We start from the raw sequence: 55583 nt of genomic DNA, 5'->3' as shown, positions 1-55583 counted from the left end.
CATGCCGTCGGCCCCCTGTCCGGTGGGCCGGGCCGGCACACTCGTCCAACCCAAGACCGTCATGCCGTTCGGCACAAGGGTGCATAGGGGACATTCCAGCTCGGTAATCTCCGCGCCCCGTCCGTTTCCGGGGGCTTTCCCCGGCGTTCCCGGGCAGGGAAACTCCGTTGCACCGCCTCACCAGCATCACCCAGGATTCCCTCATGAGCACGACGGGGGAGACCGCGCGGCGCGCGGGCACGGCGTCCACGGGGGTGGCGCCGTGAGCGCGCGCCTGCGGGGCATCGCACAGCAGACCGAGCAGATCGTGGCGGCGGGGTCCTACCGCGCGACCGACGGGCGCGAGGTGTCGATCGGGGCAGCCGTCGACAGGGCGCGCGAGGGCACCCGGATGTACGGACCGGGCCCCGTCGAGGTGGCCGGGGTGCCCGGGGCGGCCGGGGTGCCGGAGGTGTCCTCCTCCGCCCCGGCGCGCACGGTCTTCGAGGTCACCGGCGAGAGCAGCCTGGAGGCCGCCCGCCGCCTCGGCGGCGAGGTCGCCGTACTCAACTTCGCCTCCGCCCGCAACCCCGGCGGCGGCTACCTCAACGGCGCCCAGGCCCAGGAGGAGGCCCTGTGCCGGGCCTCCGCGCTCCACACCTGCCTGCTGCGGGCCCGCGAGTTCTACGACCACCACCGCGCCCACCGCGACCCGTTCTACACCGACCGCGTCATCCACTCGCCCGCGGTGCCGGTCTTCCGCGACGACCGCGGGCGGCTGCTGGACCGGCCCTTCACCGCCGGTTTCCTCACCGCCGCCGCGCCGAACGCGGGTGTGGTGCGGCGCAGCGCACCGGAGCGGACCGGCGAGTTGCGCGCCGTGCTGGAGACACGCGCCGAGCGGGTGCTGGAGACGGCGGTGGCCCGGGGGTACCGGCGGCTGGTGCTCGGCGCCTGGGGGTGCGGGGTGTTCCGCAACGACCCGGACGAGGTCGCCGGCGCGTTCCGGACCCTGCTCGGGCCCGGCGGACGGTTCGCTTCCGCCTTCGGTCAGGTGACCTTCGGCATCCTGGACCGCACGCCGGGCGGCACGGTCCGGGAAGCGTTCGCACGCGCCTTCCCGGAGGGCCGGTCACGGGCCTTCCCGGAGGGCCGGTCACGGGCCTTCCCGGAGGGCCCGTAGCGGGCGGTGGCGAGGGCGCCGGCACCGGCGCCGTGGCGCCCACGGACGCCGTCCCGTACGAGGGGGAACCGCCGTCCGGCCCGGGGCGGCGCGCCTCGCGGCGCGCACCGGCGTCGTGGCCGCCCGGTCCACGCCAGCCCGGGAGCCCCGCCCGACCGGTCCCACGGACCCGGAGAGCCGCACGGCCGGCGGCGTGCCGGCGTCCTCACGGGCGATGTCCGTCATCCCGGGGCCCGGCGGGGGCTGATGCGCGCCGCCCGCGGTCCGGTGGCAGGCTGGCCACCGGGCACCACCTCCCCCGGCGGCCGGTCCGCCGGCCACCCGCCGTACGAGCGCAGAAAGCCGACGTCATGACCGACAAGCTCACCGTCAGTGTCCTGGGCACGGGCATCATGGGCGCCGCGATGGCCCGCAACCTCGCCCGCGCCGGACACACCGTCCGGGCCTGGAACCGCAGCCGGGACAAGGCGGAACCGCTGGCCACCGACGGCGCGCACATCGCCGGCACGCCCGCGGAGGCCGTACGGGGCGCCGACGTCGTCCTCACCATGCTGTACGACGGCCCGGCCGCCCTCGAGGTCATGCGGCAGGCCGCCCCCGGCCTGAGCCCCGGCACGGCGTGGGTGCAGTCGACCACCGCCGGCGTCGACGCGGTCGCCGACCTGGCGGCCTTCGCCGACGAACACGGCCTCGTCTTCTTCGACGCGCCCGTCCTCGGCACCCGCCGGCCCGCCGAGGCCGGTCAGCTGCTGGTGCTGGCCGCCGGCCCGGCCGACGCGCGGGACGCGGTGGCGCCCGTCCTGGACGCCGTCGGCTCCCGCACGGTGTGGACCGGCGAGGACGGCGCGGCCGGCAGCGCCACCCGGCTGAAGCTGGTGGCCAACAGCTGGGTCATCGCGGCCACCAACGCGGCCGGTGAGGTCCTGGCACTCTCCAAGGCACTGGGTGTGGACCCCGACGGCTTCTTCGACGCCATCGCCGGTGGTCCGCTCGACATGGGCTACCTGCGGGCCAAGGCCGGACTGATCCGCGACGGCGCCCTGACCCCGCCCCAGTTCGCCGTCACCACCGCCGCGAAGGACGCCCGGCTGATCGTGGAGGCCGGCGAGGCCAACGGCGTCCGCCTGGACATCGCCGCCGCCGGCGCCGAACGCCTGGAGCGTGCCGCCGCGCAGGGGCACGGTGGCGAGGACATGGCGGCGGCGTACTTCGCCAGCTTCGACGAGAAGCCGTCCGGCGGACCCCGTCCGGGGTACGGGTGAACGGAGTGCCGAACACCCGGCAGCCCGGGGAACACGCCCAGAGCATCACCACGAGCCACGAACGAAGGAGTCCGGATGTCCAAGCCGCCGCTGCCGCCCGAGGCGGTCGAACTGCTGCGCCGCCCCAACCCGTGCGTCATGGCCACCCTCCGCTCGGACGGTGCGCCCGTCTCCACGCCCACCTGGTACCTGTGGGAGGACGACGGCCGTGTGCTGGTCAATCTCGACGAGGGCCGGGTCCGCCTGAAGCACCTGCGGCGTGACCCGCGCGTGACCCTCACCGTGCTCGCCGGCGACGACTGGTACACGCACGTCACCCTCATCGGCCGCGTCGTCGAGACCCGCGACGACGAGGGCCTGACCGGCATCGACCGCCTCTCCACGCACTACACGGGCCAGCCCTACCCGGACCGGGTCCGCGCCCGGGTCAGCGCCTGGATCGAGGTCGAGCGCTGGCACGGCTGGGGCGCGATGAAGGACAGCGACCAGGCGTCCACCTGAGGACACCGCCGGGGTCGGGCCCGGCCCCGGCCGTGTCAGGCCGGGTTACTGGCCCACCCTTCCGTCGACGCACTCGCGCAGCAGGTCGGCGTGCCCGCAGTGACGGGCGTACTCCTCGATCCGGTGCACCATCAGCTCCCGGACCGAGGTGTTGTCCTTCCCCAGGCGCTCGCCCAGATCGGGGTGCTCGGCCAACGCGGCGTCGGTCGCGGCCTGCTCGCGCTCCAGAGCCGCGTACGCGGCGTCGACCACGGCCTGCTCCGCGACGGCCCCGTCGAAGTCCCCGTCGTCATCGCCGTACAGCTTCGGCAGCGGTTCACCGCCGGTGATCCAGTTGCGCCAGTCGCGTTCCACCTCGGCCAGGTGCCGTATCAGGCCGAGCAGCGACATCGTCGACGGCGGAACCGACCGGCGGGCCAGTTGCTCCGGGTCCAGGCCCTCGCACTTCATCCGCAGGGTCATGCGGTAGCCCGTCAGGAAGTCCTCGAGCGTCGCGAGTTCGCCCTCCGGGCCGGCACCGTCGCCGTGGCGGGGGTCGTGGTCCGGGTCGACCCACATGTCGGGGTAGACGGTCGCCCGGGTCCATCGTGCGGGGTGCTCACTCATGCGTTCCCTGTTCGTCCGTGCGGGGCCGGCTCGCCGGCGTCCCGCGGTGAAGTGACCGTCCGGTCCTGACGCCCGGTCGCGGCCGGCCTGACACCGATCCCTGCCGTGGCCACACCGCCCGACCCGCCGGCCCACACGCTGTCGCGGGCCACCGCGACGAGGTGGAGTACCGGAACGTGCGGCGGCACCCGCGCGGCCGCCCGGCCCCCGCCCGGTCGGCGAACCGCGGCGGTACGGCCGCGCGGAACACGGGGGTCTCGGGGTCGGTCACACCGACGGCGGACCCTCTCCCGGCAGGTGCGCCGCCTTCCGGCGTGCGCCCCGGCGCCGACGGCGAACGCGGCGCGCGGGGAGCCGCGTTCGCGCCACGCCCCGAGCCCGGGACGGACGAGGCGGGCGGCGGCCGCCGGCCTGAGGACGGTGAGGACGGTGAGGACGACACGACCGTGCCGAGCGCGGCGCGGCGGCCCCGCGCGAGTGCCCGCCCGGCCACGACCAGCACGCCGGGGCCGGGGACCGCGACGGGGAGGAAGGACAGCGCCGCGAAGACGGGCAGCCGGTCGGGGAACACCATGGCGTCATGCAAGCACGGCGCGGACTTCGCCTGCCACGGGATTTCCGCCCCCGGATACCGCCCCCCGATCCCGCCTCGATTCCCGCCTCGATTCCCGCCCCAGGTTCCCGCGCCGGGATGTCCGCACCGGGACATCTCCGGGGTGTCGACACCCCGGCAGGCCTCGTCTAGGATCCTCGACGCGGCATCGCGTGCCGGTCACCGTCCGGGTGAGGCATGGAGGCGCCGCGGAGATGCCCGTGGAGGCATTGACCCGTGTCAGTCGAGTTCAACCACACCATCGTTCTCTCCCGCGACCGGGAGGAGTCCGCTCACTTCCTCGCCGGGATCCTGGGGCTGGAGGTCGGTGCGCCGGCCGGGATGTTCCTGCCCGTGACGACCGCCAACGGCGTCACCCTCGATTTCGCCACCGTCGACATCGACATCCCCGTGCAGCACTACGCGTTCCTGGTCTCGGAGGACGAGTTCGACGAGGTCCTCGCCCGGCTCGTCGAGGGCGGCGTTCCGATCCAGGCCGACCCGCACGGCCGGCACCCACGCCGGATCAACCGCAACGACGGCGGGCGGGGCGTGTACTTCGCCGACCCGTCCGGGCACGGCATGGAGGCCTTCACCCGCCCCTACGGCAGCGACCCCTCCTCGCCGCTGAACGGCGTCACGGAAGACGTCCCCGGGGCACGCTGACAGCCGGGAGGACCCGCACGGTCCCGCGCCGCACGGACCAGCGGTCCGTGCGGCGCGGCCGTCCCCGCCCGTCGTGCGCCGGTACGCCCAGGCACCGGCGCCTACCGGGTCAGCAGCCCGCGCAGCGCACCGGTCACCTCGCCCGGAGCCTCCTCCGCCATGAAGTGCCCGCAGCCGACGGTGTCGTGCCGCAGGTCCGGGGCCCAGGCCCGCCACAGCGCGGCGGCGTCGTAGCCGAGGGCCGCGCCCCAGTCCTGCTGGAGGACGGTCACCGGCATCCGCAGCCGGTTGCCGCTGTCGCGGTCGGCCCGGTCGTGCGCCACGTCGATGCCGGCCGAGGCCCGGTAGTCGGCCACGATGGACGGCACCGCCTCGCGGGACGCCTTGAGGTAGGCGGCGCGGACATCGGCGGGCAGGGCTTCGGGCGCCCGGGTCCAGACGTCGAGGAAGTGACCGAAGAACGCGTCCGGCGCGGCCCCGATCAGCTGCTCCGGCAACCCGGGCGGCTGCGCCATCAGGTACAGGTGGAAGCCCACGGCCGCCGTGGTGCCGTGCAGGACGTCCCACATGTCCAGGGTCGGCAGCACGTCCAGCGCGGCCAGGTGCGTCACCGCGTCCGGGTGGTCGAGGCCGGCCCGGACCGCGACGAGGGCGCCCCGGTCGTGCCCGGCCAGCGCGAACCGCTCGTGTCCGAGCGCCCGGGCGAGGGCGACGACGTCGGCGGCCATGGTCCGCTTGGCGTAGGCGGTGCCGTCGGGGTCGGCCGGCTTGTCACTGTCGCCGTAGCCGCGCAGGTCGGGGCAGATCACGGTGTGGTCGGCCGCGAGGTCGGCGGCGACATGCCGCCACATCAGGTGCGTCTGCGGAAAGCCGTGCAGCAGCACGATCGGGCTGCCGGAGCCGCCGACGGCCACGTGCAGGGCGACGCCGTCGGCGACCGTGACGCGGTCGTGGGTGAAGCCCGGGATGGTCGGTGTCATGAGATGGGGTACCTCTCGGTTCTGTCGGTGCCCGGGTGGTGCCCGGTCTTCTGCCGGTGCCACCGGGGCGGGACGTTCACGAGCCTGCCGGGCGCGGATCAGCAACGGATCAGCACGCGTACCGTGGTGGTCACACGAGCGGTGCGGGATCGGAGCTGACGGAAGATGGACGCGGTCACGTTCGGTGTGCTCGGACCGGTCACGGCCGGGCGCGGCGGTGACGTGCTCGCCCTCAAGGGCCCCCGGCACCGTGCGGTGCTGGCCCGGCTGGTCGTGGCCCGGCGGCGGGTCGTCCCCGTCGCCCGCCTGGTCGAGGACCTGTGGGACGTACCGCCGCCGCGGGCGGTGGGAGCGGTGCGCACCTTCGTCGGCGATCTGCGCCGCGCCCTGGAACCCGACCGCCCGCCGCGCGCCCCGGCCCGGCTGCTCGTCACCGAGGGCCCCGGGTACGTTCTGCGCGCGGCGCCGGACGCCGTCGACGCGTGGCGCTTCGAGACGGCCGTCGCCCAGGCCGACCGACTGCCGGCCGCCCAGGCCCCGGCCCGGCTCCAGGCGGCGCTCGCGGAGTGGCGCGGACCCGCGTACGCCGAGTTCGGCGGGGAGGAGTGGGCCCGCGGTGAGCGCTCACGCCTCACCGAACTGCGGCTCCGCGCGGTCGAGCGGCGGGCGGAACTCCTCGTGGACCTGGGCCGGGCCGCCGAGGCGGTTCCCGACCTGGACGCCCACGTGGCCGAGCACCCCTGGCGGGAGGAGGCCTGGCGGCTGCTGGCCCTGGCCCTGTACCGGACCGGACGCCAGGCGGACGCCCTCGCGGTGCTGCGCCGGGCCCGCGCCCTGCTGGCCGGGAGCCTGGGCGTCGACCCGGGACCCAGGCTGCGCCGCCTGGAGGCCGGCATCCTCGCCCAGGATCCCGGTCTGGACCCGCCCACCGAGCCGGCGGAGGCGGCGGCCCGGCTGTGGGCCAGGGCGACCGAGGCGTACGACCGCACGGTCGCCGCCGGTGCCCACGCGCGCCTGGAGTCGACCGTCGGCCTGCTGGCCGACCTCGCGGTCACCGGCGGCGGCGGTCTGGAGGCGGCCCGGGAGCACCGCATGACGGCGGTCGCGGCGGCCGAGGAGACGGGCGACGCGGAGCTGACGGCTCGGGTGATCGGCGCCTATGACGTCCCCGCCAACTGGACCCGCAGCGACGACCCCGACCTGGCCCGGCGGATCGTCGCGGCGGCCGAACGCACCCTCGCCGCCCTGCCGGACGACCCCACCGCCGACGCCGCCCGCTGCCGCCTGCTCGCCACCATCGCCCTGGAGTCCCGGGGTGTACGGTCGCCGCGCGGGCCACGGGCGGCGGACGAGGCCGAGCGGATCGCCCGCCGGCTGGACGACCCCGCGCTGCTGGCGTTCGCCCTCAACGGCGTCTTCATGCAGTCCTGCACCACCGCCGGACTGGCCCCGCGCCGCGACGCGATCGGCGCGGAACTCGTCACCCTCGCCGCCCGGCACGCACTGACCGGCCACGAGGTGCTCGGCCATCTGATCCGCGTGCAGGCACGCTGCGCGCTCGCCGACTTCACCACGGCCGACGAACACGTGGCCGCCGTGGAGCGCCTTGCCGAGCGGTACGAACGCCCGCTGGTGGCCGTCTTCACCGGGTGGTACCGGGCCCTGCGCCAAGCCGCCGCCGGCGGCCCGTACGACCGGGTCGAGGCCGCCTACCGGTCCTGCGCCGCGCGGCTCGACGGCACGGGTATGCCGGGACTCGAACGCGGCCTGCTGCCCCTCGCCCTGCTCGGCCTGCGTCTGGCCCGCGGACTGCCGGCGGACGTGGACCCGCGCGCGGACTGGGGGCCGTACCGTCCCTGGGCCGAACCGTTCGCCCTCCTCGCCGACGGCCGTGACGCCGCGGCCCGCACGGCCCTGCGGGCCCTGCCCGAACCGCCCCCCGACCTCCTGTACGAGGCCCTGTGCTGCGCCGAGGCCGCGCTCGCTCTCGAACTCGGCGACCGGACCGCCCTGGAGCGCACGTACGAACGCCTGCTGCCCGCGGCCGGCGAACTCGCGGGCGCGGGCAGCGGGTTGCTCACGTTCGGGCCGGTCGACGGCTGGCTCGCCGCGATCCGGCGGGCACTCGGTAGGTGAGGAGCACCGCCGACCGCTCCCGCGGCTCCTCGGGCGCGCTCCGGTACGCGGCAGGGTTCGCCGCGGCGGTGCGGCGGTGCGGCGGTGCGGCGGTGCGGCGGTGCGGCGGCCGGGGCGCCGACGCCGGTGGTCGGAGGACGGAGCCGGGGGCCGGGCGTCGGTGCCTGACCGCCGGTGGCCGGTGGCCGGTGGCCGGTGGCCGGTGCCGGTGGCCGGTGCCGGTGGCCGGATCGCCGTCGGCCGGCGTGTGGCCGGACGACACCTCGGGGTGCCGGGGGCGCCGCCGCTGTCGTGCGCCGTCGTCGGGGGGCGTACGCGGCGGCCGTGACGAGCCGCCCACGCGCGGCGAGCCCGGGACGCCGCACGACCGGCCGCGGGGTCCCTTGCCGAGCACCTGCCGAGCACCTGGCGGGCGCCCGGCGGAGCGCGCCCGGCGCCGCGGTTGCACCGCCTCGTGCCGGGTACCCGGCCGCCATGAGGTGGCGACAGGGGCAGGACGGTCCGTCCGCGGTCGGCCGCCGCTTCCCCCGGCACCGGCACCGAACCGGTCACCGCACGGAGCCCGCTGCGCGTGCGCCTGCCGCTGTCGGCCGTCTCCCGGCCGCTGTTCCTCGTGGGAGCCGCCTTCTTCGGCGTGTGGGCCGCGGACACCGGCCCCGGGGACGGTCCCGGGCGTGGCGACCTGGTGGCCCCGCCGCCGTGTGCGCCGCGTTCGCACGGCCGGCCGTGGCCGGCCCGGTGGTCGTGAACCGCCGGCTGCGGCGCGAACGGGGCACAGGCGTCCCGCGCTGACCCGACAGACAGAGAGGGACGGAGGAAGCGTCATGGCTCCCCCGGCACGAACATCCGCGGCGGGCCCCCACGAGGACCGCCGGGCCCCCACCCGCACCGCGCGGCTGCGCACCCGGATCCCCGAACCCGACGAGGAACCGGACCTGCTCGGCCAGTACCTGGCCCAGATCGGGGCCACCCCGCTGCTCACCGCCGAGGACGAGGTACGGCTGGCCCAGCGCATGGAGGCCGGAGTGCACGCCATGCGGGAGCTGGAGGCGGCCGACACCGGCGAGCCCGCCCCGACGCCCGGGCAGCGCCGCGCGCTGGAGGCGACCGTCCACGACGGCCAGGCCGCCAAGGACCACATGGTGCGGGCCAACCTGCGGCTCGTGGTGTCGATGGCCAAGCGCCACGCCCACCGCGGGCTGCCCCTCCTGGACGTCATCCAGGAGGGGAACCTCGGACTGATCCGGGCCGTGGAGAAGTTCGACCACACCAAGGGCTTCAAGTTCTCCACGTACGCCACCTGGTGGATCCGCCAGGCCATCGAACGGGGCCTGGCGACCCACGCGCGCACCGTGCGGCTGCCGGTGCACGTCGTGGAGCAGCTGCAGAAGCTCGCCAAGGTCGAACGAGGGCTCCGCGGGCGCCTGGACCGCGACCCGACCGCCGAGGAGGTGGCCGCCGAGAGCGGCATCGACAGGGACAAGGTGGTCTGGCTGCGCCGGGTCGGACGGGACGCGGTCAGCCTGGACACCCCGGTGGACGACACCGGCGAGACCGTCGTCGGCGACCTCATCGCCGACACGGAGGTGCTGCAGGCCCCGGAGGTGGCGGAGTTCCAGGCGCTCGCGGCGGAACTGCGCGAGGCCGTCGGAACCCTCGCACCCCGCGAGGCCCTGATCCTCAGTCTGCGCTACGGCCTGCACGACGGCCGTCCCCGCACCCTGCACCAGGTGGCCGAGCACGTGGGCCTGACCCGCGAGCGCGTCCGCCAGCTGGAGAAGGAGTCGCTCGCCCACCTCCGCGCACCCGAGACCCGGGACCGCCTGCTGGACTGGGCGAGCTGACTGGACTGGGCGAGCTGACCCCGGCCGCGGCCTGGCACCCCCGCGGTTCCGCGCTCGGCCGGCCCCGCCGCCCCGCCCTCAGCCGCCCCCCAACCGCAACCGGGCCCCCTGCCGGAGCAGCTCGCCCTGGACCAGCCGGTAGGGCAGGCCGCGCGGCCCCCGCCCGTGCCGGACGGTCAGCGCGGCGCACACGCCCGCCGCCTGGCCGGTCGCCATGGCGATCGGCATGACCCGGTACGACGAATGCGCCACGTGCGTCCCGGAGATGCAGCGACCGGCCACCAGCAACCGCTCGGTGCCCCGGGGCACCAGACAGCGCAGCGGGATGTCGTAGAAGCTGCCCCGCGGCACCCGCTTGAGGACGGTGCCCGCGCCGCGCGGGTTGTGGATGTCGACCGGATAGGCGCCGTGCGCGACGACGTCCGGAAAGGTGCGCGCGGCCAGGATGTCGTGGCCGGTCAGCTGGTAGTCGCCGAGGACGCGCCGGCTCTCCCGCACACCGACGTGCGTGCCGCTCTGCACCACGTACGACTCCTCGAAACCGGGCACGCGGGTGCGCAGGAAGCGGTCGATCTGGGCCATCTGGCGCCGGGCCGTGTACTCGGCGAGGGTGAGGTCCCAGACGCTGGTGCCGAGCACCCGGTTCACCCGGGTGCTGTTGATGGCGACCTCGCGCGGATGCGGGGTGGCGAAGAAGAGTACGTCCTCGCGCGGCAGCCGCAGCTCCCCGGCAGCCCTGGCCTCCTCGATCAGGTCCCACAGACCGTGCACGCCACGCCACTGGTCGGGGTGTGCCCGCACGTAGTCGGCGAAGTCCGGCCGGGCGAAGTCCGCGACGCGGAACATCAGCGTCATGGGCTGCACCAGCCCGTCCTCGGGCCGGCCGATCTCGTACGGCGCCCCGCAGGACGTCGCGACGTCACCGTCGCCCGTGCCGTCCACGACCACCCCGGCATCGATCACCACCGGCCCCGACTTGGTCTCGAACACCACGCGCCAGCCGGAGCCGTCGTCGAGGGGCAGCGCGCCGGAGGCGAAGGCGTGGAAGAGCATCCGCACCCCGGACTCGTCCATCATCTCGAGCAGGACCAGTTTGAAGAGCTCCGGGTCGAAGGGGACCGTGTAGCCGGTCTTCGGGGAGGGCGCGAGGCAGCCGCCGCGCCCCATGAGCCGGTCGAGCAACTGCCACAGCACGCCGGCGACCACCGGCTCGCCCTCGCCGTGGTCGGTGGGCAGCAGCCGTGAGTCATCGCCGGACTCGGTGAAGGCGGCCTGCTTGTGCTCGTTGTGGAACGACATCAGCGGCATCACCAGCGCGACGGTCGCGTTGCCGCCGAGGAACCCGTACCGCTCCACCAGCACGACGTCGGCCCCGGTGTCGGCCGCGCCGACCGCGGCGGCGAACCCCGAGGGACCCCCGCCCACCACCAGGACATCGCACCGGCCCCCGTGCCGGGCGGGCCGCGGGGGCAGGGTGACCGTGCGGGGCTCGCTGGGCTCTTCCAGGATCGGCATCGCTCTCCTCGCAGGTCAGGCGTGCGACGGGGTCAGGCGTGCAACGGGCGCGGCTCGTACGGCCGCCGCTGCGCCGCCCGCGCCTCTGGGCCGTCACCGATGGCGTCGAGCAGGAGCCCGCAGCGCACGCACGTCTCCCGCGCCGCCGCGGACAGCTCCCGGATGCGGGACCGGAGGTCGTCGCGGCGCCGCGGATACTCGTCCCAGAGCCGGTCCACCTCCGCCAGCAGCAGCCCGGCCTGCTCCCGTGCCACGCCCACCAGGGCCGGGGCGCCCAGCCGGCGCGCGAAGTCGAAGACCTTGCCGGAGTAGGGCAGCGGCAGGACCGGCACGCCGGTGAGCGCCGCGAAGATCACGAAGTGCAGCCGCATGCCGACGGCCAGGTCCAGATGGCGCATGAAGCCGAGGACCTGGCCCGGGCTGTAGTCGCCGTGCAGGATCCGGCCCTTGTCCGGCGCGGTCATGTGGGACAGCACGGCGTGTGCGTGCCGTACGTCGTGCCGTTCCATCGGCAGGAACACCACGTGTGCGTCCAGCCGCCGCACGAGGAAGTCCGCGACGTCGGCGAGCAGCGCGTGGTAGTCGCCCTCGTCCAGCTTCTCGGCGGCCCGGCCCGGTTCCCGCACCGACATCCCCACCAGCCGGGCGCCGGCCGGGATGCCCTCGTCGCGCATCATGGCCTCGGTGAACGGCTCGGGCCGCAGCAGCAGGGCCGGGTCGGCGGTGACCGCGACCTCGCGTTCCAGGCCGACCTCCTCCAGGACCAGCCGGGACTCCTCGTCCCGCACCACCACCTCGTCCATCTCGGCCAGCACGGTCCGCACCGCCTCCCGGTCCTCGGTGTCCCGCAGCGGCCCGGCGCCGACGGCGTAGGCGAAGGTGGGCACGTCCCGGATCTGCGCGGCGCGCACCAGCCGCAGGTAGCGCCGCGCCTCGCCGTCGTAGAGGATGCCGCCGCCGCCCAGCACCAGCAGGTCCAGGCCGGGCAGCACGTCCAGGACGTGGTTGCGGGTGACGCCCTCCCAGGGCACCACCTCGTCGGCGTCGCCGTGATGGGCGCGGGTGTGCTCCGCGTTCCGGCTCAGGACGACGAGGTGCGCGTCGGGCCGCTGGGCGCGCAGACAGCTCAGCACACAGGTCAGGATCGCCTCGTCGCCGGTGTTGAAGCCACCGTACGAACCGAGCACGCCGATACGCGGGCCCGGCCGGGTGGTGTGCGGATGCGAGGGGGCAGTGGTCATCCGGGGGCTCCCGTCACGTCGGAGTCGGCCGGCCCGCCGGCCGCGCACGGTGCCGGGTTGCCTGCGCGGCCGTTCGGAAACACGCCGGCCGGTATCCGGTCCGCGATTTCGCCCCCGACCTGCGACGGGAGCCCTCGCGCACGTCTGCCGCACCGCCCGGTCGCGGACCACGGTGGGGGCGTACGCCTGGCGCGGGACGGGCGCGCCGCCTCTTCTCCACCACGGTCCGGCGGGGCCGGGCCCCGCCGGACCGGGTCTCAGCAGCCCGCCGGTGAGGGCCTGCCGCGGGAGACGACGCGCGTGCCGTGGTCGTCGACGACACGGACCTGGAGCGAACCGCACGCGCACCGGGTCCACACCGTGCCGCCCGTGGCCGTGGCGTGCGTGGACACCACCTGGAAGGGCTCGGCAGCGTCCGGCCACCCGCAGTGGGGGCAGACGACCCCGGTCGTGCTGGGCATGGCGACTCCTCGTGCGTCGGTGGTGCGTGGGAAGGCCGGTGCGTGAGGTTGATCGACCGTCACGACACCGACAGGGTGCGGCCCCGGGCCCGTTCACGTCCAGGTTGATCTCCCGGACCCCACCGTGAAGCGTGAACCGCATGATTGGCCCGCGCAGGCCGCACGCCCTCAGGGCCGTCCCAAAGGGGCATCGGCCGGCCGGCCGGGACGTGGCCGGCCCGGCCGACGCGGCGTACGAGGCCTGGATCGCGCCCGTGCCGCAGAGCCCCTGCCGTCCGCACGTGAGGCCGGCGTGCGGTGCCGCCGGCCTCACCCCCGACGTGGTCCATCACGCGCTGGACCGGAACGTCACCGCCCACCTGGCCGCCCATGGGCTCGGCGTCGCACGGGTGCCCCGGATCGTCCGGCTGCCCGCGGGCTGCCGGGCGTGCGGGTGTCCTGCGCCGACCGCCCGCACCGCAAGCTGCTGACCTGCACACGCCGTGGCGGTCACCGGCGTGTGGCGGTCGCCGCCGCGCTGGAGGAACTGCGCGAACCTGGCGGCGCCGGCGGTGGCCTGACACGCGTCGGGGCCGGAGCTCGTCCGAGCTCCGGCCCCGTACGGTCGGTGGTGCCGGTCAGGCGGCGACGGCCTCGTCGGCGTGGCTGTACAGCCGGGCGACGACCTCGGTCAGCTGGGCGGCGACCTCGGCGTCGTCCGCCGGGTGGGTCTCGGCGAAGCGGGTCGCGGAGCCCGGGATGGACAGCTTGAGGTCCTCGATCACCTTGCCGCCGGCGATGCCCACGGACTTGCGGGTCTCGTCGTGCGCCCACACGCCGCCGTACTGGCCGAGGGCGGTGCCGACCACGGCGACGGGCTTGCCGACGATGGCGCCGGCGCCGTAGGGCCGGGACAGCCAGTCGATGGCGTTCTTCAGGACGGCGGGGATGGTGCCGTTGTACTCCGGCGAGAACAGCAGGAAGGCGTCGGAGGCCTGGGCGGCCTCGCGCAGCTTCAGGGCGGCGGCCGGGACGCTGCCCTCGACGTCGATGTCCTCGTTGTAGAAGGGGACCTCGCCCAGTCCTTCGAAGAGCTGTACCTCGGCGCCCTCGGGAGCGAGCCTGGCGGCCGCCTCGGCGAGCTGTCGGTTGTGCGAACCGGCGCGAAGGCTGCCGACGAGCGCAAGGATGCGGACAGACATGAGTACTCCCACTGCTGGAAAGACGCTGACAAACGGGCGGAAACGGGCAGGAACGGCCGCCATGGCCGAAACACCGCCGGGACGATCCGGACCGGGGTCCGTTTAATTTCTAACATCTCAAACGGACCGCGGTCCAGTTTTCTTCCCGGTGCTTTACGCTGGGTTCATGTCCGCCGCCCTGCCTCCCTTCCCGAACCCCCAGGAGACCGCCGACCAGCACGAGTTGCTGCAACTCGGCACGGGGACCGAGGAGGACGAACCCTGCCTGCGCGCCGACGCCGCGCGCAACCGGGCCCGGCTGCTGGAGGCCGCCGCGCGGCTGATCGCCGAGCACGGCGCGGCCGGGGTCACGATGGAGGCGGTGGCCTCGGCGGCCTCGGTGGGCAAGGGCACGGTCTTCCGCCGGTTCGGCGACCGCACCGGCCTGCTCATGGCCCTCCTCGACCACTCCGAGAAGAAGTTCCAGGCCGCCCTCCTCAGCGGCCCCCCGCCCCTGGGGCCCGGAGCGCCGCCCGTCGAGCGGCTGCGTGCCTTCGGCTGCGCGACGCTGCGCCGCTGCGTCGACGAACTGGACCTGCAACTGGCCGCCGAGCCGAGCGCGGAACGCCGCTACACCTCCGCCCCGCGCCGCTTCCTGCGCGGACACGTCGCCCTGCTGCTGCGGCAGGCGGTCCCGGACGCGGACAGCGAGCTCCTCTCCCACACGCTGCTCGCCTACCTCGACGCCGCGCTCATCCACCACCTCACCGAGCAGTGCGGGGTGTCCCCGGCGCGGCTGGAGGCGGGCTGGCTGGACCTGGTCGCGCGGGTGACCCGCACCGAGTCCCCGGCCTGAGTCACCGGCCCGAGCTGCCGGGCCACCGGTTCGCGGAGGGGAAACGGCCCGCCGCGCGGACGGCGCTTTCCGGACGACCTTCCCCCGCCCGCCGTTCCGCGCCCCGCCTCTGCCAAGATGCCGTACGTCATGGTGCAGATACCCAACACGCCCGACTCCGCGTCCCCCTCCGCACCGCGCTCCGTGCCCACGAGCGCCGATGTGGCCCGCCTGGCAGGCGTCTCACGCGCGACCGTCTCCTACGTCCTCAACAACACCAGCGCCGTCCGGATCAGCGAGCCCACCCGCCGCCGCGTCCACGAAGCCGCCCGTGAGCTCGGATACGTCCCGCACGCCGCGGCCCGCTCCCTGCGCGCCGGGCACAGCCGCATGGTCCTGATGCCCGCGCCGTCCTTCCCCGCCGGCCCGCTCTACAGCCGGTTCCTCACCGAACTCCAGTGGGCCCTGGGCCGCCTCGACTACACCGTCGTGCAGTACGGCACGGTGGGCCTGCGCGGCGACGAGGCCGCCCGTGCCTGGGCCGAGATGCGCCCCGTCGCCGTCCTGGTGCCGGGATCCGGGCTCGGCCCGCGGGGCGTGGAGCTCCTCAGGCGCTCGGGCGCCCGAGCCGTGGTCACCCTGGGCCCCGACGCCGTCGAGGGTGCGCACGCCCTGCTCATGGACCACGAGGCCGTGGGCCACAGCGCCGCCCGCCACCTCCACGACCGCGGTCGGCGCAGGATCGGCGTCCTCTTACCCGCGGAGGAAGGCCTGGAGGTCTTCTCGCTGCCCCGGCTCGCCGGCGCCCGCCGCGCCGTCCACGGCACCGGCGCCACCGTCACGGAAGTGCCCCTCGCCTACGAGGAGCGGGACGCCGCCCGGCTCGCCGCCCGCTGGAGGTCCCTCGGCCTCGACGCGGTGTTCGCGTACAACGACGAGTACGCGATGCTGCTGATGCGGGCCCTCCAGGACGAGGGCCTCGCCGTCCCCGGGGACGTGGCCGTGATCGGCGCCGACGACCTGATGCTGGGGCGGCTGCTCCGGCCCCGGCTGAGCACGGTCCACCTGGAGCTGCCCTCCGGGCACGACCTGGCCGCACTGGTCGACCGAGTCGTCCACGACCCCGACGCCGCGCCCGAGCGGCACGAGGTGCTGGGCGCGGCGGTGGTGCACAGGGAGTCGAGCTGACGGCGGACGCCCCTTACCGGCCGTCCTGCCCGGCCTGGCCCGCCCCCTGCGCCTGCTGCTCGGCGACCGCCTTGCGGACCTCGTCCATGTCCAGCTTCCGGGCCTGCCCGATGACATCCGCCAGTGCCTCCTCGGGCAGTGCCCCCGGCTGCGCGAAGACGGCCACCTGGTCCCGCACGATCATCAGGGTCGGAATCGACTGGATGCCGAAGGCCTGCGCCAGCTCGGGCTGCGCCTCGGTGTCCACCTTGCCGAACACCAGGTCGGGGTTGGCCTCGGCCGCCTTCTCGTAGACCGGGGCGAACTGCCGGCAGGGTCCGCACCACGACGCCCAGAAGTCGATCAGGACGAACTCGTTGTCCGTGACCGTCTGGTCGAAGTTCTCCTTGGTGAGCTCCACGGTGCTGCTCATGGTGTGTGATCCCTCTTCCTGGGGTCGGGGGCGAAGCCGTCGGCACAACACTGCCGGCCCGATGGGTATTCCGCGCACGTACCCATGTGGCCTCGGGGCACACCACCCACCACACTGGGCCCATGACGCAATCGGAAACCATCGCCTACGACGTCGTCGTGATCGGCGCGGGCCCCGTGGGGGAGAACGTCGCCGACCGCACCCGGGCGGCCGGCCTGTCCACCGCCGTCGTGGAGAGCGAACTCGTCGGCGGCGAATGTTCCTACTGGGCCTGCATGCCCAGCAAGGCCCTGCTGCGACCGGTCCTCGCCCGCGCGGACGCCCGCCGCCTGCCCGGCGTGAGCCCGCTGGTGCGGGACCCCCTCGACGCCCCGGCCGTCCTCGCCCGCCGCGACGAGTACACCTCCCACTGGAAGGACGACGGCCAGGTCCGGTGGGTGGAGAGCATCGGGGCCGACCTCCACCGCGGTCAGGGCCGGCTTTCCGGCCCGCGCACGGTGGAGGTGGCCGCACCCGACGGCACCCGCCGGATACTGACCGCCCGGCACGCCGTCGCCGTCTGCACCGGCAGCGCCGCCGCCCTGCCCGGCCTGCCCGGCCTGCCCGGACTCGCCGAGGTGCGCCCCTGGACCAGCCGCGAGGCCACCAGCGCCGAGAGCGTGCCCGGGCGGCTGCTCGTGGTCGGCGGCGGAGTCGTCGCCGTCGAGATGGCCACGGCCTGGCAGGCCCTCGGCTCCCGGGTGACAATGCTGGTGCGCGGCGGGGGAGGCCTGCTCGCCCGCATGGAGCCGTTCGCCGGCGAACTGGTCGCCGAGGCGCTCACCGAGGCCGGTGTCGACATCCGCACCGGCACGTCCGTCGAGTCCGTCGCCCGGGAGGGCGGCACCGTCGTCGCCGTCACCGACACCGGGGACCGCTTCGAGGCCGACGAGATCCTGTTCGCCACCGGCCGCGTCCCCCGCACCGGCGACATCGGACTGGAGACCGTGGGGCTGGAGCCGGGCTCCTGGCTCACGGTCGACGACAGCCTCCGCGTGGACGGCCACGACTGGCTCTACGCCGTCGGCGACGTCAACCACCGCGCCCTGCTCACCCACCAGGGCAAGTACCAGGCGCGCATCGCGGGCGCCGCCATCGCCGCCCGCGCATCCGGTGTGCCGGTCCTGGAGTCCGACCCCTGGGGCGCGCACGCCGCGACCGCCGACCACGACGCCGTTCCCCAGGTGGTGTTCACCGACCCGGAGGCGGCCTCCGTCGGTCTGTCGCTGGCCGAGGCGGAGCAGGCCGGTCACCGCGTCCGCGCCGTCGACGTCGACCTCGCGACGGTGGCCGGCGCGAGTCTGTACGGCGACGGCTACAAGGGCCGCGCCCGTATGGTCGTCGACCTGGAGGCGGAAATCATCCGCGGTGTCACGTTCGTCGGTCCCGGCGTCGGCGAGATGATCCACTCCGCGACCGTCGCCGTCGTCGGCCAGGTACCGATCAGCCGCCTGTGGCACGCGGTCCCGTCCTACCCGACGATCAGCGAGGTGTGGCTGCGGCTGCTGGAGGCGTACCGGGACAACTGACGGGCACGCCACCGCCGCTGTGGCCGGTCCCACGGACGGCCGGCGCCTCAGTCGGCGGCGGTGCGCGCCCCGCCGACGCCGGAAGTGCCTGGAGGTGGCGGAGGCGGGGGAGGCGCCCGGTGGGGGAGGCCCCCCGCAAGGCCCGAGCCGCGAGATGAGCACTGTCCCCCACGGAGCCCGGCGGACGTGTCAGACCGCCGGGCCCGGCAGGTCGAAGCCCAGGGCCGCCGCCGCCCGCTCCGGCGTCGGCTGCCCCCACCACTCCGCCATCGCGGCGTTCGACGCCAGCGACCGCGGCTCGGCCCGGTCCAGATACAGCGTGCCGTCGAGATGATCCGTCTCGTGCTGGACGATCCGGGCCGGCCACCCCGCGAACACCTCGTCCACCGCCCGCCCCCGCTCGTCCCGCGCCAGCAGCCGCACCTCGGCGTGGCGTGCCACGACCGCCTGCCAGCCCGGCACGCTCAGACAGCCCTCGAAGAACGCGGCCCGGCCGGTACCGACGGGCTCGTACGACGGATTGACCAGCACCCGGAACGGCTGCGGCACCCGTCCACGGGCCACCCGCACCTCGTCCGGTACCGGTGCCGGGTCCTCGATCACCGCGATCCTGAGCCCCACCCCGACCTGCGGCGCGGCGAGTCCCACGCCCGGCGCCGCGTGCATGGTGACGCGCAGCGCCTCGACGAACCGCTCCAGCAGCGCCGGCGCCAACTGCCGGTCGAAGGGCTCGGCCGGACGCCGCAGCACCGGATCACCGGCCGCGACGATCGGCAACGGGCCGCCGACGGCGAGCAGTTCCTCGACCCGCTCGGCAACGGCTGCGCTGCCACTCGGAGTTCCCATCACGCCAGCATGCCACGGCACACGGCACACGGCACACGGCCCCGACCGGCCCCCGGACGTGTGCCGCGCGCCACCCCGGGGCCGGGAATCCGGCGCGCTCCCGCCCCCTTCCCGACGGCGACGCCGAGGGGGGTGAGCGCATACCGCACTCACCCCCCTCGCCAACGCGTCCTCGCGGCCGCTCAGGCCTCGGCGAACTCACCCGCCAGGGCGGAGGCGATCCGCAGGTGCGAGTCGGCCTCCTCCTGACGCCCCTGCCGCTCGAGGGTGCGGCCCAGCATCAGCCGCGCGTAGTGCTCCACCGGATCGCGCTCGACGAGGACGCGCAGCTCGGCCTCCGCTCGCCGCAGTTGCGCCGAGTGGTAGTACGCGCGTGCCAGCAGCAGCCGCGGTCCGGTCTGCTCGGGCACCTCGCCGACCAGCCGGCTCAGGACACGCGCCGCGGCGGCGTAGTCCTTGGCGTCGAAGAACATCCGCGCGCGCTCCCAGCGCTCCGCCGGCGTTCCGTGGTCGTAGTACGTCGTTTCCACTGGTGCCTCCTTCGGTGTACTGCAACCACGTCATGTGGTTGAACATTCCACCACCTTGCGTGCTCACGCGGAGATCGCCGGCCTGTTCGCCGAGGCCGTCCGCCCCCACCCCGTCATCGCCGTGCGAGAGTGCCGTTCCGGAACGTCAGCAGGGCTCTGCGGCCGGGGACCGAGCAGGTGGTCGAGAAGACCCTGGCCTTCCGCGACTACGCCGGTGACTACCAGCGCCGGCTCTTCCTGATGGACCACGCCGGGCTGCCCCTGAAGAACGGTGCCGGACGCCCCCACCCACGCCTCCCTCCTCGCCACGAAGCAGGCCGAGAGCACCCGGGAAGAGGTGGCCGCGGGATGAAGCTCGTCGTCTCCGCGGGACTGAGCGTCCCGTCCTCCACCCGGCTGCTCGCCGACCGGCTCGCCACGGTCCCGAAGCCCGCCGGGCCGAGCCCCGAGCCGGTGCCGTGCGAACAGCGGCTCGCCGCACTGAACCGGCTCCCCGCCCGTACCGAGGCGCGAGGCCGGACGCGGTGGCGTCACCGCACCGCGTCCGGCCCCGGGGCGGGCGCCGGCCAGGGCGCCCCGGTCGCCTTCGTCCGGTGCGCGTCCTGCTCGCCCGGGGCCACCACGGGACCGGCAGCCGCGTCGAAGGCATGGGTCACCTCCGGCGCGGTGCCGTCCACCAGCAGTCGGCGGGCTTGCTCCTCGAAGCGGCGGTCGGTGGCCGTGAGCCGGCGGTGGTGCTGGGCCAGGTGCTCCGACCAGGAGGCGACGAGGTAGTTCTCGACGAAGCGACCGGGATCACCGCCGTCCTGGTAGAGACCCCAGGTCAGGGCGCCCGTGCGGCGCCGGGAACGGGCCACGTGCCGCATGCGGTCGGTGAAGGCGGCCCAGTCCTCAGGGGCGATCCGGTAGGTGACCGAGACGAGCACCGGGCCGTCGGCGGGGCCGGGTTCGAAGACCAGGGGCGGAACGGGCCAGTGGTCGGTGGGGCTGGGGTCGATCCCGGCCGTGTCGTGCAGGGGCCACCGGCGGACACTCAGGGCGCCGCCCACCAGCAGGCCGGAGCCGATCAGAAGTGACGCGGTCAGTCCCAGCCCGTCGGCCAGTGCACCCCACAGGGGCGCGGTCAGCGCCTGCCCGCCCTGGAACACCACGAGATAGACGGCGAGTCCCCGGGCCCTGACCCAGCCGGGCAACCGTTGCTGGACCGCCGTGTTGAGGGTCGACAGCACGCCGATCCAGGCCAGGCCGGCAGGCAGCAGCGCGGCCGCCGCGAGCCACGGCGTGTGCGTCAGGGCCAGGACCACCAGAACCGCCGCGAAGAGGGCGGACCCGGCGGCGAGTGTGCCGCTGGCGCCGAGTACGCGGCGGATCGCGGGCAGGGCGAAGGCGCCGCTCACCGCACCGACGCCCACGACGCCGAGCAGCAGTCCGTATCCGCCCGAGCCGAGTCCCAGGGAACGGCTCGCCACGAGCGGGAGCAGCGACCACAGGGCGGCCCCGCCCGGGATGAACAGGGCCGTGCGCAGCAGGACCCGGCGGACGCCGGGCGCGTGCCACACATAGCGGCGGCCGGCCTGCACCGCTGCCAGAAGTCCTTCGCCGGGGCCCGGGGGCCGGGCCGTCACCGGCCGTCGCCACAGCAGCAGTACGGCCGCGATGCCCAGGTAGGACAGGGCGTTGAAGGCGAAGACCCAGCCCGCGCCCGCCGCGGCGACCACCGCGCCGCCGAGGGCCGGGCCCACGGCGCGGGCCAGGTTCATGTTCACGGCCCCCAGCGCCGCCGCCTGCCCCAGGTGTTCGCGTGCCACCAGTTCCGGCTGGACCGCCTGCCAGGCCGGGCCCATCAGCGCGGTGCCGCAGCCCAGCAGGAAGGTGAGGGCGAGAAGGAGGCCCGGGGTGAGTGCGCCCTGGAACGCGAGCACCGTCAGCACGGTGGAGACGGCGAGCAGCGCGGACTGGGCGGCCAGGAGCACCTTGCGGCGGTCGTAGCGGTCGGCCAGCACACCGGACGGCAGGGCGAGCAGGACGACCGGCAGGCTGGAGGCCGTCTGTACCAGCGTCACCAGGGCGGCGCTGTGTCCGACGAGGAGCCACTGGGCGCCGACCGTCTGCATCCAGGTGCCGGTGTTGGACACCAGCTGCGCGATCCACAGCGCGCGGAAGACACGTGCCGCGAGCGGTGCCCAGGCCGAGTTGTCCGTGAGCCTCATGACGTGGGCCCGGTCCAGGCGGGGGCGGACGCCGACAGGCGGTGGACGGCCACCGATGTCACCACGAGCAGCATCAGGGACAGCCCCAGGACGTGCACAAGCTCGGCGTGCCGCAGGAGCAGGGCCCCCGCGAGGGCGCCGAGGAACATGGCGAGCACGGAGAGGACGCGCCGGCCGGGCCGGGGGGCCGCCCCGCCGGCCGGCGAGGAGTCCGCGGCCAGTCCGGTCAGGGTGAGTGTCAGGACGGTCGTGGTCAGGTCCGGGACTCCGAGGCGACGCGCGACCGCGTTCTGCATGCCCATGGCGATACCGAGGAGCACGATGAGGGTGTACCGGACCGGGCCGGTCACCTCGCCGTGCGCCAGGGCGACCGCTGTCACGGTCCCGGCGACGAGAACGGACTGGACGGCCGTCGTCACCCCCAGCAGCCGGCCGCGGTGGGCCGCGAACCGGGTGCCGTATCGTCCTCCCGCCAGCGCTCCGGTGAGGAACGACACCATCGAGACGAGGGACGCGGTCACCGACAGGCCTGGTGCGCCCGCCAGGGCGAAGCCCAGGAAGACCACGTTGCCGGTCATGTTGGCGACGAAGACCCGGCCGAGCGCCAGGTAGCTCACGGCGTCGATGAGCCCGGTCACCACCGTCAGCACCAGCATCAGCGGCGGCAGGGGCCCGTGCCGGTCGCCCTTCGGCGGGACGAGTGTGCGGGCGGCGTCAGTCAGCAGTCCGCGCATGTCGCGTCCTCCCTTCCGTCGTGGTGCCGGCGGCGGGTGCGTGCCGCAGCACCGATCGGGTGACCAGCCCGCTGACCGGCCCGACGACGATCACCACGAGGGAGAACCACAGCGGCCAGGAGGCCAGTCCGAGGAGGTCGTCGGCCGACCAGCGGCCCGGTCCGGTGAGCGCGAGGGCCGCGGCGACGGTGACGAGGACCAGCGGGTACTCGTAGCCGTCGTTCTGGACCCACAGCCCCTTGTGCCACTTGACGGTGCCGGCCACCGTCATCACTCCCATGGCGGCCATCGCCGCCAGGGGAGTGAGGAGGCCGGCCGCCAGGAACAGGCCGGCACCGATCTGGCTGCCGCCCGCGGCGAGGGCGGTGAGTCTCCCACCGCGGAAGCCGTCACGGCGGAACTCCTCGGTTCCCCCGGCCAGCCCGTTGCCCCCCAGCCGGAAACTGACCTTCTGCACTCCGTGCCCGGCGATGAGGAGCCCCACCACCAGCCGGAGCACCAACAGTCCGCTGTCCATCGCGTTCGTCTGCCTGTTCCTGACGTCCGTCGTCAATCGTGGAGAGAGAGTCAGCCGGCGGCGTGCTCGCCGATGACGGCCTGCGCGTACACGACCCCGAGACCGTAGGTGCCGCCGTTCTCCTTCACGACGTCCATGACCGGGAGGTACGTGTCCGTACGCGCCCAGTCGCGCTGGAGCTCGAGGAGCACCTGCACCCAGGTCACCGGCACCACGCCGGCCTGGACCATGCGCTGGACGGCGTGCTCGTGGGCCTGCGGGCTGACCCCGCCGGACGCGTCGGTGACGACGTAGACCTCGTAGCCCTGGGCGAGCGCGGACAGCGCGGGCAGGACGACGCAGACCTCGGTCCACAGGCCGGCGATGACCAGCTTCTTACGGCCGGTCGCCTTGACGGCCTCGACGAAGGCGACGTCCTCCCAGGCGTTCATCGTGCTGCGGTCGATGATCTTCTGGTCGGGGTGGACGTCCGCCAGCTGCGGCATGAGCGGGCCGGAGAAGGACTCGGCGGCCACGGTGCTCAGCACGACGGGGACGTCGAAGACCTTGGCGGCCTTCGCCAGGCCCACCGTCGCGTTGATGATGGCGGTGCGGTCGCCGCTGCCGGTGCCGAAGAACATCTGCGGCTGGTGGTCCACGAAGAGCACCGCGCAGTTGTCGGGGGTCAGCAGGTCGGGGCTGGGAGCAGCGGTGACCTCGGAGATGTCGACCATGGGTATGCCTTTCGGTGAAGGGTTGTGACGATCACGGACGGTCGTCCGTGATCCGGGGGAGAAGTTCTGGGGGGAGGCCGGGCCGGGGATGCGCAGGCCCGGCTCGGAGGGTGTGGTCGCCGTACGCCTGGCTCAGAAGAAGCAGGGGTCGAGGACCGGGCTGTCGGTCTCGGGGACGAGGCCGCGGCGGGCGCGCCACTGGCGGTGCAGCTCCGACTCCGCGGCGGCCTCGCCGAGCAGTTCGGCCTGGCGGACTCCCGTCCCGCCCGCCACGGGGGTCGCCCGGTAGCCGCCGAAGTGCGCCACCGGGCTCCACTCGGGTGTCACCGCGGGCACCTGTTCGTCGATGCCCTCGTACTCGCCGGCGGCGTAGACGACACGGCCGCCGACGACCGTCAGCAGGGCCTCGATGTGCGGGATCTCCGCGTCGGGCACCGAGAAGTAGTCCTCCGAGAGCACGGTGAGATCACCGAGGAAGCCCGGACGCAGCACGCCCTTGCGGTCCTGCTCCCCGGTGAGCGAGGCACCGGCCGTGGTGAACATCTCCAGGGCCGTCTCCCGGTCCACGCGGTTGTGCGGCGGGTGGATGGTCAGGCCCCCGACCGTGCGGCCGGTGACCAGCCAGTGCAGGGCGACCCACGGGTTGTACGAGGAGACGCGGGTGGCGTCGGTGCCGGCACCGACGGTCAGGCCCCGGCCGAGCATCGCGCGGATCGGCGGGGCGTCGGCGGCGGCGCCGATCCCGTAGCGGCGGACGAACGCCTCGCCCTGGAAGGACAGCCGGTTCTGCACCGACATGGCACCGCCGAGGGCGACGATGCGGTCGAGGCTGTCGGCCGACACGGTCTCCGCGTGGTCGAACAGCCAGCGGTTGCCACCGGGGAAGAGCCCTTCCGCGGCGAGCTTCTCGAACACGGCCAGGTCGCGGCGGATGGTCTCGTCGTAGGTGGCGTGCAGGCGGAAGCCCCAGCCGTTCTCCATCAGAAGGCGCACGGCCTTCTCGAACTCCACCTCGTAGTCGGAGGCGTGCTCCGGGCGCGGCTCGGCGAAGTTCTCGAAGTCCGCAGCCGCCCAGGTGAGGTTCTCCCCGGCGCCGTTGAGACGCAGCCACTCGTCGCCGTCCTCGGGCCGGACCATGCCGATCCAGCGGGTGAGGTCGTCGATCTCCTGCCCCGCGGTCTGCGGGAACAGGTGGTAGGCGATGCGCAGGGACAGCTCGCCGTCCCTGGCCAGTTCCGTGACCGTCTCGTAGTTGTCGGGGAAGTTCTGGAACCCGCCCGCCGCGTCGATCGCCGAGGTGAGCCCGAACCGGTTCAGCTCCCGCAGGAAGTGGCGGGTGGACGTCTTGCGGTGCTCCTCGTCCAGCACCGGCGCCTTGGCCAGCGTCGAGTAGAGGATCAGGGCGCTGGGGGCCGCCAGCAGCATGCCCGTGGGCTCGCCGTCGCGGCCCCGCATGATCTGCCCGCCTCGGGGGTCGGGGGTGTCCTTGTCGTAGCCCACCGCCTTGAGGGCCGCGCGGTTGAGGACCGCGGACTGGTAGAGGTGCAGGACGAAGACCGGGGTGTCCGGTGCGGCGGCGTTCAGCTCGGCGACGGTGGGCAACCGCCGCTCGGCGAACTGCTCGGCCGACCAGCCGCCCACCACCCGGACCCACTGGCCCTTGGGTGTGCGGGCCGCCTGCTCACGCAGCATGGCCAGGCCCTGCCGCAGGGAGCGGACACCGTCCCAGCGCAGCTCCAGTACGTAGTTGAGGCCGCCGCGGATCACGTGCAGGTGGGCGTCGTTGAGGCCGGGGATCATCCTGCGGCCGAGGGCGTCGACCACCCGGGTGGCGGGCCCCACCTGGCCGGCCACGTCCTTGTCACCGCCGACGGTGGTGATGACGCCGTCGCGGATGGCGACCGCCTCGGCCTGGGGGAGGCGGGGATCGCCGGTGTGGATCTTGGCATTGCGGACGACGAGGTCCGCCGCGTCGTCGGTGGCGCGGGGAATCAGCCCGCCGACCGGCATGCTGGACACCTTTCGACAACCTCCTGAGGGACGTGCAGCGTGGGATTTCCGTGAAGGCCGCGCGCCCGAGTCGGTACGAGGTCGGCGACGTGCACGGGGGACCGTGCTGCGGCTGCTTCGCCGGTCACGCTAGGCCGGACCGTCCTGGCCCGGTGTCTGGTCAGCGCACTGGAACTTGTCCGGCAGTGCACCGCGGGTACCGGCGTGCACGGGGAGGCCAGAGCCGCTGCGCGGGCGGACAACACCCGCCGTCTCCGCGGTCCTAGCGTGGCCGTGGACGGCCCGGCGGATCTCCGCATCCGGTGCGGGCCGATGCGCCGGAACCACCGGCGCACACATGAGTCACAGGAGTCCGTATGTCCCACACCTTCGAGCCGGTCCAGCCCGTCCTGGAGCCGGCCGCGGCCGCGTTCGCCGAGGCGACCGCCAATCCCCCCTACCTGTTCGACCTGCCGCCGGCCGAGGGCCGCAAGGCGGTGGACGAGGTGCAGTCCGGCGACATCGACAAGCCGGCCGTCGACGAGGAGTGGATCACCGTCCAGGGCGGGCCCACGGGCAGTGTCCGCGCCCGTGTCGTCAAGCCCGCCGGTGCCGAGGGCTCCCTGCCGGTCGTCCTGTACATCCACGGCGCCGGATGGGTCTTCGGCAACGCCCACACCCACGACCGCCTGGTCCGCGAACTCGCCGTGGGCGCGAACGCGGCCGTGGTCTTCCCCGAGTACGACCTTTCCCCCGAGGCCCGTTACCCGGTGGCGATCGAGCAGAACTACGCGGTCGCCCAGTGGGTCGTGACCCAGGGCGCGTCCCAGGGCCTGGACGGTACGCGGCTGGCCGTGGCCGGTGACTCCGTCGGCGGCAACATGACCGCGGCCCTGACCCTGATGGCCAAGGAGCGCGGCGATGTCGCCCTGGTCCAGCAGGTGCTGTTCTACCCGGTGACCGACGCGAGCTTCGACACCGGCTCCTACCACCAGTTCGCGACCGGCTACTTCCTGCGCCGCGACGGCATGCAGTGGTTCTGGGACCAGTACACGACGGACGAGGCGGAGCGGGCGCAGATCACCGCCTCCCCGCTGCGCGCCACCACCGAGCAGCTCGCCGGCCTGCCCCCGGCCCTGGTCATCACCGGCGAGGCCGACGTCCTGCGCGACGAGGGCGAGGCCTACGCGAACAAGCTCCGCCAGGCCGGCGTGCCCGTCACCGCCGTCCGCTACCAGGGCGTCATCCACGACTTCGTCATGCTCAACGCCCTGCGGGAGACGCACGCCGCCGAGGCGGCCATCACCCAGGCCGTCACCGTCCTGCGCACCGCGCTGCACACCCGCTGACGCGGTGCCCGAGCCACTCGTTCCAAGGAGCGCACACATGGTCACCACCACTCCGACCGCCCTGCTCGTCCACGGCGCCTTCGCGGACGCCGGCAGCTGGTCCGGCGTCATCGCGGAGCTGCAGAACCACGGCATCCCCGTGGTGGCGCCCCCGAACCCGCTGCGCGGTCTGGCGTCCGACGCCGCCTACATCGCCTCGCAGGCCGCTCAGATCGACGGCCCGGTCGTCCTGGTCGGCCACTCCTACGGTGGCGCGGTCATCTCCGTGGCGGGCACCGCGGAGAACGTCGTGGGCCTGGTGTACGTCGCGGCCTACATCCCCGAAGCGGGGGAGAGCCTCGGTGAGCTGCAGGGGCGTTTCCCGCTCTCGCCACTGGTCAGCAACCTCACGGAGAAGACGTACCCGGTCGACGGCGGACAGACCGCGGTCGAGGTCACGATCAAGGCCGAGGCCTTCCCGGCCGTCTTCGCCGCCGACGTCCCGGCCGCCGTCACCCAGGTCCTGGCGGCGGCGCAGCGTCCCCTGGCGGCCTCGACGTTCACGGAGACGGCCTCGGCCGCGGCGTGGAAGACCAAGCCGTCCTGGGCGCTCGTGGCCGGCGCGGACGAGGCGATCAACCCGGAAGTGGAGCGCTTCGGCGCGAAGCGGGCCGGAGCGACGGTCGTCGAGATCGACGGTGCCTCACACGCCGTCGCCGTCTCCCAGCCGAAGGAAGTCGCCGAACTGATCCGCGACGCGGTGCGCGCGACCACCTGACGCGTCCGCAGCCGGTGACCGACGCGAAGGCCGCGCGGCCTCTCCCCCGGGGGAGAGGCCGCGCGGCCTTCGCACGGGGCCGTCTCGGCTCCGCCGTCGCGCGGTGACCACCGGGACAAGACCCTCGGGAGGACACCGGGGACAGGCGCGGACGCCGGGCACCGTGCGCTGACGGGCACCGGCACATGCGCTGCCGGTCAAGGCGATCTCGTGGTGCTGTCTAGCGTCGCTCGGGTAGGACGCACAGCACGTCACCGCAGGAGGCAGAAGATGACCACCAGCTCCCGTCACATGAGCGGCAGCCAGCCCTGGCTGCACCAGAAGGGCGAGGTGATCCAGGAGTTCGGGACCGTCAAGCAGTTCCCGCTCGGCCTGTCGTACGAGGCCCGGATGTATTCCTGCCAGCGACTGAACAGGGTCCTGGCGGACACGCAGATCCTGTACGGCCTCTACAAGAAGCACCACTGGCTGATGCGCGGCGCGACCTTCTACCAGCTGCACCTGGTGCTGGACAAGCACGCCGGTGAGCAGCTGGAACTGGTCGACACCCTCGCCGAACGCGTCCAGTCGCTCGGCGGCGTCGCGGTGGGGGACCCCCGGCACGTCGCGGAGATCACGTCGATCCCGCGGCCCCCGGACGGCGTGGAGGAGGTCCCGGCGATGCTGTCGCGGCTGCTGGAGGCCCACGAGACCATCCTCGTCGAGGCCCACGACGCCGCGGCGCGCACCGCCGAGCTGGGCGACGACGGCACCAACGACCTCTTCGTCTCGCAGGTGATCAGGACCGGCGAGTTGCAGTCCTGGTTCCTGGCCGAGCACCTGGTGGACACGCCGCTCGTCCGCTCCTGACCCCACCGCGACGACGCCCACGCCGCTGCCCGTACCCGCGTACGGCGCGGCGGCGGTGGCCGTCCGCCTCTGGTCGCCGGACACGGCCGTCCGCGTCGGTGGGCGGATGGCCGGCGGGTCCGGGACGTGAGCCGTTCCACGAGGGCTGGCACGCGCGCCCGGACCCCGGACGTACGCGGCCGGATCACCGCACGGGAACCGGGCTCTCGCGGACGGGGTGTTTGCTCATGACCGAGACCCGGTTGAACGCGTTGATGGTGATCGCGACCCAGACCACCGCGGAGATCTCGTCGGCGGAGAGCGTGGCGTGGGCCTGCGCGTAGGCCGCGGTCTGGGTGGTCGCCTCGGCGAGGGCGAGGGCGGCGCGCTCCCGGGGAGTGAAGAGTTCGGTGTCGCGCCAGGCGGCGAGGACGCCGAGCCGCAGGGTGGTCTCGCCCGCTCGCAGGGCGGCGCGGGTGTGCAGGGCGAGGCAGTAGGCACAGGCGTTGAGCTGGGACACGCGCAGGTTGACCAGTTCCACGAGCCTCCGGTCGATCCCGGCCGCGGCCGCCGCGTCCTTCGCGGCCTGCGCGGTCGCGGTGAGCGCGCGGTAGGCGTCGGGGTGCTGCTTGTCGATGAAGACCCGGTTGGCGGGTCTCACCGCCGCCGTCTCCGTCATGTCGTCTCTTTCGTCGAGCGATGATGCACCGCCCGTCATATCATCGGACCAGTAGTTGTTGAAACTCGAACATTTAGTCGCGGAGAGGGCTGAAACCGTGAGCAACACCGAAACGCACCCTGCCGAAATGAAGTGCGGTGGCCCGGCCGACGACGCGGACTCCTCCGCCGTCGAGGTCCTCACCGCCCGGCAGGTCCCGCTCGGCGGCCCGCGGGCGATGCCGGTGCGGCGCACCCTGCCCCAGCGCGCCCGGACGCTGATCGGGGCCTGGTGCTTCGCCGACCACTACGGCCCCGACGACGTGTCCGTGACGGGCGGCATGGACGTGGCCCCGCATCCGCACACGGGTCTGCAGACGGTCAGCTGGCTCTTCAGCGGGGAGATCGAGCACCGCGACAGCCTCGGCAGCCACGCCTACGTCCGGCCCGGCGAACTCAATCTGATGACCGGCGGGTTCGGGATCAGCCACACGGAGGTGTCCACCCCGGGGACGACGGTCCTGCACGGCGTACAGCTGTGGGTGGCGCTGCCCGACGAACACCGCGACGCGGCCCGGGACTTCCAGCACCACGTCCCCGCCCCCGTGCCGCTGGACGGCGGCAGCGCCCGTGTCTTCCTCGGCACGCTCGCAGGCGACACCTCCCCGGTGCGCACCTTCACACCCCTGCTCGGCGCCGAACTGTCGGTGGATCCGGGGGCCGCGGTCACCCTCGACGTCGACCCGGAGTTCGAGCACGGCCTCCTCGTGGACGCCGGTGACGTCCGCCTGAACGGCACTGTCCTGAAGCCGGCCGAACTGGGCTACGCCGCGCCCGGCCGCGCGGCGCTCACCGTCACCAACGAGGGACCGGACGCCGCCCGCCTGGTGCTGCTGGGGGGACCGCCCTTCGGTGAGGAGATCGTCATGTGGTGGAACTTCATCGGCCGCACCCACGACGACATCGTCCGGGCCCGCGAAGCCTGGCAGAACGCCTCGGACCGCTTCGGGCGGGTCGAGGGCTACCCGGGCGACCGCCTCGCGGCCCCCGCTCTCCCCAATGCCACCCTCACCCCGCGCAGGAACCCCTCCCCGGCCGCCGGGGACGCGCGATGACAGGCACGAGGATCACGAGGGCGTAGGGAGGAGCCGGAGGGGCGTCGGCGTCGAGGACCTCTCCCGAGGCCACGGCGAGACGCCCGCGCTCCGGGCGAGTCCGGTCCGGTGGAGAAGGCCCGGGTCGTGGGTCACGAACGCGGACGCGGACGGGATCGCCGTCACCTCACCCTGCGCGCCGCCTCGTCGACGAGGAATCCGACCCCGATGCCGAGCATCCACGTGTCCTTCGCCAGCGCGGTGCCCTCCTGCGTCGGACGCAGGCTGCCCTCCTCGCGCATGCCGGGAGTGCGCAGGTACAGACCCACCAGCCCGGCCGAGAAGGCGGTCAGGCCGATCCCCGCCACCGCCGTCGGCACGACCGGCAGCAGGAGCGCGGCACCCAGCGCCATCTCACCGACCGAGAGCAGGCGGACGAAGGTGGAGGGCCGCAGCCTGCCGAGGAACGGATAGGCGTGCGTCGCCATGCCGTGCAGCTGGAGGGCGCTCTGCTCGCCGACGCCACGTTTGGCCATGCCGGAGTTGAGGATGAAGGCCCCGGTGGCCAGTCGTGGTGCCACATGCCTGGGTTCGATGGGCAGACGCATGGGTGCTCCCTCGCGGCGGTTCACGCAGACGCGCCCGAGCCTAGGCCGAGCCACGGGCCCCCGCAGCGCGGGAGGCCGGGGATTGCGCCGACCGGGAGCCCGCCGCGTACGGGTGCCCGACCGGGCTCACTCGTGGGCCGGGCGCACCGTGCCGAGACAGCGCCGCACGCTGATCTCGATGACGACCCTCGCCGGGTTCGCCCGCGGCTGCCGGTAGCGGGCCGCGTACCGGGCCTCCGCGTCCCGGACCGCCTCGGCGTCCTCCCGTACGGTCGCCACGCCCTCCAGGGTGGACCAGCGCCTGCCGTCGACCTGGCTCACGGCGACGACGGGACGCTCCGCCCGCTCGACGTTGCGCACCTTCGCCGTGCCCCTGCTCGTGATGACCCGTGCCGTGCGGGTGGCGTGGTCGTACGTCACCCCGACGGGGACCAGGTGCGGGGTTCCGTCGGCGCGCGTCGTCGACAGGAAGCACACCCGGCGCTCCTGCCAGAACCTCACGAACTCCGCGTCCGCGTCGTCCTGTGTCCCGGTGTCCATCGGATCTCCTTGCGTGAGCTGGGGGCGTTCCCGGAGGGAACCGACCGGCGAGGGAACAGTAGCCGTCGCCACCGCGTGCGCGGACAGCGGGCGTGCACGCGGTGGCGACGGGAAACGGTGGAAGGTTCCGGCCGGTGGGTGACACCGGCCCGCCCGGGGGGAAACCGTGTCCCGAAGACCGGCGCGCACCACCGACGGAACGGAGTACGGACGATGGCCACCACGCCGGGGGAGACCCGAGCTCCCACGACGGCGCCCCACGGTATCCGGCTGCCCGGCATCCTCCTCGGGATCGGACTCGGCGGATTCGTCGACGGCATCCTGCTCCACCAGCTCCTCCAGTGGCACCACATGCTCACCAGCACCAACCGCGACCGCATCGGCGTGAAGTACTACAACCCGAACACCGTCTCCGGGCTGGAGATGAACACCGTGTGGGACGGCATCTTCCACGCGGTGTGCTGGATCGCCGTGCTGCTCGGCCTGGCCCTGCTGTACTCCCGGGTCACGTACAACCGCCGGGCGGTGTGGGCCTCACGGGTGCTGTGGGGCTGGATCCTGGCCGGGTGGGGCGTGTTCAACCTGGTCGAAGGTGTCCTCGACCACCAGATCCTGGGCATCCATCATGTCCACGGCGGCCCGCACCAGGCATGGTGGGACGCCGGATTCCTCCTCCTCGGTGCCCTGTTCCTGGTCGGCGGGCACCTGCTCCAGCGCGGTGGACGGCCCGTCGACCCCGACGCCCCCCGCGGTGCCGTCCGGGCCGGAGGCCACGCCTGATGGACGGTGGCCACGGCGGTGCCCAGGGTGCCCACCCCGGGCACCGCGACGGTCCCGGCAGCGGCGAGGGTCTGCTGGAGGCGGCGCCGACCGTGCTGGTGCTGGTCCTGCTGCTCGCCGCGGCCGTGGGGTACCTGTGCGCCGCGCGCCGGGCCCGTCGCCGCAACCCCGGGCAGGGCTGGAGCGGCCGGCGGTCGGCGTCGTTCCTCGGCGGGCTGGCCGTACTGGCCGTCGCGCTGCTGCCGCCGTTGGGACCGGCCGCGCACACCGACTTCCGGGGGCACATGGCCCAGCACATGCTCATCGGCATGTACGCCCCGCTGGCGCTGGTACTGGCCGCGCCGGTCACGCTGGCGCTCCGTGCCCTGCCGCCGTCCCGCGCCCGCCGGCTGACCGCACTGCTGCACAGCCCTCCCGCGCGGCTCCTCACCCGACCCGCCGTGGCGCTCGCGCTGAGCACCGGCACCCTGGGGCTGCTGTACTTCACCCCGCTGTACGACACGGCGACGGCCCACCCCGCGGGGCACTGGCTGATGAACGCCCACTTCCTGGCCTCCGGGGTCCTCTTCGCCCACGCCGTCGCCGGACCCGATCCGGCACCCGCGCGGCCCGGCGTACCGGCCCGGCTGGTGTACCTCGGCCTCGCCGTCGCCGCCCACGCGCTGATCGCCCAGGCGATGTACGGCGGGATCTTCGTCCACATCCACGCGCCCGTCGACCGGGTCCGGCAGGGAGCGGAGATCATGTACTACGCCGGGGACGTCGCCGAGCTGCTGCTCGCCGCGGCCCTGGTGGCCACCTGGCGGCCCGAACGCCGAGGCCGTGCGGCGGCCCGTGACCCGTTGCCGCCGGGCCCGGCATCAGGCGGCGTCCCGGTCGGGTGAGCGGTGTCCGGCGGGGTCCGGGCCGCGGCGGCCCGGCGTGGCCCCGGCTCGGCCGCCAGGGAGGAGACGCAGGTGCCGGGGCCTGGCGTGCCGGGCCGGCCGCGGTGCGTCGAAGAGCCGGTCCTCCAGGCACGTCATGGCGAACAGAAGCAGCCCCAGTCCGGGGAGCAGTAGGACGGCAACGGTAACCACGCCGCAGGTCCCCCTCCGCTGTGGATGACGCCCTTGCGGGTGCCCGGGCCGGTGCCGTTGATGGGCCGTCGCCGGGTGAAGATGACGTGACCATCGGGCAAACGGGGCGAAAGGGGAGGGGTGGGCCGGGTCGACGTGTGCCACCCGGTGCGCCGGGAGGCCGTGTCCGCACCGTCCGTGGGCCGGGAGGGCGAGGAGAGCCGGGGCCGGCGGCCGGGACGCGAGCGCCGAGGTGCGGAGCATGTGAGCCGACGACGCCCCGGCCCCGGGAGGACGGGAGCGCCGGCCGGGCCGCCCGTCCGGTGCGTCGGCGTGCCGTATTTGCCGTATCGGCAAACGCATTTGTCGTCGCGGCGCCGACGGGTGCAGCCTGCAGGCGGGGCGCGGACATCGGGCGCCCCGCCGAGCAGACGACCCCGTACGCCCTTCAGGAGGCACCATGACCGACATGCCGGCGCCGGCTCCCGCCGCGGAGTTCTGGGAATCCCGTTACCGCGACACCGGTCGCGTCTGGAGCGGCCGCCCCAACGAGCTGCTGGTCCGGGAGGCGAGCGACCTCGTCCCCGGCACCGCGCTGGACCTGGGCTGCGGTGAGGGGGCGGACGCCGTGTGGCTGGCCTCGCGCGGCTGGCGGGTCACCGGCGTGGACATCTCGGGCACGGCGCTCGACCGCGCCGCCGGGCACGCCGCCGAGGCCGGGGTCGGCGACCGCGTCACCTGGGAACGCCACGAGCTGGGCCGGACGTTCCCCGAGGGCTCCTACGACCTGGTCAGCGCCCACTACCTGCAGTCCCCGGTCGCGCTCGACCAGCAGGCGGTCCTGCGCGGCGCCGCGCACGCCGTCGCGGACGGCGGCACCCTGCTGGTCGTCCTGCACGCCGGCTGGCCGTCGTGGCAGACCGAACCGCCCTTCGAGGCCGTCTTCCCCACCCTGGACGGGGTGCTGGCCGAACTCGCCCTGCCCGACGGCGAGTGGACCGTCGAGACCAAGGAGACGGTCCGCAGGCCGAGTGCCTCACCCGAGGGTGTCGGAGGTTTCCGCGAGGACAACGTGTGGCGGCTGCGGCGGGCCTGAGCCCGCCGGTACCCGCCACGGCGCGTACGCGCCGGACCGGAGCGGCCTCCTGCCGCCGGGGCGAGACCGGCGCGGGGCCGCGTCCGGTGACGGCCCCGCGCCGGCCGGCCCGTCAGACGCGCTGCCAGAGGGCCGGCGTGTTCTCGGGCGACCACACGTTCTGCGCCTGGTGGCTCTGCAGGCACCGGTACCGCAGGCCCGCGTGGGTCACCGTGGCCCCGACCTCGTAGACACGGCCCGCGGCCCACGCGTCCGCCGCCGCGTTGTCCTGGGACGCGGGCGTTCCCTCCGACGCGGAGGTGGTCGTCAGGGTGAGGCCGAAGTCGCTGAGCAGCGGGTTGATCGGCTGGTAGAAGGTGGTTCCGCCGTCGGTGCAGTCACCGGAGCCGCCGGAGGTGGTGCCCTGGGCCTGGGCACCCGCGACGAAGGGGCCCCCGGAGTCGCCGGCTTCCGCGCACACCGTCGTCTCGGTCAGCCCGTCGACGGTGCCCTCGGGGTACCGGACGCTCGTGTCGTGCTGCCGGACGGTGCCGCAGTGCCACCCGGTGGTGGAGCCGGAACGGCAGACCGACGCGCCCACGAGGGCCTCCACCGAGCCGGCCATCTGCACCCGCTGGTCGTCCTGCGCCCTGACGTCCGGGGTGGCGCTCCAGTCGGCGTTGACACCGACCCAGGCCATGTCCTTGCCGGGGAAGGTGGAGGCCTGGAAGGTGCCCTGGTCGCTCTGGTCGAACCCGGTGGTCTCGTCTCCCGGCTCGCCGCAGTGACCGGCCGTGGCGAAGCCCTGCTGCTCGCCCTTGGTCACGGAGAACCCGACGGAGCAGCGGGACCGGCCGTCGATGTAGTAGGCGTCGCCGCCGACGAGGTCCTTCAGCAGGCGCGGCCGGTCCGCCGACACCCGGACGCCCACGTCCTGGCCGTCGACCCCGGCGGTCTTGATGAAGTCCGCCGCGGCCGCCTCGCCGGTGGCCTGGACCATGACCCGGTTGGCCTTCACGTCGACGTACCAGACCGGCGTCTCGGCGGGCCGCATGCGGACGGCGGTGGCGTCCAGCTTCTCCTTGACCGCCCTGAGTTCGCCCAGCCCCTTCCTGACGACCGCCGCCTTGGCGCCCTGCGCCTCGATGGCGGAGGTGTCCGCGGCGTCGGTGGTGGCGACGGTCAGCTCGGCGGAGGTCGCGCCGCTCACCCAGGCCCCGGCGAAGCGGTCGCCCAGCATGTTGCGCAGCCGGCCCGCGCGGGTGCCCGCCTCGGCCTCGTTGACCAGGCGGGTCGCCGCCTGGTCCGGCGTCAGTTTCAGGTCGCGTTGCATCGCGTGCAGCACCTGCGCCGACGGTGTGTCGGCGCCGAGCGTCTGGGCGGCGGTGGGCCCCGGCCCCGGCACCGGCTCCGGTGCGGCCGACGCGGCCGGGGGAAACGCGGTCAGGACCAGGGCGCCGAGCGCGGTCAGGGCTGCGCGGCGGCTGCGTGCGGCATGTCTGCCGACCATGCGATGTGCCTCCTTCGAGTGCTGTGCGAGACAGCGGCGATCAGTGGGTGACGATGACTCAGGTGGCGTATGTGCCGTCGGTGTGGTGAGTGACGTGGGTGACGGTGACGCCGCGAGTGCGGCCAAGTCATAGGCATTGCCGGAAAGTTCCCCGGCGATGTCGCGGCCGGGCGTCTTACGCGGTATGGGGGACGCCATGGGTGCCAAGTGCAGTACGCGGACGCGCCCGCGCACGCCGGGCCCGCGCCTCAGACGGGCTTGAGCCCCGGCGCGCCGGCCTCGGTGACGAAGGACCCGGCCGTGGTGACGGGCGCGCCGGGCGTGCTGATGGCGGAGACGGTCAGGAAGTCCAGGCGGGCCGCCTGACGGCCGAGTTCGGCCCGGACGTAGCCGCGCTTGCCGTTGTAGAACTTCATGTGCGGGTTGGCCCGCAGGTACAGGTCCCAGTTGGCGGGCTGTTCCACGCCGTCCCGGCCGCTCGCCACCGACGTGCAGGTGACCTCCGTGCCGACGGTGGCGGACGCCGGGTCGTCGAAGTCCTCCTTGACGTCGAGGGCGTAGCCCACGTGGACGTCGCCGGTCAGGATCAGCCAGTTGTCGACCCCGGCCGACCTCGCCCCGGCGACCACCCGGTCGCGCGAGGCGCGGTAGCCGTCCCAGGCGTCCATCGAGACAGGGGCGTCGGCGGTCACGTCGAACCTGCGCTGGGAGAAGCAGACCTGCTGGGGCATGACGTTCCACAGCGCGGTCGAGCTCTGCCAGCCGTCGATCAGCCACGCCTCCTGCGCCGCTCCGGTGATGGTGCGTGCCGGGTCGTCCGACTCGGGTCCCGGGGCGTGCGGCCGGTCGTCGTAGGCCTGGTCGGAGCGGTACTGGCGGGTGTCGAGGATGTCGAACTGGGCGAGCGTGCCCCAGTGCAGCCGGCGGTACAGCTGCGCGTCGGGTCCCTGGGGCAGCTGGGCGGCGCGCAGCGGCTGGTGCTCCCAGTAGGCGCGGTAGGCGGCAGCCCGGCGCAGCAGGAACTCCTCGGGCGGGATGGCGTTCTCGGGGATGCCGCCGGCGTAGTTGTTCTCGGCCTCGTGGTCGTCCCAGGTGACGACGAACGGGTGCGCGGCGTGGGCGGCCCGCAGGTCCCCGTCGCTCTTGTAGAGGGCGTAGCGCAGCCGGTAGTCCGCGAGGGTCATGGTCTCGCGGTTGAAGACGTCCGGCAGTGTGACGTCGGTGTAGTGGCGCTCCCCGCCCTCCGCGTTCACCGCGTACTCGTACAGGTAGTCGCCGAGGTGGAAGACCACGTCGACGTCGTCCTGAGCGAGGTGCCGGTGCACGGTGTAGTAGCCGTCCTGGTAGGCCTGGCAGGCGACGGCCGCCAGTCTCAGCGTGGACGTGGCGCTGTCCGGGGCCGGCGCGGTGCGGGTGCGGCCCGTCGGGCTGAGCCAGGCGCCGGCCCGGAAGCGGTAGTAGTACACCGTGCCCGGCGTCAGTCCCCGGACGTCGACGTGCACGCTGTGGGCGTACTCGGCGTGTGCCTCGGCGGTGCCGCGGAACAGGACGGTCGCGAAGAACTCGTCCAGGGCCATCTCCCACTCGACCGTGACCCGCTCCGTGCCCATCCCGCCGTCCTCGAGGAACGGCTCGGGCGCCAGCCGGGTCCACAGCAGCACCGAGTCCGGCAGCGGGTCGCCGGAGGCGACACCGAGGGTGAACGGATCGCTGCTGATCCGGGCCGTCCGCAGGGGAGCGGCGACCGCGCCGCGGGCCGGCAGGTTGGTGGAGAAGGCGAGTGCGGCGGCGGCCGCGGCGACGGTGAGGAATCGCCGGCGGCGAAGGTGCCGGGCGGCGGCGCCCATCACGGCGTCGTGCGGGGAGAAGGCGTGCTCGGCCAGTCGGCCGTGACGGCCCGTGGGCGCCATCTGGTGTCCTCTCGTACGGAGCGGGGCGGTCCGTGGGCGAGCGGCACAGGGGGCCGGATGAGGCCTGGCGGTCGCCCGGCCACGCACGCCGGCACGGGTGCTCGCGTCGGGCCGGCCCGGTGTGCGCGGTGCGCGGACCCCGCATGCTAGGCAGACGGAACGCCCGGAACCGGCAGGACGTGCCCAGTGATCACACAGGAGGCGGTACACCTGTGTGGGCGCCTTCCGCCCGGGGCACCCGGGCGGGGGACGGACACGCGGCAGAGGAAGGTGGCGGGCGGATCCGATGGCCAGGACACGGCGTTACGACGTGGCGGCCTCCGGCCGCTGGTGGGACGAGGAGGACAACCGCTGGCTGCCGGCCGGTGAGGTGCACGCCTGGGAGCAGGGCATGAACCAGACCGTGTGCGGTCTGTCCCTGCACCGGTCGCAGCTGTCCCGGTTCCCCGCGGTGACCTGGAGCGACGTGCTGCCCGAGTCCGGCGGCGCGGCCGACGCCGTCCGCCGGGTCTGCCCCCGCTGCGCCGCCGCGGCCGGCCGCCGGGGTGCGGGCGCCAAGCCGGGCCGGCGGCACGTCGACCCGCGGCCGTAGGGCCGGACGGGGGGTCCGGCCCCGGGGGGGGTACCGCGCGGTGTCTACGAGGGCAGCGGCGAGCGACTGACGCGGATCTTGGACTGGCCGTGCGGTCGCCGCTCCCAGTCCTCCATGAACCGCGCGTGCAGACCGTGCCTGCGGGCCAGCGCGAGCAGGGTGTCGGTGCGGTAGTAGAAGTCCTCGCGGAGCACCTGGTGTTCGGTGCCTTCCGTGCGGTCGAAGGTGAAGTCGAAGAACCCGGTGTCGGTCAGGACACGGCCGACGTGCGCGAGGCACTCCTCGATGACGTTCAGCGGTGAGTGCGAGAAGACGCTGTGCGCGTGGACGACGTCGAAGTGGTCGTCGGGCAGGAACTCCAGGGTGAGGTCCCCGGTGATGGTCAGGTGGGGCAGCTTGGCCTGGAGCCCGCGTTCGGTCAGGGTCTTCTTGGCGGCGATCAGGATGTCCGGTGAGATGTCGATGCCGTAGTAGTGGCCGGTGTCGAGGTGGTCGATGAAGCGCCAGCCGCCGCGCAGGTTGCCGCACCCGATGTCGAGCATGTGGTGCTCCGGGCGCAGCCCGTGTTCGATCAGGTAGTCGAACTGCATCTGTCCGAGCGCGAGCCAGCGGTCGTGGGTCCGACTGCCGACCGCGGCCTCCGGGTTGCGGCGGGTGTCGGAGGCCATGACGGCCCGGTAGTAGCCGACGTGGTCCGGGTGCTTGAGCCGCAGCCACGCGTCGCGGCCGGCCCGGCGGACATAGGGGCCGACGCGCTCGGGGTGGCGCAGCGCGTATCCGACCTTGTGGGTGAGCGCGGCGCGGTTGCTGCGCAGTTTCTTGGGGGACTTGGCGTCCTTGGGCATGACGGATAGGCCTCCGTACGGGGTGAGGGCAACGGGAACGGTGTGGCGGGGACGGTGTGGCGGGAACGGTGTGGTGGGGACGGTGCGGTGGGACGGCGGACGGCGCGGCGACGGGGTGTCAGACCCGGCGGCGCAGCAGGAGGACCGTGACGACGGTGAGTATCAGGGCCAGGCCGCCGAGGAGGGCCGTGTCGATCCACTGGAACGTCCAGTAGTCGCCGGCCGGGTTCGCCTCGTAGAAGCGGGCGACGTAGCCGTGCTGGGCCATGCACTCCTTCAGCTCACGGCCGGACGGCTGGGGGCAGTCCGGGACGCCCGTCCGGCCCCCGGAGTCGGTGACCAGGCCGTCGTGCCCGGTGGACCACTTGTCGCCCATGGGCGGCTTGGGCCGCCACCCGTCGCTGACGTACCGGTGCGGGGGGACCAGGAGGCGGGATCGGTGCGTCCACTGCACCAGGACGGTCACCATCGACGTGATCACCAGCGTCCATGCCGTGGCGGACAGTACCCGGCGGGTCAGCAGCCCGGCGAGGGTGCCCACGGTCAGTCCGCAGAGCGCGGCGGCGACGGTGGCGGGGCCGGAGCCGGTGAGCGCGGTGGCCTCGTACCAGAAGACGCCGTAGCTGCGGTTGACCGCGGGCTCCCACCACCACCGGAACAGCAGGGCCAGGGTCCCGGAGAGCACCACGGTGCCCACGGCGGCGAGGGCGAAGCGGGAGGCGAACCACTGGGCCCGGCTCACCCCCTGCGCCAGGACCATCCGGTGGGTGCCCAGTTCCCGGTCGCGGCCCAGCAGCGGCGCGCCCCAGAACATCCCGATCAGGGTGGGCAGGGCGATGTTCAGCGCGCCGAGCAGCTTGAGCGGCTCGACGTCCAGGAACTGGGGCATCCCGTCCCCGGGCCGGCTGCAGTACAGCGGCCCGGGGTCGCAGTGGTCGAACAGACCGCTGTGCAGGGCGTCGACCATGCCCGCACGGAAGTACGCGGCGAGTGCGGTGGCGGCCACGAGGACCACGGCGCCGCAGACGACCAGTACCCGCTGCTGGCGCCAGGCCAGCCACAACGAGCCCTTCACGCCGCCTCCCTCGTGTTCCCGGCCGTGTTCCCGGCCGCGTCCCGCGCCGGGCCGTCGGCGCCGGGCCGGAGGTGCCCCAGCAGGATCTCCTCCAGGCCGGGCCGCTCGACGTGCCACGTCCCGCCGAGCGGTCCCCGCGGCCGGACCAGGGCGGTGAACTGCCGCCCGTGCGTCCGGCGGTGCACCACGGTGTGCTCCCGCAGCGCGGGCGCCTCGTCGACATGTCCGGTGACCACGGTGTGGCCCTCGCGGAGCCTTCCTGAAGTGCGAGAACTTCCAGCGGGTGGGCGCCTTCAAGTTCCGCGGCGCCTACAACGCGGCCTCCCGCCTCACGCCGGAGCAACGCGCCCGGGGCATCGCGGCCTACTCCTCCGGCAACCACGCCCAGGCCGTCGCCCTCGCGGCCCGGGAACTCGGGACCACCGCGGTGATCGTCATGCCCGAGGACGCGCCCCCCTCCAAGCGGGAGGCCACCGCCGCCTACGGTGCCGAGATCGTCACCTACGACCGCTACACCGGCGACCGCGCCGCCCTCGCCGAGGCCCTGGCCGCCGAACGGGGGCTGAGCGTCATCCCGCCCTACGAGCATCCGCACGTCATCGCCGGACAGGGCACCGCCGCCCTCGAACTCATCGAGGAGACGGGCGAACTGGGCGCGCTCCTCGCACCGGTGGGCGGCGGCGGACTGATCGCCGACAGCGCCACCGCCGCCAAGGGCCTGCACGCCGGCACCGCGGTGATCGGCGTCGAACCGGAGAGCGGCGACGACACCCGGCGCTCCCTGGAGGCCGGCCGGCGCGTCACCGTCCCGGTGCCGCACACCATCGCCGACGGCCAGGCCCTGCCCACCCCGGGCGAGCTGACCTTCTCCCTCAACCGGCGGCTGCTCGACGCCGTCGTCCTGGTCTCCGACGACGAGATCCGGGACGCGATGCGGTTCGCGTTCGAACGGCTGAAGATCGTCCTCGAACCGAGCGGGGCCAGCGCGCTGGCCGCCCTCCTCACCTGCCGCGCCGGGCCGCTGCCCCGCCGGGTCGGCGTGATCCTCTCCGGCGGCAACGTGGACGCCGCCCGCTTCGCCGGCCTCTGCGGCCCACCCCGCTGACCCGGGCGCACGCAGGCCGCGTACGCCGTCGAACGCGGGAGGGGGTGACCGTCACGACGGTCACCCCCTCCCGCACCGGCAGCCGGCTCACGCGGCCAGGGCCACCGCCCCGACCGCCGGTGTACGCAGCACCCGCCGGGCCGTCGCCAGGCTCGTCCCCAGCGTCACCGCCGCCGACACCGACACCATCGCGAGCCAGACGCCGGGGAACTGCTCCGGCAGCACCGCGTCGGTCCGCACGACGGTGAACGGCACCACGCCGGCCAGCGCGGCCACCGTCCCGAAGAACACCCCCGTGACCGTGAGGATCACGCCCTCGGTGCCGACCACGCCCAGCACCTGCCCGGGCGTCGCCCCCGCCAGCCGCTGCTGACCGAACTCACGGGAGCGGTACGTCGTCGCCGCGTACAGCGAGTTGACCAGCATCACGCAGACGAACACCGCGATGATGCCGACGACCGTGAGGTTGAGCGTCTCCAGGTTCTTGGCGTCGACCGACTTGACCAGACCGGAGGCCTTCACGGCGTCGCTCTCCACCGCCTGCATCGTGACCGTCGCCGTCGACACCGCCGTGAACAGGATCAGCGACACCAGGATCCCGGCGAGATGGGCGGCACGCTCACGCAGATTGCGCACGGCCAGCCAGCCGCTGGCGCCGCTCAGCGGCAGCCGGTCGAGCACGCCCTTCAGCAGCCGCGGCGACAGCAGTGCGAAACCGACCGACAGCAGGATCGCCCCGTAGGCCGGCGCCGCCATCAGCGCCTCGTCCGTCGCGGAGAACAGGAAGGTGCAGCAGGCCCCCGCGGCACCGGTGGCGAGGGCCGCGTACGCCAGGAACCGCCTGGCTCCCTCCCGTTCCCGGCTGCCCCGCGTCACCCGCCGCACCGCCAGGAACGCGGCGCCCGCGGACGCGAGCAGCGTGACGGCCACGCCGCTCGTCAGCGCGACCGGGCCGAAGGAGTACTCGACGGACCGCGCCACCTGGCCGCTGTCCTGGAACATCCCCAGCAGCGCCCGTCCGCCGAGCACCGCCGGGCCGATCGCCGGCACCGCTCCGACCAGGGCCACGGCCACCGCCTCGCCCACGACCATGCGCCTGATCTGCGCCGGGGTCGCCCCCGAGCAGCGCAGCAGCTCCAGCTCACGGGTGCGCTGTCGCACGTTGACCGTCAGCGTCGAGGCGACCGCGAAGAACACCAGCAGGGTCCCGTAGCCGCCGACGACCCCGGCCGCCGTACCGAGCGTCTCCGAGCTCACCGGGTCGATGCCGCCCTGCCCGGCCGTGTCGTGGAGGGAGTTGAACGTCATGATGACCGTCGCGCCCAGGAAGGCGGACAGCAGGGTCGCGAGGAACCGTCCGGGGCGTCGCCGGACCGACCGCAGGGCCAGGACGAACACCGCTCACACCCCCGCCGTCACGTCGTCACCCAGGTGCGCGAGCCGCTCCGCGACCGCGTCCGGCGTCGGGGCGTCCATCCGCCCCGCCAGCCGTCCGTCGGCGAGGAAGAGGACCGAGTCGGCGTACGAGGCGGCGACCGGGTCGTGCGTCACCATCACCACGGTCCGGCCGTGCACCCGCACCGCCTCCTGCAACAGCAGCAGCACCTGCCGCGCGCTGCGTGTGTCCAGCGCGCCCGTCGGCTCGTCCGCGAAGATCACCCGGGGCTCGGTGACCAGGGCGCGGGCGATCGCCACCCGTTGCCGCTGACCGCCGGAGAGCTGGTCGGGGCGGTGGCCGAGCCGGTCCCCGAGCCCGACCGCGGTCAGGATCTCCCGCGTCCGCCTCCGGTCGACGCGCCGCCCGGCGAGCCTGAGCGGCAGCACCGTGTTCTGCGCGACCGTCAGCGTCTCCAGCAGGTTGTACTGCTGGAACACGAAACCGACCCGGCCGCGCCGGAATCTCGTCAGCTCCGCCTCGGTGCCCCCCGTCAGCTCCGTGCCGTCCACGCACACGATGCCGCTGTCCGGCCGGTCGAGACCCGCCGCGCACTGCAGCAGCGTGGACTTGCCCGAACCCGACGGCCCCATCACCGCGGTGAAGGTGCCGCGGCCCAGGCTCAGCGTCACCCCGTCCAGCGCGGCCACGGCGTTCTCGGCGGTGCCGTAGGACCTGGTCACCTTGACGAGGCGGAGCGCCTCGGGGGCGGGGTCCGGGTCGTGGCCGGCGCGTGTGCCGGTGCGAAACATCGTCATCACCTTCCGTACGGCACGCCCTGTGCTGTGCCTCGCCGACGACGCTACGGAGCGGGCGGCCGGGACACACTGGGCGCAGAACCCGTAACGGAGGGTGTACTCAGTGACACCCCCGCCGGCCTGCGTCACGCCGATCGCCATGACCGAGGGGACATCCCGGCTCGCCGGACCGCAGTGCGTCGACGTCAGCGGTCACAGCGTGCTGACGTCCCGTGAACCGCCCCCGGGGGCCCGGTGACGCGCATCGCCCGGAACGCCTTCCGGGTGCGCCGCACGGTCCGCGGCGTCGGCGAGCTGACCGGCCACCGGGTCAACGGCGTGCCGGACGGCCTCCACGACCGGGTCCACGACGGGTTCGCCCTGCGCGCGGACCGGACGGCGACCGGTCGTGCGCGGTCTGCCACGGCGTGGAGGACCCCGACGGCCTGGAAGCCGTGCACCGCGCGTCACCGGGCGTCCTCGGCCGGGTCTTCGGCCTCGGCCCGCCCCGGCAGCGGATCGTGGAGGGCACCCTCGGCGCGGTGGTCCCGGAGGAAGCCGGCTGACCTCCGCGCTCACCCGGCCACCAGCACCACCTCCAGGGTCCGCGGACCGTGCACCCCCTCCACCCGGTCCAGCTCGATGTCGCTGGTCGCCGACGGGCCGGAGATCCAGGTCGACGGGCGGGCCGGGTCCAGGCGGGCCAGGGCCTGGGAGACGGAGGAGACGACCTGGTCGGGCACCCGGACGACGCAGATGTGGTGGTCGGGGACGAGGGTGATGCGGCGGCGCCCCTGGTCGGGGGAGCCGTCCAGGACGATCGTCCCGGTCTCGGCGACGGCGACGGCGCAGCCCGTGACCACGCTGTCGACCCGGTCGAGGTCGCGGGGGGTGTCCACCGCCCGGTCGGGGACGCGCGTCGCGTCGACCGCGTCGAGCCAGCCCGGCGGCACCTCGGCCGGCACCACCACGCTGGTCGAGCCGCGTGCGGCCAGGAGCCGCGCCAGCAGCCCGGGCACCTGCTCGTCGGTGCACCGGTGCACGATCGCCCGGTAGTCCGCCAGGTTCTCGGCGAGCAGCTCCACCGTCTCCTCGGCGGTCCGCCGCCCGTGCTCGCGAAGGTAGTCCCGTGCGACCGCCCGCTCGTACGGCTCGTCGTCGTGCGGCACGTCCGCGAGGGCCCGCCGCACGCGGCCCAGGATGCGTTCCCTGCTGCTCACTTCGCCCCGTCCTTTCCGCCGTGCGTGCGCTGCCACCAGTCCCGGAACGGTTCCGCCGGCACCTCGGGCAGGTCCCGGCTGCCGCTCCACGCCCGGCCCGGCCCGGGGAGCGTGCGAGGATGGAAGCGCCGGGTGCGCGACGCCATCCGCTGGCCGGTGCGGAGCGCGCCCGGGTGCGTGAACGCCCACTGCGCCGCCCGCATCGCCGCCCGTTCGACGGCGTGCCCCCTGGCCGGCTTCAGGAGCACCTTGTTGCCCTGCCGGACGGCCGGCCCGCCCTGGACCACCCGCTCCCGCAGGTGCACCAGCACCTCGGGGATGTCGATGGCGACCGGGCACACCTCGTAGCAGGCACCGCACAGCGAGGAGGCGTACGGCAGGGAGGCGTCGACCTCGCTGCCCGTGCCCCGCAGCTGGGGGCTGAGGATGGCGCCGATCGGGCCCGGGTACACCGAGCCGTAGGCGTGGCCGCCCGCCCGCTCGTACACCGGGCAGACGTTCAGACAGGCCGAGCAGCGGATGCAGCGCAGGGCCTGGCGGCCGACCTCGTCGGCGAGGGTGTCGGTGCGGCCGTTGTCGAGCAGGACCAGGTGGAAGGCGCGCGGGCCGTCCCCGTCGGTGGTGCCGGTCCACATGGACGTGTACGGGTTCATCCGCTCGGCCGTCGAGGAGCGGGGGAGGGTCTGCAGGAAGACCTCCAGGTCCCGCCAGGTCGGCACGATCTTCTCGATGCCGACGACCGAGATCAGCGTCTCGGGCAGGGTCAGGCACATCCGGCCGTTGCCCTCGGACTCCACGACCACCAGCGTGCCGGTCTCGGCGACCATGAAGTTGGCGCCGGAGATGCCGACTCTGGCCCGCAGGAACTTCTCCCGCAGGTGCAGCCGTGCCGCCTCCGCCAGTTCGGCGGGCGTGTCCGTCAGGCCGTCGGGCGCCGGGCGGCCCCACTCGCCCATCTCCTGGGTGAAGATGTCCCGGATCTCACCCCGGTTGCGGTGGATCGCCGGCACCAGGATGTGCGAGGGCCGGTCCTTGCCCAACTGCACGATCAGCTCGGCGAGATCGGTCTCGTAGGCGTGGATGCCCTCGGCCTCCAGCGCCTCGTTGAGGCCGATCTCCTGGGTGGCCATCGACTTGACCTTGACGACCTCGCTCTCGCCGGTCTCCTTCACCAGCCGCGTCACGATCCGGTTGGCCTCGTCGGCGTCGGCGGCCCAGTGGACGGTGCCGCCCGCCGCCGTGACCGCCTCCTCCACCTGCACCAGATAGCGGTCGAGGTGGCGCAGCGTGTGGTCCTTGATCTGCTTCCCGGCCTCGCGCAGCGCCGCCCAGTCCGCCAGCTCCGCGACCGCGCGGGCCCGCTTGTCCCGGATGGTGTGCGTGGCGTGGCGCAGGTTGGCCCGCAGCGTCGTGTCGCGCACGGCCGTGCGCGCCGCCTCGGGGAAGGCCGGCATCCCCAGGTACGTCCCGCTCATACGGCCACCTCCCGTTCCGTGCTCGCCAGGATCTCCGCGATGTGCACCGGCCGCATGCCCGTCCGCAGCCGTGCCATGGTCCCGCCGATGTGCATCAGGCAGGAGTTGTCGGCCGCGCACAGCACGTCCGCGCCGGTCGACTCGGCGTTGCGCACCTTGTCCGCGCCCATCGCCGCCGAGACGTCGGGGTTCTTCACGGCGAAAGTGCCGCCGAAGCCGCAGCACTCCTGCGCTCCCGGCAACTCGACGAGCTCCAGCCCCTTCACCGCCTCCAGCAGCCGCCGGGGCCTGTCGCCCAGGCCCAGGCCACGCAGCCCGTGACAGGTCGGGTGGTACGTCACCGTGTGCGGGTAGTACGCCCCCACGTCCGTCACCCCCAGCACGTCCACCAGGAACTCCGTCAGCTCGTACGTCTTCGGCACCACCGGCGCCAGGGTGGCGGCGAGGGCGTCCCCGCGGCCCTCGGCGCGGGCCCGCTCGCCCATGCGGGGATACAGCTCCCGCACCATCGCGCCGCACGATCCCGACGGCGTCACGATCGCGTCGTAGTCCTTGAAGACCGCGGAGAAACGCCGGGCCAGCGGCTCCGCCTCGTGCCGGTACCCGGTGTTGTAGTGCGCCTGCCCGCAGCAGGTCTGGGCCGTCGGGAAGTCGACCTCGACCCCGAGTCTGCTGAGCAGCCTCACCACGGCACGGCCGGTGTCCGGATAGAGCGTGTCGTTGACGCAGGTCAGGAACAGGGCGACACGCATCGCGGCTCCTCGGGGTCGGTCATCGGATGGACGCAGGGTAGTCGGCGGGAAGGCGGAACGGGGGCCCCGTTCACCGGTCGGCGAGCCGGGCCTCGGCCGCCCGCCAGCGCGCCGTGTCGCCGTGCGGCTCGTACCGCGTCAACGGCTGCGTACGGGTGAGCAGTCGGCGCATGTCGGCCAGGTCCCCGACCGTCCCGTGGGCCCGGGCCTGCACGAGGACGTTGCCGAGCGCGGCGGCCTCCGTCGGTCCCGCCACCACCGGCAGCCCGCAGGCGTCGGCCGTGAGCTGGCACAGCAGCGCGTTGCGGGTGCCGCCGCCGACGACGTGCACGACGTCGACCGGGTGCCCGGCGAGCCGCTGGGCGTCCTCGACGGCCCTGCGGTGGGCCAGCGCCAGCGAGTCGAGGATGCAGCGGGTCACCTCGGCGCGGGTCTCCGGCACCGGCTGCCCCGAGGCGCGGCACGCCTCGGCGATCCGCTCCGGCATCCGGCCCGGCGCCAGGAACACCGCGTCGCCCGCGTCCACGACCGAGCGCAGCGCCGGCACCCGGGCCGCCGCCGGCAGCAGCTCGCCCAGGTCCGGGTCGCCCCAGGCCCGCACGCACTCCTGGAGCAGCCACAGCCCCATGATGTTGCGCAGGTACCGTACGGTGCCGTCCAGCCCCAGTTCGTTGGTGAAGTTGGCGGCGCGGCTCTCCTCCGTCAGCACCGGGGCGGTCAGCTCCAGCCCGGCCAGCGACCAGGTGCCGGTGCAGATGTACGCGAACCGCTCGCCCGCGGCCGGTACGGCGGCCACCGCGGAAGCGGTGTCGTGCGAACCCACCGTCGTCACCGGCACGGGGCCCTCCAGCCCCGTCTCCTCCAGCACCTCGGGCCGCAGCACCCCCGCCGGGTCGCCGGGCAGGCGCAGCGGCGCGAACAGACCGAGGTCGATGCCGAGCCGGTCGGCGACCTCGTGCGACCAGTCGCGGGTGCGGGGGTCGATCAGCTGGGTCGTGGAGGCGTTGGTCAACTCCGTGCCCTGCACGCCCGTCAGCCAGTGGGTCAGCAGGTCCGGGATCATCAACAACCGCCGCGCCTGCGCGAACTGGGCGGTGTCACGGGCCGCGACCAGCTGGTACAGGGTGTTGAAGGGCGCGTACTGCAGCCCGGTCGCCGCGTACAGCTCCGCCGCGGGCAGCGTGGCCCACACCTTCTCCGCGACGCCCTCGGTGCGCGCGTCGCGGTAGTGCACGGGGTTGCCGAGCAGCGCCCCGTCGGCGTCCAGCAGGCCGTGGTCGACGGCCCAGCTGTCGATGCCGACCGAGTCGACCGGGCCGGCCGCCCGCAGCCCGTCGAGGACACCGGCGTACAGCGCGAGGATGTCCCAGCGCAGCCCCTCGGGGGTGCGGACGGGCCGGTTGGGGAAGCGGTGGGCCTCGGTCAGCTCCAGGCTGTCGGGGCCCGCGCGGCCGACCATGACGCGCCCGCTGGACGCGCCGAGGTCGACCGCGGCGTACGACTTCACGGTGCCGTCCACCGCCACGGCGCCGCTCATCGCAGGAAGGCGGCGGCGACGCCCGCGTCCACCGGGACGTGCAGGCCGGTGGTGTGGGTGAGCTCGCCGCCGGTCAGCGCGAACACGGCGTTCGCGACGTGCTCCGGGAGGACCTCCCGCTTCAGCAGCGTCCGCTGCGCGTAGAACTCGCCCAGCTTCTCCTCCGGCACCCCGTACACGGCCGCCCGCTGCGCGCCCCAGCCGCCCGCGAAGATCCCCGAACCACGCACCACGCCGTCCGGGTTGACCCCGTTGACGCGGATGCCGTGCTCGCCGAGCTCGGCGGCGAGCAGCCGTACCTGATGGGCCTGGTCGGCCTTGGTGGCGGAGTAGGCGATGTTGTTCGGGCCGGCGAAGACGGCGTTCTTCGAGGCGATGTAGACGATGTCGCCGCCCAGCTCCTGCGCGGTCATCACCCGGGCCGCCTCGCGCGAGACGAGGAAGGAGCCGCGGGCCATGATGTCGTGCTGGAGGTCCCAGTCCCTGGCGGAGGTCTCCAGCAGCGGCTTGGAGATGGAGATGCCCGCGTTGTTGACCACCAGGTCGACCCCGCCGAAGGCGAGGGACGCGGCCCTGAAGGCATCGGCGATCTGCTCCTCGGAGGTGACGTCGACGGTCACGGCGACGGCCTTGTCCGGGCCACCCAGCTCCTCGGCCACCTGGGCGGCGCTCTCACCGTTCAGGTCCGCGACGACCACGCAGGCGCCCTCGGCCACCAGCCGCCGCGCGATGGCCCTGCCGATGCCGCTGCCCGCGCCGGTCACCAGGGCCACCCGCGTGGCCAGCGGCTTGGGCTCGGGCATCCGCCGCAGCTTGGCCTCCTCCAGCGCCCAGTACTCGATGCGGAACTTCTCCGACTCCTCGATCGGCGCGTACGTCGACACTGCCTCCGCCCCGCGCATCACGTTGATCGCGTTGACGTAGAACTCGCCGGCCACCCGGGCGGTCTGCTTGTCCTTGCCGAAGCTGAACATGCCCACGCCCGGCACCAGCACGATCGCCGGGTCGGCGCCGCGCATGGCGGGGGAGTCCGGCTCGGCGTGCCGCTGGTAGTAGGCGGCGTACTCCTCGCGGTAGGCGGCGTGCAGTTCCTTCAGCCGGGCCACCGTCTCGTCCAGCGGCGCGGCCGGCGGAAGGTCGAGGACCAGTGGCCGGACCTTGGTGCGCAGGAAGTGGTCGGGGCAGGAGGTGCCGAGTGCGGCGAGCCGCGGGTGCTCGGCGCGGGCGAGGAAGTCCAGCACCACGTCCGCGTCGGTGAAGTGCCCGACCTGCGGCCGGTCCTGGGAGGCGAGCCCACGGACGTACGGCGCCAGCGCGGCCGCCCGCTCCCGCCGCTCGGTCTCGGGCAGCGCCTGGTAGCCGTCGACCACCGCGCCGAACGGTTCCGGCCTCCCGCGCTCGGCGAGGAAGGCCTCCGCGGTGCGGATGATGTGCAGCGAGTTGCGCTCGCACTCCTCGGAGGTGTCGCCCCACGCCGTGATGCCGTGTCCGCCGAGCACGCACCCCACGGCCTGCGGGTTGGCCTCCTTGACCGCCGCGATGTCCAGCCCGAGCTGGAAACCGGGACGCCGCCACGGCACCCACACCACGGTGTCGCCGAAGCACTCGGCGGTGAGCTTCTCCCCGTCCGCCGCGCAGGCCAGCGCGATCCCGGAGTCGGGGTGGAGGTGGTCGACGTGCGCGGCCTCGACGAGCCCGTGCATCGCCGTGTCGATCGAGGGCGCCGCGCCGCCCTTGCCGTGCAGGCAGTAGTCGAAGGCGGCGACCATCTCGTCCTCGCGCTCGACGCCCGGGTAGACGTCCTTGAGCGCCCGCATCCGGTCCAGCCGCAGCACGGCCAGCCCCGCCTCGGTGAGCGTCCCGAGGTCCCCGCCGGACCCCTTGACCCACATCAGTTCCACATCACCCCCGGTGACGGGGTCGGTCCCGGTGCCCTTGGCGGACGCGTTGCCGCCGGCGTAGTTGGTGTTGCGTGGGTCGGCACCGAGCCGGTGGGAGCGGGCGAGGAGGGCAGAGGCTTCGGGATGGGTTGACATGACTTCCAGTCCTATTCGAACGAGGGAGGGGTGGAGCGCCCCGAAAGGGGCGCGAGGAACTGCGCGACCAGCCACGAACCGGCCCGCAGCCCGCGAACAGCAGAACCCGGCAGACGCCTACGCCCCCCACCCGGCCTGCTCGCCACCGACGCGCTCGGCGACGACCTTCTCCGCCCACCCGCAGGAGCGATACGCCTTCATCGGCTCGGGGTCCAGCCCCGACTCCTCCCGCACCTCACGAAGAAGCGGACGCACGTCCGTGTTGTACGCGTCCATCAACACGGCGTTCGCCTCCAGGACGTCCCCCGCGGCCTGCGCCTCGGCCAACGCCGGTCCGTCGACCAGCAGCGCCTTGGCGGTGGCCTCCTGCACGTTCATCACCGACCGGATGATGGCCGGAATCTTCGCCTCGATGTTGTGGCACTGGTCGAGCATGAACGCCACGTCCGACGTGAATCCGCCCCCGCGCACCACCTCGTGCATGATCCGGAACAGCTGGAAGGGGTCGGCGGCGCCGACCATCAGGTCGTCGTCCGCGTAGAAGCGGGAGTTGAAGTCGAACCCGCCGAGCTTGCCCTCCCGCAGCAGCGTCGCCACGATGAACTCGATGTTCGTGCCGGGCGCGTGATGCCCCGTGTCGACCACGACCTGCGCCTTCTCGCCCAGCTTCAGACAGTGCGCGTACGCCGTGCCCCAGTCCGGTACGTCCGTCGTGTAGAACGCCGGCTCGAACAGCTTGTACTCCAGCAGCATCCGCTGCCCCTCGCCGAGCCGCTCGTACACCTCGGCCAGCCCCTCGGCCAGTCGGTCCTGCCGCGACCGGATGTCGTCCTGTCCGGGGTAGTTCGTGCCGTCGGCGAACCACAGTTTCAGGTCACGCGACCCGGTTGCGTCCATGATGTCGACGCACTCCAGCAGGTGGTCCACGGCCTTCCTGCGCACCGCCGCGTCCGGGTGGCAGATGCTGCCCAGCTTGTAGTCGTCGTCCTGGAACGTGTTGGAGTTGATCGCGCCGATCCGTACGCCCCGCTTCTCGGCGTGCCCGGCCAGCGCGGCATAGTCCTCGACCTTGTCCCACGGGATGTGCAGGGCCACGGTCGGGGCCACGCCGGTGAACTCGTGCACCTTCGCCGCGTCGTCCAGTTTCTCGAACGGGTCGCGCGGCACACCGGCCTGGGCGAACACCTTGAAGCGGGTGCCCGAGTTGCCGTACGCCCACGACGGCGTCTCGACGGCCTGGGTCTTGAGCGCGGCCTTCACCGCGGCGAGCTCGGTCACTTCGGCGCTCCTGTGGCATCGGGTCGTGATCAACTTTGAGCCACGACCTAGGGTGGGTGAAACGATTCAGAACGCGAAGCTATGAGCCACCCGAAAGGGTGTCAACCCTTCCGACCGCCCCGGCCCGTCGTAACTCGCCTGTGACCTTTGGATATCGAAAGTTTTTCGACCCAAACCCATTGACGTGGCATGCCCTTACTGCGCTACCGTCCCGGCAACCCAGTTGAAACCTTTCACGACGCCGTGAGGGCCGTCCCCGCCCGGCGTCGTCGAGGAGCCCCCATGACCCACCCGTCCGACGCGGGTAAGGCCCCGGTCCTGGCGCTGAGGGACGTCTCCAAGTCCTTCGGCGCGGTCCGAGCCCTGAGGGACGTCTCCCTGGAGCTGTTCCCCGGCGAGGTGCACGCCCTCGCCGGGGAGAACGGTGCCGGCAAGTCGACCCTCATCAAGACGCTCGCCGGAGTGCACCGGCCGGACGCCGGCCAGGTGCTGCTCGACGGTGCGCCGGTCGTCTTCCACGGACCGGGCGACGCCCGCGACGCCGGTATCGCCGTGATCTACCAGGAGCCGACCCTCTTCCCCGACCTGTCGATCGCCGAGAACATCTTCATGGGCCGTCAGCCCCGACGGACCCTCGGCCGCATCGACCACAAGGCCACCCGCGCCGCCACCGCCGGCCTGATGCAGCGCCTCGGGGTCGAGCTGGACCCCGACCGCCCCGCGCGCGGCCTGTCCATCGCGGACCAGCAGATCGTGGAGATCGCCAAGGCGCTCTCCTTCGACGCCCGCGTCCTGATCATGGACGAGCCGACCGCCGCCCTCACCGGCAGCGAAGTGGCGCGTCTCTTCGGCGTGGTGCGCACCCTGCGGGACCAGGGCGCCGCGGTGCTCTTCATCTCCCACCGGCTGGAGGAGATCTTCCAGATCTGCCGCCGGGTCACCACGCTCCGCGACGGCGCCTGGATCGCCAGCGAGCCGCTGGACGGCATGACCGAGGACGACCTGGTCCGCCGGATGGTCGGCCGCGACCTCGACGAGCTCTACCCCAAGCAGGAGGTCCAGCCCGGCGAGGTCGCGCTGAGCGTGCGCCGGCTGACCCGCGAGGGCGTCTTCACCGACGTCTCCTTCGAGGTGCGGCGCGGCGAGATCGTCGGCCTCGCCGGCCTGGTCGGCGCCGGGCGCACCGAGGTCGCCCGGGCCGTGTTCGGCGTCGACCGCTGGGACGCAGGCGAGGTGGAGGTGGACGGCCGCGCACTCGTCAACGGCGCCCCGTCCACCGCCATGGCCGCCGGACTCGCCCTCGTCCCGGAGGACCGGCGGGCCCAGGGCCTGGTGATGGACATGTCCATCGAGCGCAACATCGGCCTCACGGGCCTGCGTACGACGGTGAGGGCCGGACTGATGGACCGGGGCGCCGAGCGCAGCCGCTCGCTCGACTGGGCGGTCAGGCTCCAGGTGAAGTACGCCCGCATCGCCGACACCGTCGCCACCCTCTCCGGCGGCAACCAGCAAAAGGTCGTCCTCGCCAAGTGGCTGGCCACCGGCCCCAAGGTGCTGATCGTCGACGAGCCGACCCGCGGCATCGACGTCGGCACCAAGGCCGAGGTGCACCGGCTGCTGAGCGAGCTGGCCGCCGACGGTGTGGCCGTCCTGATGATCTCCTCCGACCTGCCCGAGGTCCTCGGCATGGCCGACCGCGTGCTCGTGATGCACGAGGGCCGCCTGACCGCGGAGATCCCCCGCACCGAAGCCACCGAGGAGACCGTGATGGCCGCAGCCACGGGGAGGGCCGCCGCATGACGGTCACCGCACCCGACCAGGCCCCCGTCGCCGACGTGCCCGAGGCCGGTGCCACCCGGCTCGTCGACCGCATCTTCAGGATGCGCGAACTGGCCATCCTGCTCGTCTTCCTGGTGATGATCGCCGTCACCCAGGCCGGCAACAGCGAGTTCCTGTCCGAGCAGGGCATCAAGGACCTGCTGCTGAACGCCACCATCCTGGTCCTGGTCGCCACCGGCCAGTCCCTGGTCGTCATCACCCGCAACGTCGACCTGTCGGTCGGCTCCACCCTCGGCATCAGCGCCTTCGCCGCCGGCACGTACCTCCAGGGCGGCGGCGACTCCGTCGTGGCCGTGCTCCTGGCCGTGCTGACGGGTGTCGGCTTCGGACTCCTCAACGGTCTGCTCGTCAGCCTCGGCCAGGTGCCCGCCCTCGTCGTCACCCTCGGCACCCTCTACATCATCCGCGGCATCGACTCCATCTGGGTCGGCTCCCGCCAGATCACCGCGGCCGACCTGCCCGGCGGCTTCGTCGACTTCGGCTCCGGCGGCCTGTCCGCGGTGCCGTACCTGGCCCTGATCGCCCTCGCGGTGCTGGTCACCACGGCCTACTACCTCAAGCACTTCGGCAGTGGCCGCGAGCTGTACGCGCTCGGCTCCAACCCGGAGGCGGCCCGGCTGGCCGGCATCCCCGTGCGCAAGCGCATCCTCACCGCGTACACCTTCTGCGGTGCCCTCGCCGGCCTCGCGGGCGCCCTCTACCTGGCCCGGTTCGGCAACGTCGACTCCGGCACCGGCAACGGCTACGAGCTGACCGTGGTCAGCGCGGTGGTGGTCGGCGGCGTGGTCTTCACCGGCGGCTCCGGCAGCGTCTACGGCGCGGCCCTCGGCGCGCTGCTGCTGACCTCGATCAACAGCATGCTGCCCGCCCTCGGCGTCAGCTCCGTGTGGGTGCTGGCCATCAACGGCATCCTGCTCATCCTCGCCATCGCGGTCGACCGGATCGTCGCGCTGCGCGTGGCCACCGCACTGAAGAAGAGGAACGCCCGCCATGGCTGACAGTTCCCCGACGCGCGCCATCCGCTGGTCCGCCTCCTTCCGGTGGGACGGGGCCGTCGGCGCGCTCCTCGTCGTCGTCCTGCTGTTCTCCTTCGGTTTCGTCGACGGGTTCGGCAACGCCCTCAACCTGTCCTTCCTGATCGGCAACACCCTGCCGATCGCGCTCATCGCGCTGCCGATGACGCTGCTCGTGGTCTCCGGCGAGATCGACCTCTCGGTCGCCTCCACCGCGGGACTGTCCGGCGCGGTGATGGGCGCCCTGTGGAACCAGGGCATGGCCATCGAGACGATCATCCCGATCTGCCTGCTGCTCGGCGTGGCGTGCGGGCTGCTCAACGGGCTCCTGGTCACCCGGCTCGGGCTGCCCTCCCTCGCCGTCACCATCGGTACGCTGGCCGCCTACCGGGGCATCGCGCAGATCGTGCTCGGCTCCGACGCGGTGACCGACTTCCCCACGCAGTACCTGGACTTCGCGGCCGGCCGCATCGGCGACACCTTCGTCCCGTACGCCTTCCTGCCGTTCCTCGTGCTGCTGGCCGTCGCCGTGGTCGCCCTGCACGCCACGCCCTTCGGCCGGTCGCTGTTCGCCATCGGCGCCAGCGAGGAGGCCGCGCGGTTCGCCGGCATCCGGGTCAAGCGGCAGAAGCTGATCCTGTTCACGCTGACCGGCCTGATGTCCTCCCTCACCGGCGTCTTCTGGGCGCTGCACTACGCCAGCGCCCGCTACGACAACGCCACCGGCCTGGAGCTCTCCGTCGTCGCCGCCGTGCTCCTCGGCGGCATCGACTTCGACGGCGGCAAGGGCACGCTGGGCGGCGCGATCGCCGG

General features: G+C 73.7%; 51 protein-coding genes and 3 pseudogenes. 24 read left to right on the top strand and 30 right to left on the bottom strand.

All coding sequences use genetic code 11. The features are described 5' to 3' along the window. The first annotated feature begins 262 nt into the window (after positions 1–262). The 3 genes from KUM32_RS21440 (at position 263) to KUM32_RS21430 (ending at position 2925) form a co-directional block, all read left to right on the top strand. Positions 263–1162 (top strand): TIGR02452 family protein, encoded by a 900-nt coding sequence (locus KUM32_RS21440; RefSeq protein ID WP_217143543.1) that lies wholly within the window; start codon positions 263–265, stop codon positions 1160–1162. Positions 1163–1512: 350 nt separating this feature from the next. Then, a complete protein-coding gene (locus KUM32_RS21435; protein ID WP_217143542.1) occupies positions 1513–2424 on the top strand; it encodes an NAD(P)-dependent oxidoreductase in 912 nt (303 codons plus the stop codon). A gap of 75 nt (positions 2425–2499) precedes the next feature. Then, on the top strand, positions 2500–2925 hold the full coding sequence (locus tag KUM32_RS21430; protein WP_217143541.1) for a PPOX class F420-dependent oxidoreductase: 426 nt from the start codon (positions 2500–2502) through the stop codon (positions 2923–2925). 45 nt (positions 2926–2970) lie between these two features. On the opposite strand, the gene KUM32_RS21425 is transcribed toward KUM32_RS21430, so the two are convergent. Next, on the bottom strand, positions 2971–3531 hold the full coding sequence (locus tag KUM32_RS21425; protein ID WP_217143540.1) for a DinB family protein: 561 nt from the start codon (positions 3529–3531) through the stop codon (positions 2971–2973). 829 nt (positions 3532–4360) lie between these two features. Here KUM32_RS21425 and KUM32_RS21420 point away from each other — a divergent pair. After that, entirely contained in the window at positions 4361–4789 is a 429-nt protein-coding gene (locus KUM32_RS21420; RefSeq protein WP_217143539.1) for a VOC family protein, read from the top strand. A 101-nt stretch (positions 4790–4890) separates the two neighbouring features. Here the strand turns inward: KUM32_RS21420 and KUM32_RS21415 are convergent, their stop codons facing one another. Beyond that, complete coding sequence (locus KUM32_RS21415) at positions 4891–5769, bottom strand: alpha/beta fold hydrolase (protein ID WP_217143538.1); 879 nt, start codon at positions 5767–5769, stop codon at positions 4891–4893. 165 nt (positions 5770–5934) lie between these two features. Between KUM32_RS21415 and KUM32_RS21410 the strand changes: the two genes are divergently transcribed. Beyond that, positions 5935–7905, top strand: coding sequence for a BTAD domain-containing putative transcriptional regulator (locus tag KUM32_RS21410; protein ID WP_217143537.1), 1971 nt, complete (start codon positions 5935–5937; stop codon positions 7903–7905). A gap of 824 nt (positions 7906–8729) precedes the next feature. Beyond that, positions 8730–9749 carry an RNA polymerase sigma factor RpoD/SigA gene (locus KUM32_RS21405; protein ID WP_217143536.1) on the top strand — a complete coding sequence of 340 codons (1020 nt, stop codon included), beginning with the start codon at positions 8730–8732 and terminating at the stop codon, positions 9747–9749. A 78-nt stretch (positions 9750–9827) separates the two neighbouring features. Here KUM32_RS21405 and KUM32_RS21400 read toward each other — a convergent pair whose 3' ends face one another. The 3 genes from KUM32_RS21400 to KUM32_RS21390 form a co-directional block, all read right to left on the bottom strand. After that, entirely contained in the window at positions 9828–11264 is a 1437-nt protein-coding gene (locus KUM32_RS21400; RefSeq protein ID WP_217143535.1) for an FAD-dependent oxidoreductase, read from the bottom strand. A gap of 32 nt (positions 11265–11296) precedes the next feature. Continuing rightward, entirely contained in the window at positions 11297–12505 is a 1209-nt protein-coding gene (locus KUM32_RS21395) for a polysaccharide pyruvyl transferase family protein (RefSeq protein WP_217143534.1), read from the bottom strand. A 257-nt stretch (positions 12506–12762) separates the two neighbouring features. Next, entirely contained in the window at positions 12763–12966 is a 204-nt protein-coding gene (locus tag KUM32_RS21390; protein ID WP_217143533.1) for a hypothetical protein, read from the bottom strand. A gap of 176 nt (positions 12967–13142) precedes the next feature. Here KUM32_RS21390 and KUM32_RS21385 point away from each other — a divergent pair. Continuing rightward, a pseudogene (locus KUM32_RS21385) lies at positions 13143–13526 on the top strand (LysR substrate-binding domain-containing protein); the annotation flags it as partial. 57 nt (positions 13527–13583) lie between these two features. Here KUM32_RS21385 and KUM32_RS21380 read toward each other — a convergent pair. Beyond that, positions 13584–14147, bottom strand: coding sequence for an NADPH-dependent FMN reductase (locus tag KUM32_RS21380; RefSeq protein WP_217143532.1), 564 nt, complete (start codon positions 14145–14147; stop codon positions 13584–13586). A gap of 166 nt (positions 14148–14313) precedes the next feature. Here KUM32_RS21380 and KUM32_RS21375 point away from each other — a divergent pair, with 166 nt between their 5' ends. Beyond that, positions 14314–14982, top strand: coding sequence for a TetR/AcrR family transcriptional regulator (locus KUM32_RS21375; RefSeq protein WP_217143531.1), 669 nt, complete (start codon positions 14314–14316; stop codon positions 14980–14982). A gap of 129 nt (positions 14983–15111) precedes the next feature. After that, on the top strand, positions 15112–16149 hold the full coding sequence (locus KUM32_RS21370) for a LacI family DNA-binding transcriptional regulator (protein WP_217143530.1): 1038 nt from the start codon (positions 15112–15114) through the stop codon (positions 16147–16149). A 13-nt stretch (positions 16150–16162) separates the two neighbouring features. Here the strand turns inward: KUM32_RS21370 and trxA are convergent, their stop codons facing one another. Continuing rightward, positions 16163–16561: a thioredoxin gene (gene trxA / locus KUM32_RS21365; protein ID WP_217143529.1), complete on the bottom strand. Its 399-nt coding sequence runs from the start codon at positions 16559–16561 to the stop codon at positions 16163–16165. A 122-nt stretch (positions 16562–16683) separates the two neighbouring features. Here trxA and KUM32_RS21360 point away from each other — a divergent pair, with 122 nt between their 5' ends. After that, positions 16684–18129: an NAD(P)/FAD-dependent oxidoreductase gene (locus KUM32_RS21360; protein WP_217143528.1), complete on the top strand. Its 1446-nt coding sequence runs from the start codon at positions 16684–16686 to the stop codon at positions 18127–18129. A gap of 189 nt (positions 18130–18318) precedes the next feature. Here the strand turns inward: KUM32_RS21360 and KUM32_RS21355 are convergent, their stop codons facing one another. Both KUM32_RS21355 and KUM32_RS21350 read right to left on the bottom strand, forming a co-directional pair. Next, the gene (locus tag KUM32_RS21355; RefSeq protein WP_217143527.1) at positions 18319–18975 is read right to left on the bottom strand and encodes a peptide deformylase; all 657 of its coding nucleotides are present in this window, start codon (positions 18973–18975) and stop codon (positions 18319–18321) included. 182 nt (positions 18976–19157) lie between these two features. Continuing rightward, complete coding sequence (locus tag KUM32_RS21350; protein WP_217143526.1) at positions 19158–19505, bottom strand: tetratricopeptide repeat protein; 348 nt, start codon at positions 19503–19505, stop codon at positions 19158–19160. Positions 19506–19676: 171 nt separating this feature from the next. Here KUM32_RS21350 and KUM32_RS45000 point away from each other — a divergent pair. Continuing rightward, a pseudogene (locus KUM32_RS45000) lies at positions 19677–19857 on the top strand (5,10-methylene tetrahydromethanopterin reductase); the annotation flags it as partial. 178 nt (positions 19858–20035) lie between these two features. Here KUM32_RS45000 and KUM32_RS21345 read toward each other — a convergent pair. The 5 genes from KUM32_RS21345 to KUM32_RS21325 all read right to left on the bottom strand — a co-directional run bounded on the left by KUM32_RS21345 (position 20036) and on the right by KUM32_RS21325 (position 25698). Beyond that, a complete protein-coding gene (locus tag KUM32_RS21345) occupies positions 20036–21715 on the bottom strand; it encodes an MFS transporter (RefSeq protein WP_217143525.1) in 1680 nt (559 codons plus the stop codon). Beyond that, the gene (locus KUM32_RS21340) at positions 21712–22449 is read right to left on the bottom strand and encodes a YoaK family protein (RefSeq protein WP_217143524.1); all 738 of its coding nucleotides are present in this window, start codon (positions 22447–22449) and stop codon (positions 21712–21714) included. Before KUM32_RS21340 ends, KUM32_RS21345 begins: the two co-directional genes overlap by 4 nt. After that, positions 22430–22966: a DoxX family protein gene (locus tag KUM32_RS21335; RefSeq protein ID WP_217143523.1), complete on the bottom strand. Its 537-nt coding sequence runs from the start codon at positions 22964–22966 to the stop codon at positions 22430–22432. The genes KUM32_RS21340 and KUM32_RS21335 overlap by 20 nt, the downstream gene beginning before the upstream one ends. A gap of 50 nt (positions 22967–23016) precedes the next feature. Next, positions 23017–23679 carry a hydrolase gene (locus KUM32_RS21330; protein WP_217143522.1) on the bottom strand — a complete coding sequence of 221 codons (663 nt, stop codon included), beginning with the start codon at positions 23677–23679 and terminating at the stop codon, positions 23017–23019. Between the two features lie 132 nt (positions 23680–23811). Further along, entirely contained in the window at positions 23812–25698 is a 1887-nt protein-coding gene (locus tag KUM32_RS21325) for an amidohydrolase (protein ID WP_217143521.1), read from the bottom strand. Between the two features lie 347 nt (positions 25699–26045). Here KUM32_RS21325 and KUM32_RS21320 point away from each other — a divergent pair, with 347 nt between their 5' ends. The 3 genes from KUM32_RS21320 to KUM32_RS21310 all read left to right on the top strand — a co-directional run bounded on the left by KUM32_RS21320 (position 26046) and on the right by KUM32_RS21310 (position 28623). Further along, a complete protein-coding gene (locus tag KUM32_RS21320) occupies positions 26046–27017 on the top strand; it encodes an alpha/beta hydrolase (RefSeq protein WP_217143520.1) in 972 nt (323 codons plus the stop codon). Between the two features lie 37 nt (positions 27018–27054). Then, positions 27055–27774, top strand: coding sequence for an alpha/beta fold hydrolase (locus tag KUM32_RS21315; RefSeq protein WP_217143519.1), 720 nt, complete (start codon positions 27055–27057; stop codon positions 27772–27774). 270 nt (positions 27775–28044) lie between these two features. Next, positions 28045–28623, top strand: coding sequence for a Dps family protein (locus KUM32_RS21310; protein WP_217143518.1), 579 nt, complete (start codon positions 28045–28047; stop codon positions 28621–28623). A 184-nt stretch (positions 28624–28807) separates the two neighbouring features. Here KUM32_RS21310 and KUM32_RS21305 read toward each other — a convergent pair whose 3' ends face one another. Beyond that, positions 28808–29281 carry a carboxymuconolactone decarboxylase family protein gene (locus tag KUM32_RS21305; protein ID WP_217143517.1) on the bottom strand — a complete coding sequence of 158 codons (474 nt, stop codon included), beginning with the start codon at positions 29279–29281 and terminating at the stop codon, positions 28808–28810. Positions 29282–29378: 97 nt separating this feature from the next. Here KUM32_RS21305 and KUM32_RS21300 point away from each other — a divergent pair, with 97 nt between their 5' ends. After that, positions 29379–30374, top strand: a complete 996-nt coding sequence (locus KUM32_RS21300; RefSeq protein WP_217143516.1) for a pirin family protein — start codon at positions 29379–29381, stop codon at positions 30372–30374. A 161-nt stretch (positions 30375–30535) separates the two neighbouring features. On the opposite strand, the gene KUM32_RS21295 is transcribed toward KUM32_RS21300, so the two are convergent. Both KUM32_RS21295 and KUM32_RS21290 read right to left on the bottom strand, forming a co-directional pair. Further along, complete coding sequence (locus KUM32_RS21295; protein WP_217143515.1) at positions 30536–30961, bottom strand: hypothetical protein; 426 nt, start codon at positions 30959–30961, stop codon at positions 30536–30538. Between the two features lie 126 nt (positions 30962–31087). Further along, the gene (locus tag KUM32_RS21290; protein ID WP_217143514.1) at positions 31088–31501 is read right to left on the bottom strand and encodes a pyridoxamine 5'-phosphate oxidase family protein; all 414 of its coding nucleotides are present in this window, start codon (positions 31499–31501) and stop codon (positions 31088–31090) included. Positions 31502–31714: 213 nt separating this feature from the next. Here KUM32_RS21290 and KUM32_RS21285 point away from each other — a divergent pair, with 213 nt between their 5' ends. The 3 genes from KUM32_RS21285 (at position 31715) to KUM32_RS21275 (ending at position 34432) form a co-directional block, all read left to right on the top strand. Beyond that, entirely contained in the window at positions 31715–32281 is a 567-nt protein-coding gene (locus KUM32_RS21285) for a DUF2243 domain-containing protein (RefSeq protein ID WP_217143513.1), read from the top strand. Next, entirely contained in the window at positions 32281–33165 is an 885-nt protein-coding gene (locus KUM32_RS21280) for a cytochrome c oxidase assembly protein (protein WP_217143512.1), read from the top strand. The genes KUM32_RS21285 and KUM32_RS21280 overlap by 1 nt, the downstream gene beginning before the upstream one ends. Positions 33166–33796: 631 nt before the next feature. Continuing rightward, complete coding sequence (locus tag KUM32_RS21275) at positions 33797–34432, top strand: bifunctional 2-polyprenyl-6-hydroxyphenol methylase/3-demethylubiquinol 3-O-methyltransferase UbiG (RefSeq protein WP_217143511.1); 636 nt, start codon at positions 33797–33799, stop codon at positions 34430–34432. Positions 34433–34544: 112 nt separating this feature from the next. Here KUM32_RS21275 and KUM32_RS21270 read toward each other — a convergent pair whose 3' ends face one another. Both KUM32_RS21270 and KUM32_RS21265 read right to left on the bottom strand, forming a co-directional pair. Further along, positions 34545–35921, bottom strand: a complete 1377-nt coding sequence (locus KUM32_RS21270) for an alpha-lytic protease prodomain-containing protein (protein ID WP_217143510.1) — start codon at positions 35919–35921, stop codon at positions 34545–34547. Positions 35922–36169: 248 nt separating this feature from the next. Further along, positions 36170–37831, bottom strand: a complete 1662-nt coding sequence (locus KUM32_RS21265) for an alkaline phosphatase (RefSeq protein ID WP_217143509.1) — start codon at positions 37829–37831, stop codon at positions 36170–36172. 286 nt (positions 37832–38117) lie between these two features. Here KUM32_RS21265 and KUM32_RS21260 point away from each other — a divergent pair, with 286 nt between their 5' ends. Further along, a complete protein-coding gene (locus KUM32_RS21260; RefSeq protein WP_217143508.1) occupies positions 38118–38423 on the top strand; it encodes a hypothetical protein in 306 nt (101 codons plus the stop codon). 44 nt (positions 38424–38467) lie between these two features. Here KUM32_RS21260 and KUM32_RS21255 read toward each other — a convergent pair whose 3' ends face one another. From KUM32_RS21255 to KUM32_RS21245, 3 genes are all read right to left on the bottom strand, one after another. After that, a complete protein-coding gene (locus KUM32_RS21255) occupies positions 38468–39268 on the bottom strand; it encodes a class I SAM-dependent methyltransferase (RefSeq protein WP_217143507.1) in 801 nt (266 codons plus the stop codon). Between the two features lie 118 nt (positions 39269–39386). After that, positions 39387–40343, bottom strand: a complete 957-nt coding sequence (locus KUM32_RS21250) for an ABC transporter permease (protein ID WP_217143506.1) — start codon at positions 40341–40343, stop codon at positions 39387–39389. Continuing rightward, the gene (locus KUM32_RS21245) at positions 40340–40579 is read right to left on the bottom strand and encodes a hypothetical protein (protein ID WP_374227538.1); all 240 of its coding nucleotides are present in this window, start codon (positions 40577–40579) and stop codon (positions 40340–40342) included. Before KUM32_RS21245 ends, KUM32_RS21250 begins: the two co-directional genes overlap by 4 nt. A 23-nt stretch (positions 40580–40602) precedes the next feature. Here KUM32_RS21245 and KUM32_RS21240 point away from each other — a divergent pair. Further along, a pseudogene (locus KUM32_RS21240) lies at positions 40603–41448 on the top strand (pyridoxal-phosphate dependent enzyme); the annotation flags it as partial. An 87-nt stretch (positions 41449–41535) separates the two neighbouring features. Here KUM32_RS21240 and KUM32_RS21235 read toward each other — a convergent pair. Further along, positions 41536–42846: an FtsX-like permease family protein gene (locus KUM32_RS21235; RefSeq protein ID WP_217143505.1), complete on the bottom strand. Its 1311-nt coding sequence runs from the start codon at positions 42844–42846 to the stop codon at positions 41536–41538. A gap of 3 nt (positions 42847–42849) precedes the next feature. Beyond that, on the bottom strand, positions 42850–43635 hold the full coding sequence (locus KUM32_RS21230; protein ID WP_217143566.1) for an ABC transporter ATP-binding protein: 786 nt from the start codon (positions 43633–43635) through the stop codon (positions 42850–42852). A gap of 413 nt (positions 43636–44048) precedes the next feature. Here KUM32_RS21230 and KUM32_RS21225 point away from each other — a divergent pair, with 413 nt between their 5' ends. Next, entirely contained in the window at positions 44049–44186 is a 138-nt protein-coding gene (locus KUM32_RS21225; RefSeq protein ID WP_217143504.1) for a hypothetical protein, read from the top strand. Between the two features lie 9 nt (positions 44187–44195). Here KUM32_RS21225 and KUM32_RS21220 read toward each other — a convergent pair whose 3' ends face one another. From KUM32_RS21220 to rhaI, 6 genes are all read right to left on the bottom strand, one after another. Beyond that, positions 44196–44840, bottom strand: a complete 645-nt coding sequence (locus KUM32_RS21220) for a lactate utilization protein C (RefSeq protein ID WP_217143503.1) — start codon at positions 44838–44840, stop codon at positions 44196–44198. After that, entirely contained in the window at positions 44837–46315 is a 1479-nt protein-coding gene (locus KUM32_RS21215; protein WP_217143502.1) for a LutB/LldF family L-lactate oxidation iron-sulfur protein, read from the bottom strand. The genes KUM32_RS21220 and KUM32_RS21215 overlap by 4 nt, the downstream gene beginning before the upstream one ends. Beyond that, positions 46312–47067 (bottom strand): (Fe-S)-binding protein, encoded by a 756-nt coding sequence (locus KUM32_RS21210; RefSeq protein ID WP_217143501.1) that lies wholly within the window; start codon positions 47065–47067, stop codon positions 46312–46314. Before KUM32_RS21210 ends, KUM32_RS21215 begins: the two co-directional genes overlap by 4 nt. A 70-nt stretch (positions 47068–47137) precedes the next feature. Further along, the gene (locus KUM32_RS21205; RefSeq protein ID WP_217143500.1) at positions 47138–48604 is read right to left on the bottom strand and encodes a rhamnulokinase family protein; all 1467 of its coding nucleotides are present in this window, start codon (positions 48602–48604) and stop codon (positions 47138–47140) included. After that, a complete protein-coding gene (locus KUM32_RS21200; RefSeq protein ID WP_217143499.1) occupies positions 48601–50640 on the bottom strand; it encodes a bifunctional aldolase/short-chain dehydrogenase in 2040 nt (679 codons plus the stop codon). The genes KUM32_RS21205 and KUM32_RS21200 overlap by 4 nt, the downstream gene beginning before the upstream one ends. A gap of 117 nt (positions 50641–50757) precedes the next feature. Beyond that, the gene (gene rhaI / locus KUM32_RS21195) at positions 50758–51918 is read right to left on the bottom strand and encodes an L-rhamnose isomerase (RefSeq protein ID WP_217143498.1); all 1161 of its coding nucleotides are present in this window, start codon (positions 51916–51918) and stop codon (positions 50758–50760) included. Between the two features lie 282 nt (positions 51919–52200). On the opposite strand from rhaI, the gene KUM32_RS21190 reads away from it, so the two are divergent. From KUM32_RS21190 to KUM32_RS21180, 3 genes are all read left to right on the top strand, one after another. Then, positions 52201–53718 (top strand): sugar ABC transporter ATP-binding protein, encoded by a 1518-nt coding sequence (locus tag KUM32_RS21190; RefSeq protein WP_217143497.1) that lies wholly within the window; start codon positions 52201–52203, stop codon positions 53716–53718. Next, on the top strand, positions 53715–54755 hold the full coding sequence (locus KUM32_RS21185; RefSeq protein ID WP_217143496.1) for an ABC transporter permease: 1041 nt from the start codon (positions 53715–53717) through the stop codon (positions 54753–54755). Before KUM32_RS21190 ends, KUM32_RS21185 begins: the two co-directional genes overlap by 4 nt. After that, the coding region (locus KUM32_RS21180; protein WP_254405893.1) for an ABC transporter permease at positions 54748–55583 on the top strand (836 nt) is incomplete at its 3' end. The genes KUM32_RS21185 and KUM32_RS21180, both read left to right, overlap by 8 nt.

It is taken from the genome of Streptomyces sp. AC627_RSS907, assembly GCF_019049165.1.
This window is presented reverse-complemented; position numbering and strand designations above follow the sequence as displayed.

Coding starts and splice junctions, on each gene's coding strand:
- KUM32_RS21400 (WP_217143535.1), bottom strand. CDS start 11,264: ATGCCGATCCTGGAAGAGCCCAGCGAGCCCCGCACGGTCACCCTGCCC.
- KUM32_RS21280 (WP_217143512.1), top strand. CDS start 32,281: ATGGACGGTGGCCACGGCGGTGCCCAGGGTGCCCACCCCGGGCACCGC.
- KUM32_RS21255 (WP_217143507.1), bottom strand. CDS start 39,268: ATGCCCAAGGACGCCAAGTCCCCCAAGAAACTGCGCAGCAACCGCGCC.
- KUM32_RS21320 (WP_217143520.1), top strand. CDS start 26,046: ATGTCCCACACCTTCGAGCCGGTCCAGCCCGTCCTGGAGCCGGCCGCG.
- KUM32_RS21305 (WP_217143517.1), bottom strand. CDS start 29,281: ATGACGGAGACGGCGGCGGTGAGACCCGCCAACCGGGTCTTCATCGAC.
- KUM32_RS21355 (WP_217143527.1), bottom strand. CDS start 18,975: ATGGGAACTCCGAGTGGCAGCGCAGCCGTTGCCGAGCGGGTCGAGGAA.
- KUM32_RS21405 (WP_217143536.1), top strand. CDS start 8,730: ATGGCTCCCCCGGCACGAACATCCGCGGCGGGCCCCCACGAGGACCGC.
- KUM32_RS21205 (WP_217143500.1), bottom strand. CDS start 48,604: ATGAGCGGCGCCGTGGCGGTGGACGGCACCGTGAAGTCGTACGCCGCG.
- KUM32_RS21185 (WP_217143496.1), top strand. CDS start 53,715: ATGACGGTCACCGCACCCGACCAGGCCCCCGTCGCCGACGTGCCCGAG.
- KUM32_RS21435 (WP_217143542.1), top strand. CDS start 1,513: ATGACCGACAAGCTCACCGTCAGTGTCCTGGGCACGGGCATCATGGGC.
- KUM32_RS21285 (WP_217143513.1), top strand. CDS start 31,715: ATGGCCACCACGCCGGGGGAGACCCGAGCTCCCACGACGGCGCCCCAC.
- KUM32_RS21415 (WP_217143538.1), bottom strand. CDS start 5,769: ATGACACCGACCATCCCGGGCTTCACCCACGACCGCGTCACGGTCGCC.
- KUM32_RS21315 (WP_217143519.1), top strand. CDS start 27,055: ATGGTCACCACCACTCCGACCGCCCTGCTCGTCCACGGCGCCTTCGCG.
- KUM32_RS21330 (WP_217143522.1), bottom strand. CDS start 23,679: ATGGTCGACATCTCCGAGGTCACCGCTGCTCCCAGCCCCGACCTGCTG.
- KUM32_RS21215 (WP_217143502.1), bottom strand. CDS start 46,315: ATGAGCGGGACGTACCTGGGGATGCCGGCCTTCCCCGAGGCGGCGCGC.
- KUM32_RS21390 (WP_217143533.1), bottom strand. CDS start 12,966: ATGCCCAGCACGACCGGGGTCGTCTGCCCCCACTGCGGGTGGCCGGAC.
- KUM32_RS21260 (WP_217143508.1), top strand. CDS start 38,118: ATGGCCAGGACACGGCGTTACGACGTGGCGGCCTCCGGCCGCTGGTGG.
- KUM32_RS21265 (WP_217143509.1), bottom strand. CDS start 37,831: ATGGCGCCCACGGGCCGTCACGGCCGACTGGCCGAGCACGCCTTCTCC.
- KUM32_RS21410 (WP_217143537.1), top strand. CDS start 5,935: ATGGACGCGGTCACGTTCGGTGTGCTCGGACCGGTCACGGCCGGGCGC.
- KUM32_RS21295 (WP_217143515.1), bottom strand. CDS start 30,961: ATGCGTCTGCCCATCGAACCCAGGCATGTGGCACCACGACTGGCCACC.
- KUM32_RS21380 (WP_217143532.1), bottom strand. CDS start 14,147: ATGTCTGTCCGCATCCTTGCGCTCGTCGGCAGCCTTCGCGCCGGTTCG.
- KUM32_RS21270 (WP_217143510.1), bottom strand. CDS start 35,921: ATGGTCGGCAGACATGCCGCACGCAGCCGCCGCGCAGCCCTGACCGCG.
- KUM32_RS21425 (WP_217143540.1), bottom strand. CDS start 3,531: ATGAGTGAGCACCCCGCACGATGGACCCGGGCGACCGTCTACCCCGAC.
- KUM32_RS21360 (WP_217143528.1), top strand. CDS start 16,684: ATGACGCAATCGGAAACCATCGCCTACGACGTCGTCGTGATCGGCGCG.
- KUM32_RS21335 (WP_217143523.1), bottom strand. CDS start 22,966: ATGGACAGCGGACTGTTGGTGCTCCGGCTGGTGGTGGGGCTCCTCATC.
- KUM32_RS21210 (WP_217143501.1), bottom strand. CDS start 47,067: ATGCGTGTCGCCCTGTTCCTGACCTGCGTCAACGACACGCTCTATCCG.
- KUM32_RS21370 (WP_217143530.1), top strand. CDS start 15,112: ATGGTGCAGATACCCAACACGCCCGACTCCGCGTCCCCCTCCGCACCG.
- KUM32_RS21310 (WP_217143518.1), top strand. CDS start 28,045: ATGACCACCAGCTCCCGTCACATGAGCGGCAGCCAGCCCTGGCTGCAC.
- KUM32_RS21290 (WP_217143514.1), bottom strand. CDS start 31,501: ATGGACACCGGGACACAGGACGACGCGGACGCGGAGTTCGTGAGGTTC.
- KUM32_RS21345 (WP_217143525.1), bottom strand. CDS start 21,715: ATGAGGCTCACGGACAACTCGGCCTGGGCACCGCTCGCGGCACGTGTC.
- KUM32_RS21230 (WP_217143566.1), bottom strand. CDS start 43,635: ATGTTTCGCACCGGCACACGCGCCGGCCACGACCCGGACCCCGCCCCC.
- KUM32_RS21200 (WP_217143499.1), bottom strand. CDS start 50,640: ATGTCAACCCATCCCGAAGCCTCTGCCCTCCTCGCCCGCTCCCACCGG.
- KUM32_RS21430 (WP_217143541.1), top strand. CDS start 2,500: ATGTCCAAGCCGCCGCTGCCGCCCGAGGCGGTCGAACTGCTGCGCCGC.
- KUM32_RS21275 (WP_217143511.1), top strand. CDS start 33,797: ATGACCGACATGCCGGCGCCGGCTCCCGCCGCGGAGTTCTGGGAATCC.
- KUM32_RS21340 (WP_217143524.1), bottom strand. CDS start 22,449: ATGCGCGGACTGCTGACTGACGCCGCCCGCACACTCGTCCCGCCGAAG.
- trxA (WP_217143529.1), bottom strand. CDS start 16,561: ATGAGCAGCACCGTGGAGCTCACCAAGGAGAACTTCGACCAGACGGTC.
- KUM32_RS21190 (WP_217143497.1), top strand. CDS start 52,201: ATGACCCACCCGTCCGACGCGGGTAAGGCCCCGGTCCTGGCGCTGAGG.
- KUM32_RS21375 (WP_217143531.1), top strand. CDS start 14,314: ATGTCCGCCGCCCTGCCTCCCTTCCCGAACCCCCAGGAGACCGCCGAC.
- KUM32_RS21395 (WP_217143534.1), bottom strand. CDS start 12,505: ATGACCACTGCCCCCTCGCATCCGCACACCACCCGGCCGGGCCCGCGT.